The organism is Caenibacillus caldisaponilyticus, assembly GCF_002003465.1.
GTDB classification, from domain to species: domain Bacteria; phylum Bacillota; class Bacilli; order Bacillales; family Sporolactobacillaceae; genus Caenibacillus; species Caenibacillus caldisaponilyticus.
Window position 1 is genome coordinate 1 of record NZ_BDDQ01000051.1, and the last position, 48,218, is coordinate 48,218.

Here is a 48,218-nt window from a genome sequence, read left to right on the forward strand (position 1 = left end):
ACCAAAAATGGGAAGAACATAAAGAATTCATTAGGCAGAAGCTTTCGGAAAAAGAAACTGGTGAAATCTACGGCAAACGTAAAATTGATGTGGAACCAGTTTTTGGATTTCTGAAGGCTAATTTGCGTTTCACTCGTTTGTCAGTGAGAGGCAAAGAAAAGGTGAAAAATGAATTGGGATTTGCATTCATGGCGGTGAACTTGAGAAAGATCACCGCCATGAAAAGTTAATCCACCTAAATATAAGGGAAAATAACACCTGAAAAAGGTTCCGACCATCAAAAAGCGATAATCGGAACCTTTTTTACGTTATTTTGGGCTAGTTATGTCCCGGCCCCTTTTTCACGATTCTTCCAACAGCAGGATTCTTGCCGGCGCGGCGTCGATGCCCCTCACCTTAAGAGGAGCGGCGACCATGAGGTAGCGGCCGGGGGCGACTTGATCCAATTTCAAGCCTTCGATGACGATGATGCCGCGGTCGAACAGGAGGCGATGCGTCGGGTGTTCCGGCTGGCTCCGTTCGACGCCGAGGCCGTCGATGCCGACGCCTTTAATTCCGATTGATGCGAGATAGCGGGCGGCGGATTCCTTCAAATAAATGAAATTGTAATTAAACGCTTCGTCAAATGAGTTTTTCGTTTTAAAAAGGACGAACTCGCCCGCTTGGATGCCGAGCGGTTCCAAATCTTGCGCGTCGATGCCGTCTTCGACCGCGATGAGGTCAAAGAGCCGAACGGGGGTGACCAAATCTTCGATGGGAATCGTTTCGATCGTCGCCCCGTTCGGGTCCATGTGCAAGGGCGCATCGATGTGCGTGCCGGTGTGCGCGTCGAGAGAAATGCGCGTTTCGGTCACGTGGCCGTTCGTGACCGTCTCAAAGGCAGGCTGTTTTTCGGGTTTGTTTTTGTAGACCGGCATGCCGGTATAAATAGGCAGTGTGACGTCATGAACGATCATTGCGCTCGCCTCCATTCGGATCAATGTTTGTTGATTCTCGTCAAAGGCCACCAGTGGAAGCCGTCTCTGGCCAGCAGGGCATCGCTTTCGGCCGGTCCCATGGATCCCGCCGGATAAAACCGGACGGGAGTGTTCGTTTCCTTCCAAGCCGTCATGATGCCTTCGACGAATTGCCAAGACAGGGCGACTTCATCCCAGCGCGTGAAGTTGGTCGAGTCGCCGCGCAAGCAGTCGCCGAGCAGCCGTTCGTAGGCGTCGGGTCCGCCGAGGACGTCCGAACAGTTATTGCAATATTCCAAGGTGATCGGCTTGCTGTCCCATTTGTGGGTGAACGCTTTGGCATTCAATTTCAGCGACAAGCCCTCGTCGGGTTGGACGTGAATGACGAGCAAATTCGGCTCTTGGGCAAAAAAGGTTGAAGTGTAAGGATTTAACGGCACATCCTTAAATTGAATGACGATTTGCGTCGACTTCACGGCCATGCGCTTGCCGGTGCGAATGTAAAAGGGCACGCCGGCCCAGCGGAAATTGTCGATGAACAATTTGGCCGCAACAAACGTTTCGGTTTCGGAATTCTCCGGGACGTTTTCTTCCTCGCGATAGCCGGGCACGCTTTCACCGCTTGGCAGCACGCCTTTCGTGTATTGGCCCTTGACGATGTCCCGCCGGGCAGATTCGACGGTCACCGGCCGGATGGAGCGCAACACCTTGACCTTTTCATCCCGGATGTCTTCGGTTTCGAGCCGGCTCGGCGGCTCCATCGCCGTCAGGGCGGTCATTTGCAGGAGATGGTTTTGCACCATGTCAAGCAGCGCGCCCGTGCGGTCGTAGTAACCGGCGCGTTCCCCGACTCCGAGCGTTTCGCTCGCAGTGATCTGGACATTGGAGATGTAACGGTTGTTCCAAATCGATTCGAAAATGGGATTGGCGAACCGGATCACCTGGATGTTTTGCACCATTTCTTTGCCCAGGTAATGGTCGATGCGGTAAATTTCATTTTCCCCAAAGACCGATTGAATGGTGGCGTTCAGCGCTTCGGCCGATTTCAGATCGCGGCCGAACGGTTTTTCGATGATCAACCGTTTGAATCCAGCGGTTTCCGTCAGTCCAGAAGCCTGCAGATTGAGCGTCACCGTTCCAAAAAATTCGGGAGCAAGCGCCAAGTAGAACAGGCGATTGCCGCCGAGCCCGTATTCGCGATCGAGGCGTTCGGCCAAATCCTTTAAGCCGCGGTAAGCCTCGGTGTTATTGACATCCAAGGAATAGTAGTAAAAGCGGTTGAGAAAATCGTTGCGGTCTTCTTTGCCGTTTTCCGCAAGCGCGGAGTGGACGTATTCTCGATAACGGTCATGATCCCACGGCCTGCGGGCCATGCCGATGACCGCAAACGGGGCTTGGTTTTTTTTATATATTTCATATAGGGCTGGATATAGTTTTCGATGCGCAAGATCACCGGTCGCACCGAAGAGTAAAATGGCGGTCGGCTGTTGCGTTTCGTTGTGCATGTTCTAGCCTCACTTCTTATCCTGTAGAATTTGTCGCGTGAACTGTAGATTGGCTAATGCCTATAGAATACAACGACAACTATATAATGTTTCGCGTCAGTTTTCCATTATAATGCTTTCCTTTCCGGTCCACAACCAATCGCCGCCGCGCTTTTCCCGGCGGACGGGGAGCGCGTCCCCCCTTTGCCCGGCGTTTCGCGAGAACGGGCTTGCCTGAAAGATGGAGCGAGGCGCCTTTCGGAAACAGCGGGTTTAGCCTTCAACATTAAATGTTTGCTATTTTTTTCAGCATTTGTTATTGTTACAGTATGTTTGCGTTTGACGACGTTTTCCGTTGCGCTTGCGGGAAATGCTTTTAGTCATCTAAAACGTCAGAACATAAGTGTATATAAAGGAGACAACAAGATAACATATGGATTTTAAGCAATTGGGACTCACGAACGACTTGCTGGAAGCGGTGCGCGCCATGGGGTTTACGGAGCCGACACCGATACAAAGGGAGGCCATTCCATACGTGTTGGATGGCCGGGACGTGATCGGCCAAGCCCAGACCGGAACGGGAAAAACGGCGGCATTCGGCATCCCGATGGTCGAAAAAGTCGATCCCAACGCCAATCAATGGCCACAAGGCCTGGTGATCACGCCGACGCGCGAGCTAGCGGTGCAGGTTTCGGCCGAACTCAATGGCATCGGCAAATTTAAAGGCATACGGGCCGTGGCGGTGTACGGCGGCGAATCGATCGACAAACAAATCCGATCGTTCAAACGGCGTCCGCACATCATCACGGCGACCCCGGGGCGGCTGCTCGACCACCTTGAGCGGGGCGGGCTCCATCTCGACGCCGTTCGCATCGTCGTTTTGGATGAAGCCGACGAAATGTTAAACATGGGGTTCATCGACGACATAAAAACCATATTAAGCCGGGTTCCCAAAAGCCGGCAAACGCTCTTGTTTTCCGCAACGATGCCCGATGCGATTCGCAAGCTCGCCGAACGGTTTATGACCGCCCCCGCGGAAGTGAAAATCAAAGCGAAAACCCTGACCGTCGACAAGATCGATCAACATTTTATCGAACTTAAGGAATGGCAAAAATTGGACGTCTTTACGCGCCTTCTTGATATTCAGCAGCCGGAGCGGGCGATCGTGTTCGGCCGCACCAAGCGCCGCGTCGACGAACTCGCCACCGCGCTGCGCAAGCTCGGCTATCCGGCCAAAGGGTTGCACGGCGATTTGACGCAAAATCGTCGGGATCAAGTCATGGATGATTTTAAGAACCATCGCGTCAAAATTCTGGTCGCGACCGACGTCGCCGCGCGCGGATTGGACATCGAGGACGTCACCCACGTCTACAATTTTGATCTTCCCCAAGATCCCGAAAGCTATGTGCACCGGATCGGCCGGACGGGGCGCGCCGGCAAAAGGGGAGAGGCCGTCACGTTTGTGACCCCTCCGGAACGACCGCATCTCTATACCATCGAAAAAGCCATCAAACGCAAAATTGCCCGCATGGCGATCCCGACTCGGGAAGAAGCCTCGGAAGCGCGACGGCAACGGGCGGTCGAAGCGTTGGTCGCGAAGGCGAACGGGCCGGTCGAAGCCCATTATCATCAGCTCGCCGAGGATTTGCTGCACCGCCATGATCCGGTGCAATTGGTCAGTGCGGCTTTAAAAATGATCACACATGAACCCGATATTCGTCCGATCCGCCTGACGGAAGAAAAGCCGCTGCAGGTGAAGCAAAACATCCCGAAACGGCGGTCGGCGGGGCGCAGGTCGCACGCCGTTCGCGGAAAGGCCGATGAACGTCGCCGCACGCGTCGCGAGAAGGCGTGGAACCGAAAATAGGTTTATCCGCAGGGCGCGATGCCGCCTAGATTTCTTCGAAAAGCCCCCTTAATTGGTGCGCGTGGAATGGAAAACGGAACATGCTTATGACTGTTATGGGCCAAAAAAACCCGATCCCGTCGCTCTCGGCGACGAAGGATCGGGTTTTTTGCTTCCGCCGGGCGGTGCGCACCAATTGAATGTCAAGATTTTGGTAAAAATGACTAATCGAAAACGATTGAAATTAAGACAATTCAGTTATACAATATAAATAAAGGCAAGGGGGAATAGCTCATGAAATCAGAACGTTCCCGTGAATCTATGCCGAATCAATCCTTGGTCTTTGAAGAGAAGCTCGTCCCGATCGATCCGATTTACGCGCAGATGGTGGTCGACGCTATCATGGTAAACGCCGAAATGGATTATTTGCGCAAGAAAATCGATGAGAGCTTGGATAAAAGGGATATGGTGGCTTTTATGACATTGAGCCAACGGTATCGCGAATTGAATCGATAATACGCGCCGGCCCGTTCCGCGGGCGGCGTTTTTTTTGGTATTTTTGAAATAAAACACAGACATGCCATCCGAGGGGATGCGGTATGTACGGCGTCATCGCTTTGTTTGATGAAAGAACCGAAAAGCAAATTCAACGCCTCTGGGATGAACTTTATGATAGGAATTTATCGCATTATTCAAAAACGGTCGAGGACAGAAGGCCACATATCACCCTCGCCGCTTATCAGAACCTCAAAAAAGCATCGTTTATAAGGCAGATGGACGAATTTTTCAATGCAACAGACCGCATGCCCGTGATGTTTGGCGCATTGGGGACTTTTTTGCAATCGAAAACGGTTTTTCTTTCTCCGACGCCAACGAAGGCGTTATTGGATTGGCACCACCGTTATCACGAGCGGTTTAAACGGTACAACGATAACCCTTCATCCTTGTATCTGCCGGGAAAATGGATCCTGCACTGCACGATCGCCAGCCATTTGACGGAGGAGCAATTTCGCGGCACTTTCGAATATTGTGCGGAACATTTTCAAACGCTCCATGCCTACATCGAAGAAGTGGCGCTGATCGAGCTGGAGTATGACGGCGATCGGTGCGTGCGCGCGCCCATCCTTTTCTCCAAAAGGTTGGGAAACGTCCACCATGCCTCATGACATGAATTGGGAGATGCGGATGGCTGGCGGTAAGACGGTTTGATGGTGCGCCCGAACGCATCCAACCCGGGAGACTTTGCGCGATAAAACTTTTCACTCGTGATCGCGATCCGCCGCCCGCGAAGGACGATCACGGGACAGAAGGGGCTTGAAAGAGGATTAAGCCCCGCTGTCAGCCGTTTCCGTTTCGGCCGGCTGCCGCTTTATTTCCGGTGGCGGGGAGAGAAGACGGCGTTTTTTTGGCCGGCCACTCGGAGAGAAGCATGCCGCCGAGAATGAGAACGGCTCCGATTTTGCCGGATAAGCTCAATGTTTCTCCGGCCGTGACTCGCGCGGTGGCCGCCGCAAACACCGGCTCCATAAGGAAGATGATCGCGACGTGCGCCGGCGGCGTAAAGCGCTGCAGGCTCGTTTGCAAGGAATAGGCGAGCGCGGTCGCAAACAATGCCGTAAAGAGACAGGCGAACAAGACTTGTCCCTTTTCAAACGGCTGCCAGGAAAACGTGGTCCGCACGCCGTCAAAGAGGGCGCCGCACAAAAAATTGAGCAGCGAAACCGTGATCAGCTGGACGGCGGTGAGCAATAAACTCGAGTGGTCGCGGGTGACTTTGGCCGTCAAGACGATGTGAAGCCCGAAGGCGAAGGCGCACATCAAGGCCAAAGCGTCGCCCCGCTGGATGGCGAAGCCATCCAAATCCGAAAGGAAGTAGAGGCCGAGCGTCGCGATCACCGCGCCGAACCAAGCGGTTTTTTCGGGCCGGTTTTTCAGGAGCGCCCAGGCGAGAACGGGAACGAGCACGACCGACAAGCCCGTGATGAAGGCCGTTTTTGAACTGGTGGTGTACAGCAGGGCGAGCGTCTGCGTGCCGTAACCGACGAAGAGGAGGACGCCGAGTGCCAAGCCGTGCCGGATGAGTTGGGTATTGAATGCCTTCGGATTTTTGATGGCGATGAAGCCGGCCGCGGCCCCAAGCACGACGGCGGCGGCGAGAAAACGCCAGGCGTTGAATGCGAATGGCGGCATGAGGTTGACCGCGTTTTGAACGACGATAAATGTCGATCCCCAGATAAACGTGACAAACAATAATCCAAGATCAGACAACCATTTTCTTTTCATCTGCCACCTCGATCCACTGTCCCTCTCAATTTGACCGAGTCTCATGAACGATTCTTTTGGCTCTATCCACATTTTAATGAAAATACGCACATTTGGCCAACCCGAACGGTTTGAGACGCGATGACCTGGCGCCGAACGCGCGGCCTTGTTTGCCGAAACGGGCCGCCGACGCCGTTCTCCAATCGGTTTGCCTGGGATCAAGCGGGTTGGGGGCGGTCCGGCATGCGGAGCAAATCGAGCTTAGAGCGGAGAAAAGATTGAATCCCAAAACCGCTGCTCCGATTTGGTTTTTCATCGTCGCCTATGCTATCTTGAAAACAAGGAGGTTATTGCTATGTCTACGACCTACGAAGAATACATGCGCGAGATCGTCAGACCGATGCGGGAAGAGTTGACGAACGCGGGTTTTAAGGAATTGCGAACGCCGGAAGAAGTGGATCGCTATATGGAAACGGCGGAAGGGACGACGCTCGTTTTCGTAAATTCCGTCTGCGGCTGCGCGGCGGGGTTGGCGCGCCCCGCGGCGGTCCAAGCGCTTGATCACGAGAAAAAGCCGGATCATCTGGTGACGGTCTTTGCTGGTCAAGATCGGGAAGCGACCGCGCGCATGCGCGAGTATTTCGGCGACTATGAACCGTCTTCACCGTCCATGGCCCTTTTGAAAGACAAAGAGGTCGTCCATTTCATCCCACGGGAAGAAATCGAAGACGAAGACGTCGAGGCCATCGTCCGCCGGCTTCATGAGATTTTTGATCAATTTTGTTGAACGGCTTCGCCTGACCTGCATGGCGGTCCGAAATCCGGGGGATCACACGATTATACCGGTATCACCGTCATGTACGTTGGCCGCCCGTATGGGGCTTGCCGAACGGTTTAAGCGCCAAGCGACGGACTTGGCGCTTTATTTTCTATGGCTGCCTTTCGCGGATAGAATCGCTGCGGAAAATCTGTTAAGATTAATAGCGATTAGCGGCAAGCGCTAGGAGGGATAAAATGGCTCAAGATTATCGCATACTCCTTTATTATAAATACGTCACCATCGACGATCCCGAGACGTTTACGAAGGAGCACCGCGCCTTTTGTCAGGAACTGGGCGTGAAAGGGCGGATTTTGATTTCATCGGAAGGGCTGAACGGAACCATCTCCGGCACGGTGGAGCAAACCGACCGTTATATGAAAGCGCTGCGGGAGGATCCGCGCTTCCACGACATCGAGTTTAAGATCGACGAAGCCGACGGCCATGCTTTTAAAAAGCTTTCCGTCCGCCACCGCAAAGAAATCGTCGCTCTGAAACTCGAGGAAGATGTCAACCCGAATGAAGTGACCGGCCGTTACCTCGAACCGAAGGAATTCTATGAAGCGTTGCAGGAGGACGACGTCATCGTCATCGATGCGCGCAATGATTACGAAACGCAAATCGGCCATTTCCGCGGCGCGATTTTGCCCGATATCCGTTCGTTCAGGGAGCTGCCCGAATGGGTCGACAAGCATTTGGCCGACAAAAAGGACAAAAAAATTCTCACCTATTGCACCGGCGGCATCCGTTGCGAGAAGTTCACCGCCTATTTAATCAAGAAAGGGTTTAAAGACGTCAATCAATTGCACGGCGGCATCATTCGGTACGGCAAAGACCCTGAAGTCCGCGGCCGCCTTTTCGACGGCAAATGTTACGTGTTCGACAACCGCATCCGCGTGCGGGTCAACCGGACGGAGGAAGACGTCGTCGTCGGACGCTGCTACCATTGCGGCAAACCGGAGGATCGTCTCGTCAACTGCGCCAATCCCGAGTGCCATCGCCAGTACATCTCGTGCGAAGCGTGCGAAAGAAAATATCAACGTTCTTGTTCCAAGGCGTGCCGGGAGCATCCGCGCAACGAATACGTCAGGACGGAAGATCCGGTTTTGTCGACGCGCTGATCCGTCGCGGGAGAAGAACGAGAGCGTCCGGGGGGAGAAATGAACGATGAACCATCCGTTTATCCGCAACGAGCGGGAAGAGCGGCTTTTCGCATTAGCCGACGGGCTGGCCAACCGCATGAAAAAACAAGCGGCGCAATATGACCAAACGGGGGATTTTCCCTTTCAACACTATGAGTGGTTAAAAGAGTCCGGGTATACCGCTCTTTCCGTGCCCAAGGAGTACGGCGGCGAGGCATTGACGCTCACCGAGCTCGTGCTCATTCAGGAAACGCTGGCACAAGGCGATCCGGCGACGGCGTTCGGCGTCGGCTGGCATCTCGGCATTCTGATGGATCTTTCCGTCCGCCGCGAATGGCCGGAGGCGATTTTTAAAAAAGTTTGTGAAGCCGTCGTCCAAAAGGGCGAGCTGATTAACCGGGCGATGACCGAACCGGCGACCGGCAGCCCGACCCGCGGCGGCAAGCCCGTGACGACGGCGCGGCGAAGCGGAGATGAATGGGTGTTGAACGGCCGCAAGACGTTTACAACGCTCTCGCCCATCGCCGACCGCTTTATCGTCTCGGCCACCATCGCGAACACGGACGAAGTGGCTGGTTTTCTCGTCGATCGCCGGGCGCCCGGCCTCTCGTTTGATAAGACGTGGGATACGCTGGCTATGAGAGCAACAAGAAGCGACGATCTGGTTTTGGAAGAGGTTCACCTTCCCGCGGACGCCAAGGTCGAAACGTTCGGAAAGGGGAGTGAACTTCCGCCCGCTTGGTTGTTGCATATCCCGGCCTGTTATCTCGGCATCGCGCTTTCGGCGCGGCACGACGTCATCCGCTTTGCCGAAAGCTATCAGCCAAACAGCTTGGGCCATCCGATCAAAGACGTCCCCCGCGTGCGCGATTACGTCGGGGAAATCGAACTGGAGTTGATCAAAGCGCGCCACACCCTTTACAGCGTCGCGCGATGGTGGGACGAAGCGGAAGACCGCCGTTCCGAAATGGGACCGGAGCTGGCGGCGGCGAAAACGATCGTCCTCGAAGCCGTCCATCGCGTCGTCGCCCGTGCCATGCGCATCGTGGGCGGGCAAAGCTTGTATAAAGCGCTTCCGTTTGAACGTTATTACCGGGATGTCGTGGCCGGTCTTTTCAATCCGCCCACGGACGACAGCGTCCTCACCATGCTCGCCGCCCGCGCGTTCGGCGACTGAGCGGGGCGGGGAAAAACGCAACGTCGGCCATCTACAAGAAAGGTCGACATATAAAACGGCATGGATGGCCGTCGGGCTAACCGTAGAACGGACGTTGGCCGTATCCGACGGACGTGTTCAGCCAGGAACGGTCAATGCTTCGGCTTGCACCGGGGAAACCGGTGATCATAGCGAGCCGGGTGGTGTCCAGGCGCGTCGCCCGGTTCATGAGATAAGCGGAAACCGTAGCGCCGGCGCGCCGGTTTTTGTTTAAAGCGTCGATGACGCCGTCGGCTTTCTTGATGCCGACGCCGTGCCCATAATAATAGCCGTTTGGCAATTCGACGGCGTTCTCGCCCTGCCATTGCGGGGTGCGCGGGTTCACTTGAGGGTTTTTAAAATAACGAATATCGCCGGGAATGCCGTGATCCGCGACGGTCTCGATGACGAGGGGCAGGCGTTCATCTTCGTGCCAATCCCAAAGATAGATGTTTCTGTAAACCGCATCAAAACGAGCGGAACCGATGGCGGTCATGACGGCTTTGAACAACAAGATGACCATCGCGGTGGCGCATTCAAACGCATAGAGTTGGCCGTTATGAAAGATGTCGTTGATGGCGGCGCTCGGCGAGGCATCTTGGCCCAGCCGGAATCCGCCTTCTTCGGTAAGGTTCCAGTATTTTTCGTTGCATTTTGAATAGTAGAACGTGGCGAAGCGCACTTGGCTGTTGTTCATGTCGTGAGCGGCCTGAACGAGCGCGGCGCGCAGGCGGATGTCAAATTGAAGGATATTGATGTGGGAAAAGGCGAAGACGTCCCGATTCGTCGCCATGGCGTTCAGAATCTCTCGAGCGGATGCGGATTGGCCGCCGAGCGTCGTCAACGCTTCCGGCGCCAGCGGTTGGCCGTTAATGAGTATCATGGCCGTCCCTCCTCCGGCAGGCTGAGCCTGATTTGCTCTTGTAGCGGCTGGCGCATCCACTCCCGCCATCTCTGCCGCTGCCAGCGCCGCAATCGTTCCGAATGCGCCGCCAAGCGGACTTGCAAAGCGTGGGGAAGGCGGATGAATTGTTCCCATCTCTCCCGTTCGACGGGCGTCATGCCCCGATAGGGCGTTCCGGTTCTGCGGTCGATGGGGACGCCTAGGTATTTCGCCGGCGCATGGACGGCATAAGGGATCGGATGTGGAAAACTGTCATTGTTTTCGCCGGTGTGGATCAGATAGGGGAGATTCGACTCCAGCCAATGAGCGACGGTTTCGGCGCTTTCCCGTCCGTCTCGCGCTTCCTTCACGCCGGGAATAAAGCCCAAAATTTTTTTGGCCAAAACGACGTCTTCCGGCGCATTGGAATATAAATAACGGGCGACATAGAGCAAGCTTTGCGGCTCGTTGGCATCGTAAAAGGCGGACAAGAGGTAATGGCGTTCTTCTCCCGCCCGGTGGCGGTGGAAGATGATGTCGACGATCTCACCAAGACAATCTTCGTTAAAATGGTGCAACAGATGAAGACAGGCGCCGTCGACGACAGCGGTGTAGTGTTCGTCAATCTTCTCCGTTGCTCCGGTTGAAACGATCCATCGCAAACAATGAATGCCGTGGTGGTGTTGTTCAAAGAAATCGGCATTCATCGGAAAATGAAACGGCTCGCCGTGGATGATGGATTCGATGTGGTAGAGGGCGAGGCGATTTTTCAACGACAGATGTTGATCATCTTTATGCAAATCGGATTTCAATGTATAGAGCACCGGAAACACGAGATCCGGTTCATTGAGCTGCTTGACGGCATGGACCGGATCGGCGCGATACCATTTTTTCCAAATTTTCTTCACCTCTTCGGTTCCATGAGTGCGAAAGACGTCATTCAGAGGGCCGGGCGTTGTGTAATTCACCGCTATCCCTTCCTTTTGCAGTTTTGACGGCAACCGGATAAGGCCCTTTCCACTCCAGCGCGTTAAAGACGAGAATGTCGCTTTTTTAAAGAATATGAGCGCCCGGAAGGAAACATGAACGCGACCGCTCGCGCGCGATGGAACGGGATGGGGGAGCCGATCGCAGTAAAGGAAAGAGCGGCGGTGCGTCGATGGCGTGCCCGGCTCCGATAAAAACAGAGGGGTGGCAAAGCTTGAAGAGAAAGCGTGTTTTTACGGCCGCGTTCGGGAGTGGCGCTTGTCGGCCTGAGAGGATGAGGCCAGTCGGACCCGCTGCCATCTGTAAAAACGCGGGGCGGTTCGCCCGCCCCGTCGCATAAAAATAGGGACGGCGCTCATCCGGCGTCATCCCGGCGTCGTCCGAACCGTTCACAAGCCTTTCCTAAGGGCGTTCGCTGGCCCTTGGAAGCATCCATACGGGTTTGCGCTAGTTTGGCGTGCCCTCTAAAAACGCTTGGATGCGTTCGGCGAACGCCTTGCGGTCGTATTGGTAAAAGAGGGTGGAGGCGCGGCGCACCGGATCGCCGAAAAAGAAGCGTTCATAGAGCTCTTGCCGGCTGCCGAAGGCGCTCATCGTCGCGTCCCAGGCGAGGCGGAACAAGCGGGTTTTTGCTTCGCCGTCACCGGTTGTGGTTTTTAAATAGCGGCGTAAAGCCGAGCCGATTTCCGACTGAAAAGCAGCTTCTGACGGTGTCGAAACAAGGCCGCTCGCCCCGAGCTGTTTGACGATCTCGACCAAACGCGGATAGGTCTTCGCGAAGTAGATCGTCGCCGCTTGAAGAGGATTCGGATCAGGGGTCATGACGCCCCAGCGGTTCTCTTTGGCGTTTTGTTCCGCGGACAGGACAAACCCTTTCATCGCTTCCAGGGCGATGATCGCTTCGCTGACTTTTTCATGGACATGTTGATATTCTCCGATATTGATCGAATCGATGATCGCTTGCATCAGGCCGAGGAAGAACTCGATTTTTACGATGCTTTTGCTGACGACATGATGCGTTGTCAAGGGATAAAATCCGCTCTCTTGATAGATGCGGTTGTTCACCTCCACGTCGCCGTGAAGAAACACCCGCTCCCACGGAACGGTGACGCGGTCGAAGACGACGATGGTGTCCATTTCTTCAAAACGCGAACTCAACGGATGGTCAAAAGCCGAATCGCTGCCGACGAACGAATCCCGGCAAATAAAAGACAATCCGGGCGTGTTGTTCGGAAGGGTAAAGGCGTACGCCATCCCACGCGCCGCTTTCGCCCGGGGAAGCCTTGCGCCGGTGGGAAAGACGAGGATTTCCTCCGTCGTCGCCCCTTGGGTGGCGAGCAGCCGCGCCCCGTGCACGACGATCCCGTCTTTGTTTTCTTCGATCATGCGGGCGCCGATGATTTCATCGGGGTTTTCCGCAAAAAGGCTTGATCGGTCGGATTGCGGCGTGACAAACGTGTGGGTGAGAGAGATATCGCGGGTCATGGCGTATTCATAATAACGCTTCAAGTTGTCGGCGGCCTGGGAATTTTCTGTCTTAAAGAGATCGGCGGCTGTTCCGAAAGCCATCACGACGGTGTTCATGTAATCGGGGGAACGGCCGAGCATTCCTGCGGTATGCCGCGCCCAGTGTTGGGTGGCCAGGCGCCTGCGTTCCAAGTCTTCTTTTGTCTTCGGAGCGAGATACGCCCTGCCGACGCGGTCGCCGGACGCCGTCTTGGCGGTTAATAAATCGGCAAATCTTGGATCATGTTGGAGATCATACAGCTCGGCCTGGGTTTTGATGATGCCTTTAAATGCGGGATGTTCCGACAGTTTCCCGGTAACTTTTTCTCCGTTATACCAAACGTCGGCGTTTAAGCCATCGATGCGTGTGATGTACGTTTTACCGTCAATTGCCGGCATGGTCTTCACCTCTTTTATTCACGTCAATATATATTAGCCCTGCGCACCGAAAACCGTGACGGACTTTTGCCCATACGCGCTTCGGGCATCCATTTTCATGAATGGCATAGTGAAGTCGGCGGCCGCTTGCAGGCTTGATGCGTTCGTTCCCATCCGCAAGACGGCTTTTAATTCGGCGTTGCCTCTCGATTTTCGCGTTTTTTTGTTATACTGGTAGCAAAGTGGTCCGAAAGGGAGGAATTGGCGTGAGCGAGCCCTTTCATCAAGGGGATATCGTTAAAGTCAGGAGCAAAACCGGCGAATACGTCGCCCGCTTTCTTGAATATCGCAACGAACAATACGCCGTCGTTGAAGTGCTGGCCGTGTTGAAACACCCGACGCAGGGAGACCTCCATCATCCGAACGAAGTCCACGTTCCGCTTTTTCATGAGCGGAAAGCCCATGCGTTTCATGAAAAAGTTCTTGTCAACAACCATGCCATTTTGCGATACGATGGGGAAATCCCGGATTATGAAGCGTCTTTAAGAACGGCGCTGGCGGAAAAGATCGCGGCGCTGGCCGATCGCGATGACCCGTGGGCGAAGAAATCCGTCGACATCCTCAAGAGTTTGGAGAAGGAATATTTCAAAACGCGATCGTAACAACCCGGCGTCAGATGCACGCCGTTTGATCGGACGATAAAGGTGGGAAAGAGATGCGACAATATCTTGATCTATGCGAACGGATTTTGCGGGAAGGAACGCGGAAAAACGATCGGACCGGAACGGGGACGATCAGCGTGTTCGGTCATCAAATGCGCTTTCGCCTGGAGGACGGCTTTCCGCTTTTGACGACCAAAAAATTGCATGTGCGCTCCATCATTTATGAACTGCTTTGGTTTTTGCGGGGAGACACGAACATCAAATTTTTAAACGACAACCGCGTGACGATCTGGGATGAATGGGCCGACGAAAACGGCGATCTCGGTCCCATTTACGGCCATCAGTGGCGGTCATGGCCGGGAAAGAACGGCGAAACGATCGACCAGATTTCAAACGTCATTGAAGAGATCCGCAAGAACCCGGACTCGAGAAGGCTCATCGTCACCGCCTGGAATCCGGTGGATATTCCTGAGATGGCGCTTCCGCCGTGCCACTGTTTGTTCCAATTTTACGTCAGCGACGGGCGCCTGTCCTGCCAACTCTATCAGCGGAGCGGCGACGTGTTTCTAGGCGTGCCTTTCAACATCGCTTCTTATGCGTTGTTGACGCATATGGTCGCCCACGTGACCGGATTGAAGGTCGGCGAATTCATCCATACTTTGGGCGACGCGCACATCTATCTGAATCATATCGAGCAAGTGAAACTGCAGTTGACGCGGGAGCCCCGGCCGCTGCCCAAACTCGTCATCAAGCGCGACGTCGAGTCGATCTTCGATTTTAAATATGAAGATTTTGAGATTGTCGATTATCATCCGCATCCTCACATTAAAGGTGAAGTGTCCGTATGATCGCCTTTGTGCTTGCCATGGACGTTAACGGTCTGATCGGAAAAGACAATGGGCTGCCGTGGCACCTGCCGGCCGATTTGAAATATTTCAAAAAACTGACGATCGGCCATCCGGTCGTCATGGGGCGAAAAACGCATGAATCGATCGGCCGGCCGCTGCCGGGGCGCCGCAACGTTGTGCTGACCCGACAGACGGATTATGAAGCGCGCGGTTGTGAAGTCTATCATGCGGCCGAGGATATATTAAAACGAGCGCGTGGCGCTTCCATTTGGTTTGTCATCGGCGGTCTGCAAGTGTTTCAAGCGTTTGAACCTTTTGCGGATCGGATGTACATCACGCTCATTGAGCACGCGTTTGACGGCGATACCCATTTCACGTTTGATCGCGACGCCTGGCGGCTGGTATCGGACGTTCCGGGCCAGGTCGATGAAAAAAACCGCTGGCCCCATCGCTTTCAAATCTATGAAAGAAGGAAGCGTTGAAGCACGGCTGCGCCTATCGGCGCGCCGTGCTTTTCTTTGGCGGCCGCCGGCGTTTTTCGAACGGAACGGTAAACGGCGAAGCGGATGGCCTTGCGGATGACGGAAACCGGTCATGCTCGGTTGGATGAATGGAACGCTGCGCTCGGAATCTATAAGATTTAAAAGGATGGCTTGCGGCACGGCCGCGCTTTCACCGGCGGCACGCGAACGGCATAAGCTATTAAAAAGCGTGTGAACGCAGGTGGAGTTGGTATCGTGGAATTTTATCCGATCGTCGCAAGCGGTATATACATGGCGGTCGGCCTCTTGATGGGAGTGGTCGTCGCTCTCGCACCCGCGCGCCATGATGATTTGACGGTGAAACAGCGGCTGAGCTTGTTCGGGCTGTTGCTGTTTGCCTGGTTCCCGTTATCCGTGATCGCTTTTTTCTTGGGACCTTTCCTGCACGTGTGTTTGAACGATATGCAATGAAGCGCCGAGGACCATTTCCGTGATGATGCGAAGAGGTTTTTCTTGGAGCATCAAAGCCGTCGAGAACGAAAACCCGTAAGGCGCCTTCCGGGTTTTTTGAACGGTCGCGGGGAAAGCTCTCCGAAACCCGAAGGGCAATAAAAACGGCGGGAGGATGCGCGCATCCTCCCGCCGCTATGCGCTGAATGCCTCAACCGATCAACGGTTGTCGACTTTTTCCGGATACATGTCATGGTGTGCGAGCCGGTCTTCGGCAATCGCTTCCCACTTTGTGCCTTTTTTCCCGTAATTGACGTAAGGGTCGATGCTGATGCCGCCCCTGGGGGTGAACTTTCCCCAGACTTCCAAATACTTTGGATCTAAGAGCCGGATGAGATCGTCGGCGATCTTGTTCACGCAATCTTCATGGAAACCGCCGTGATTCCGAAAGCTGAACAAATACAATTTCAATGACTTGCTTTCCACCATCAGGCGATCGGGTACATAGCTGATGTAAATGGTGGCGAAGTCCGGTTGGCCGGTGATCGGGCATAAGCTCGTGAATTCGGGACAGTTAAATTTGACAAAGGTGTCCCGGTGAGGATTCGGATTTTCAAACGTTTCCAAAAGGCTGGGGTCATAGTCGAAAATATAGCGCGTTTCTTTGTTCCCTAAATGCGTCAACCCTTTTATGTGTTCGCGGTCGTCTGCCATTTTTCATCCTCCTCATGCGCGCTTCCATCCGCTGGCGCCTTTCGACTCAAGAAATCGTTGGCTGCGCGCGGCTTACAGGTCGCAGATGCATGGAGAAACCCATGCGAAGCTTATAGAAAAACGGGTTGGCGGTCCTCGTTGAGCGTTTGTCCACCGTGCAATTTTTCATTATACAAGATGGTCCATCCCCCGGCAATGGAAAGAGGCGCGGGCCACGCGGGATTGCCGTTGCAGATGGCAATGCCCCACGGAAATGGAAGAACGCCCATCCCTTTCACGTCCGCTTCGGTTGAGAGGGGGCGTTCAAGTCCCTGTTGCATGGCGCGAAAGACGGTCGTGGACGGGCGATCAATCATCAAGCGGATTGACGCTTTCGGTGCCGTTGAGATGGGCGATCATATCGGTCAGCAGATCGATTTCCGCTTCAATGTCGGCAAGGCTTGCCGTTTCCACGGGCGAGTGCATATATCTCAACGGCAAGGAGACGAGGGCAACGGGCACGCCGGTTCCCGTCAGGCGCATGCGATCGGCATCGGTGCCGGTTTCCCGCGGCGTCAGTTCATACTGGAGGTTTATCTTTAACCGTTCGGCGGCATCTTCCAGCAACCGGTTCACTTTTATGTTGATCGGCGCTCCCTTGGCGAGGACGGGGCCCCTCCGAGCTTGACATCGCCGTATTTGGCGCGATCCACACCGGGATAATCGGTCGCAAATGTGACGTCACACGCGATCGCAAACGTCGGACGAACCGAAGACGCGGCGAAATAGGCGCCGCCGAAGTTCGTTTCTTCATTTACCGTGCTCGCGGCGTACACGCCGACTTGGCATCCTTTTTCGGCCAGCCGCTTTAAGGTTTCCGCAATGATAAATGCGCCGGTGCGGTTGTCGAGGCCCCGTCCGGCGATCCGTCCGTTTTCCAGCAGCTCGGGTTCCCGTTGATAGACGACGGGATCGCCGATTTTCACAAAATCTTTCAGCTCTTCTCCGGATGTGGCGCCGCAGTCGATGTACAAATCCTCCACGCTTAAGTCATCTTTTACGCCGCCGTGGTGTTCGGCGTTGACGCCAAAAACGCCGTTTATGCGTTTGCCGCTTCCCAAGATGGTGACCTTCATGCCGACGGCCGTTTTGGGACTGATGCCTCCTAATTTTTCAACACGGATAAAACCGTCGTCATCGATCTGTTTGACCATAAACGCGATTTCATCACAGTGCCCGGCGAGCAGGACTTTATAGTCGACATCAGGATTAAGACAGGCGATGACGTTGCCGGCCCCGTCGGTGTCGACGCGATGGGCAAACGGTTTAACGTAATCCCTCCATTTTTTTGAATTTCGATTTCCATTCCGGAAGGAGACGGTGTTCTCAATAATTCCAATAAAAATTCCCGGTTCAAATCGATTTCCTCCTTAAAGGCGGCAACGATTGCCGCGTTTCGGGCATTGTCCAGACCACTATCACTTTATCATAAGTCAAAAAAATTATATAATGAAGTACAAATGTCCACTTACAAAATTCGACGGAATAAGGGCGACCGAAACCGGGGTGTTCGTTTTTAACACTGGGGGAAATGGCAGGATGAACGACCATAACCAAATCGCATCTTTTTTCACGACGAATCAGGAATTGGAAAATTACCTGTTTTATACGAAATATTTTTCGGACATGTTGTCCCGCCATCAAATCGACAGCGGGAGATTGATTTACGTTTCACCGTCCGCCAAACAGCTCTTGCATTTTCGCTCCTACGATTTGTACGGCCAGTCCCTCTACCAGTTCATCCATCCCGATGATCTCACCTTCGTCAAAGCCTGTTTTCAAGAAAAGGCCAACGAATCCGGCAGAGTGACGTATCGTTTGCGAAGGAAAGAAGGCGATTACATTTGGGTGGAATCGCAGTTTAAAAAGATCGCGGATACGTTTTCCTGCCCAACGGCGAGCGGAGAAGAATGCTTCTGCGTGACGCGGGACATCGGCGAATATAAAACAGCCGTGGAAGACATGCGCTTGCGGGAACAAAAGTACCGCACCCTTGTCGAACACGCGCATGATACGATCGGCATCCTTTCTCCGGAAGGCCATTTCATTTTCTTGAATGAAAGCGGTAAACGGCTCTTCGGCATCACCCGCTCCGATGAGGTGATCGGCCGTTCGCTCATTGCGTTTATGCACGATAAGGACAAAGAAAAGATCACCAACTTTTTTAAGAACAGTTGGAAGATCGAAGAAGCCGTCGAATTTCAAGATCTCATCATCGTTCGCACCGATCGGGAGACGCGCGATGTCGAGATCAAATTCATCCCCACGCATTACCGGGAACGAAGAACGCTGCAAGTCGTCATCCGCGATGTCACGGAGCGAAAAAAGACGGAAGCCATGTTGCAGCAAACCGAAAAATTGTCGGTCGTCGGTCAATTGGCCGCGGGCATCGCCCATGAAATCCGCAACCCGCTGACGGCGATCAAGGGCTTTACCCAGCTGTTAAAGGATGAGATCAACCACAAATATTCCCAAGTCATTTTGCAAGAACTCGATCGCATAGAGTCGATCGTCAGCGACCTGTTGATCCTGGCCAAACCGCAAGTGTCCGAAATCGAGCGGGCGGATTTGCTCGACCTCCTTAACCGAGTGATCACTTTGTTGAATTCCCAAGCGATCCTGCACAATATCCTCATCAAACTGGAATGCGATGAAGAGGCCATCGAAATCGATTGTGAACCGGACAAACTCCAACAAGTTTTTATCAACTTCATCAAAAATTCCATTGAGGCGATGACGGAAGACGGCGGTACGATCACCATAAAAGTGCGGCTGAGGCGTCCGAATGCGGTCGATATTTTATTTATCGACGAAGGCGTCGGCATTCCGGCCGATCGCCTGGAAAAGGTGGGCGAACCGTTTTACAGCACAAAGGAAAAAGGGACGGGGCTCGGTTTGATGATTTGCCAAAAAATCATCCGCAGTCACCACGGCCGGATGGCAATTGAGAGCACCGTCGGAGTCGGTACGACGATTACGGTGACGCTTCCGCTCAAGCACGGCGATCGCCTTGAAAATGTTTAAGCATGGCGAAGCCGTGAGCCGCTTGGGTTGCCGTCATTTAATCTCTTTGCGGGCGAACAGAAGCGTGCAGGAGGTTAGGCGGGCGCCCCTTGGCGTACATGGCCGGATGGGGTCACCGTGATCCGGGTCATTATTGGGCATTCGCGGGAAAGGAAATGGCGGCGTGCTTTATGTCGTTTTGATGGCAAAATGCCGCGTGGAATTGACAAGTGAGTCGAATGCGGTATAATATTTGCAAACTGAGGAATGATGTCTGAAACCGTCGATTCGGTATCCCGGCAAGGCGGGAAGTGACGGATGCGGCCTTCGCGGTTGGTCCATTGGAAGTGACAGCCGAATTCCGCGGGCGTTGGTGTGATGTCCGCGTGAACACGGGAATCCTTCCCGTCTCTATTTGGGGGCGGGGTTTTTATATTTGATCGGAAAAGAGGAGTGGCATGAAGGTTTATAAAGAAAGATTCGCTCAACAATTACATACCGTTTTTTCCGACTTGAGCATCGAAGAGATTTTACAATTGATCGAAAAACCGAAGATCGAGGCACACGGCGATTTGGCTTTTCCGTGTTTTCAACTGGCAAAGACATACCGGAAAGCGCCCCAACTGATCGCTCAGGAAGCCGCTGAACGACTGGCGGATGCCGCTTTTGAAAAAATCGAGGCCAACGGCCCGTACATCAACGCGTTTATCAACCGAAAAGAAGCCTATCAAACCGTGCTGAACGAAGTTTTGGAAAAACGGGAGGCGTTCGGCGCCCATGATTTCGGCAAGGGCAAAACGATCGTCTACGATCTGTCTTCGCCGAACATCGCCAAACCGTTTTCCATGGGGCATTTGCGCTCGACGGTCATCGGCAACGCGATCGCCAACATTTCCGAGAAATGCGGATATGATACCGTCCGCATCAATTACATCGGCGACTGGGGCACGCAGTTCGGCAAATTGATCGCCGCCTACAAAAAATGGGGGGACGAAGCGGCCGTCCGCAAAGAGCCGATTCGCACGCTGTTCAAGCTGTACACCCGTTTCCACGAAGAAGCGGAAAAGGATCCGGCGTTGAACGACGAAGGCCGGCTCTGGTTCAAAAAGCTGGAGAGCGGCGATGCGGAAGCGCGCGAGCTTTGGCAATGGTTCCGCGACGTGTCGATCGAAGCTTTTAATGAGATTTATGACTTGCTGAACGTCTCGTTCGACTCGATGAACGGCGAAGCGTTTTACAACGACAAAATGGACGCGGTCGTCCGTGAACTCGAAGAGAAAGGGCTGCTGACGGAATCGGACGGGGCGCTCGTCGTCCGCCTGGATGAAGACGACTTGCCCCCATGCCTCATCAAGAAAAAAGACGGGGCAACCCTTTATGCGACGCGGGATTTGGCATCGGCCCTTTACCGCAAGCGCACCTATGATTTCGATGAGGCGCTTTACGTCGTCGGCCATGAACAGTCGCTGCATTTCACGCAGATCAAAAAAGTGCTGAAGAAAATGGGTTACGACTGGGCGGACCACATCGAACATGTGCCGTTCGGCATGATCCTGCAAGGCGGCAAAAAAATGTCGACCCGCAAAGGCAAAGTGGTCTTGCTCGAAGAAGTGTTGCGGGAAATCATCGCCTTGGCGGAAAAGAACATTTTGGAGAAAAACCCGTCGCTTCCGAACAAAGAAGAAGTCGCCAAACAAGTCGGGGTCGGCGCGGTCATTTATCACGACCTCAAGCATTACCGCATGAATGACGTCGAGTTTTCCTTTGACGATATGCTGCGCTTTGAAGGCAATACCGGCCCATATTTGCAGTACACCCATGCGCGCGCGCATTCGATCTTGCGCAAAGCGGGCCGGACGGTATCCGAAGTGAACGGCGGCCTGGAGGATGATGGATCGTGGGCGGTCGTGAGCGCCATCGCCGCCTTCCCGGATGACGTGAAGAACGCTTTCATCGACCGCGATCCGTCACAGATTGCCAAATCCATCTTCCGCATCGCCCAAAGCTTTAACCAATACTACGCCCATGAACGCATTCTCGACAGCGACGATGTCGATCTGAAACTCGCCCTTGTCGAAGCGGTCACCATCGTCATCAAGGAAGGATTGCGCTTGCTCGGCATCGAAGCTCCAAAAGAAATGTAAAAAGCGGACAAGACGTGGCATACGAAGCCGCTTGGCGCGGGAGTCGCCAAGCGGCTTTTCCTTTTTTCGGCACACCCGACTAACGGTGTGCCGTTTTCATTTATCCACGATCGAATGGGCATGAGTTTTCGCCATAAACGAGGCAGATGGGGAGGCTTATTGCTGAATGACGGCGGCCTATCGGGCTTAAGGCGTTTTCCAAGGGGTTCTACCATGAAGGGATGCATCCCGTGTTTAGCCTTCACATGCTCAGCGGCGGGTGTGCCCCGCAAACGTTTCAGTCTAAAGTCCCAGAAGCCCGTCGACTTTTTTCGTAGAGAGAAGTTCCATCCGATCGCCGATGCCGAAACAATGAGGACTTCGATAGGATTAAGTCAAGGCTTCCGGATAAAAGGTGTGTTCCAGCCGGCGAAGCGGGCGATCGGATCGGAAAATGAGGGCGATCGCCAAGGTTCCGTGCGGAAACGGCATATGAATGCAAGGTTCGGTCGGATGCAATCAAAAACTGAGGAGGCTAAAAAAATTGAAGAAGGAAAAAGTGGTGATGATTACCGGCGCGTCCAAAGGGCTTGGGCGGGCGCTCGCCCATGCCTTTGCGGAATCAGGCGCCCAACTGGCCCTCTGCGCGCGAAGGGAAGGGCCGCTGTTTCAAGTCAAAAAAGAACTGGAGTCCATCGCCGCCGATGTTTTGGCGGTTCCGGCCGACGTTTCGGATCCGGACGATGTGGAACGCTTTGTCTCGCTTGCTGAACGGCGCTTCGGGCGCGTCGACGTGTTGATCAACAACGCGTCGATTCTCGGCCCGAGCCCGATGCCGTATCTCGCGGATTATCCGATCGAGGATTTCCGCCATGTCTTGATCACGAACGTCTTCAACCCGTTTTTAATGACGAAACGGGTGCTTTCCGGCATGTTGCAAAGAAATGAAGGGTGTATCATCAATGTCACCTCGTCCGCGGGACACGTCGGCTATGCGGGGTGGGGCGCTTACGCCGTCTCGAAGTTCGCCCTTGAAGGATTGACTTACACGTGGGCGGAAGAGCTGGCGGAAAGCGGCGTTCGCCTCCATTTGGTCGATCCGGGAGAAATGGATACCGAGATGCATGCGCTCGCCGTTCCGGACTGTGATTATGAACTGGCCGATCCCCGCGACGTGGCCGAGGTGTTTTTGTATTTGGCGTCGGATGCCGCCAAACCGCTTCACGGCCGTTTGATCGAAGCCGAACGCTTTTGGAAGGAGAGATCCGAGGATGGCGCCGCTGTCGATGCCGTTTAAAGTACCTGAGGCGTTGAACGCCGACCGTCCTCCCGAAAGGCGCGGGCTCCGCCGCGATCACGTCCGAATGCTCGTCACCGAGCGCGGGACCGGATTGACGCATGACGATGTGTTCTATCGTTTGCCCGACTATCTGAAACCCGGGGATCTCGTGGTGTTGAACAACAGCCGGACGATTCCGGCGGTTTTGAGAGGGCGTGCCATTGCGAGCGGGCGGCCCGTTGAAATTCGCTTGGCGCGGCCGGTCCATGCCGCGGTGTGGGAAGCGATGATCGTGACCGACGACGTTCAGCCCGGAGATGAAATCGTTTTGTCCACCGGCGTGACCATCCGGATCGGCTCAAAGGGACGCCGTTCGCCTTTTCATAGCATTGAATTTTCGCTCGCCGGCGAGGCGCTTTGGAACGCCATTTACGAAGCCGGAGAGCCGGTGCGCTATGAATATATTCACGAGCCTTGGCCGCTTTCGGATTACCAGACGGTCTTCGGCGCGGTGCCGGGATCGGTGGAAATGCCGTCCGCCGGCCGGCCGTTCAGCTGGGAATTGCTCCAACGTCTTAGAGAAAAGGGGATAGGCATCGGCTTTTTGCAGCTCCATACCGGACTCAGTTATGTGCCCGATGAGCCTTACCCCGTTTCGCCCAAAGAAAATACGGAAGCCTACCACATCCCCACGGAGACGATCGCGCGCATCCGCGCGGCCAAGGAACGGGCCGGACGCGTCATCGCCGTCGGCACGACGGTCGTCCGTGCATTGGAGACGGTGGCGATGTCTGGGGATTTTGAAAAGCCGTCGGGGACGACGAACTTATACATCGATGCATCGTTTGCGCTCAAAGTGGTCGATGGTCTGATCACAGGGCTGCACGAGCCGGAGTCGACCCATCTCGATTTATTGACGGCTTTCCTGGACGCCGCCTCCATTGAAACGATCTATCGGGACGCGGTGGCCAAAGGGTATTTGTGGCACGAATTCGGGGATGTCCATGTCATCTTATAATTGTTCGCGTGAACCCGCCGTGTTCGCCCGCTTCCACCACATCGGTTTCGAAGTCGACCGCCTTGAGGAAAGCGCCCATTTTTTCCGGTCGCTCGGTTTTCAGGAGACGGAAAGGTTTCAATGGCACCGCAAAACGATCATTTTTCTTCGCCATCCTTCCGGTTTGACGATTGAATTGGAAGAGAAGCCAAACGGACTGACTGGTCCCGACGTCCATCTCGCCTTTTGCGTGCATGATGTGTCGGCGATGCTGGCTCATGTCAATCAGGGCTTGTTATTGGAAGCGCCGCAACGTTTTCCGAACGGTTGGATCTCGGCCTTTATCGAAGGCCCTTCCGGCGAAGTCATTGAATGGATGGAAAAACGAGGACGGACACCAGGCCGCGATTGACGAAAAGATGCGCTCATGATATTTTGGAATAGCTAAAAATCTTTAACTTGAATGACGGAAGGATGACCGTGGATGACACCGGATATCCTGCCCATTGATGACGCCATGAGACCTCTTCTCAGCGACTTTTTTCGCAAACAATGGGGATCTTCGCAAATGGTGTCGCGCGGAGTCGTTCACCAGCTCGATCGTCTGCCCGGTTTTGTCGCCATGAGCGGACAGGACATCAAAGGCATCATTACGTATCGCCTCGATGAAGAGCGGTCATGCGAAATCGTTTCCCTCGACAGTTTCGATGAAAACAAGGGCATCGGCAGCCGCCTTTTGCAAAAAGTCGTCGATTTGCACCAAAAGAACGGTTGGAAAAAGCTTTGGTTGATCACGAGCAATGACAACACGCGCGCGCTCCATTTTTATCAAAAACGCGGTTTTCGCCTCACGAATGTCTATTGGTTTGCCATCGATGAAGCGCGTAAAATCAAACCGGAAATTCCTTTGTTTTCAGAAGACGGCATCCCGATTCAACATGAAATCGAGCTGACTTACGAAGGGTAAAGCCGGCCGCGTCCTTCACTGCGGTCGGCTTTCATTTGCCACTGAAAGATGGCCGCCGGAAGCATCCCCTCGCGCATCCTTCATGACAAGCTTTTTTCCCATCCAAAACTTCGGCGGATGCCCTTTGGTTTCGATGCCAGTCCGGTTTCGATCGTCGTCATGAAGATCGGTTTGGCCGTTTGATCAACGGACCGATTTATTAAAACCTTTTTAGCGGCCGACCTTTCGAATCGCCTGATGTTTTCGATGCGGATAAAGGGGCATGCCGCAAAATCTTTGAAAGGTTATGGGCGTTGAGGAAGCCCGGACATGACGACTTGAAGAGATGGGATGGGAAAAGCTAAGAAGGTCTTTCCCATCATAAAGGTCCCCTCGTTTCCGTCCCCGCCGGCCGATCGGGTATAATGGGAATGTAAGTGAAACACCGGTCATTTCGGAAGAGAAAGGAAGTGGTGGTTTTGAAACGGGCGTTGTTTGCCATCCTGATCCTTGTGAGCGCTTGGTCGTTGTCCGCATGCGGCGGTTCAAATCAAAATAAACAATCGGGCGGTGAAGTCGACGCGAAAACCGTGTATCAACAAAACTGCGCTAGCTGCCACGGCAATCAACTGCAAGGCGGCATGGGGCCGAATTTGAAACACGTCGGTTCCCACCTGTCGAAAGAGCAAATCCTTAAACAGATCAAAAACGGCGGAGGCGGTATGCCAGGCGGACTTGTTTCCGGTAAAAAGGCGGAAGCGGTCGCCACTTGGCTCGCCAACCACAAATAACACCGGAGCGGTGATCCCACCGCTCCTTCATTATTCATGGCGGGGCGGTTCCCGAAAAGAGGGCGTCGCGGCGAACCGCTTGGGGGATTGTCAGTGAAAGCGGGGAGCTCACGCACCGAAGAGTCAACCTTTTTGCTGAACTTCCATCGGGAATAACCGCCAAATCCGGCCGAAATGGACGCCGATTGAGCGTGCGGACGTTTCGACTTTCCGCTTGGCGATTCGGCCGAAGGACACGCAATCGTGACGATTTTGTGAATCGCGGCGATCCGCCGTAAAAAAAGCCGCGCGGCCATTTGCGCTTCTTTCGGACGAATGCTAATTTAAAAATGAATGCGTCAACATGCGAACGCCATTGAAGAGGGGGCTTGAACATGGACAACGGCCATACGGTCCGGTCGCTCTGGGATCTCGGTTTTTTTGAACTGTTCCATCCGGTCATGCTGATCGTTTTAATCTCCATCGCCTATTGGTACGTCAAAGCCGTCAAAGCGAAGGAAGCCCACCCGTCCAAAAGCAAAACGTTCTTTTTTATGACCGGCTTATTGCTCTTTTATATCGCGGAAGGCAGTCCGCTTAAAGCGTTCGGCCATCATTTCTTATTCAGCGCCCACATGTTCGACATGTCGATCTGTTATTTTATTGTGCCGCCGCTCGTGTTGGGCGGAATGTACGGCTGGATGGCCGCGCCGATATTTAAGCCGCGATGGCTGCGCCGATTGCTGCATGTCATCACCCATCCGCTGCTCGCCGTCACGCTCTTTAATTTTTTGATCTCTTTATACCATATCCCCGTGATCTTCAACACCGTCACGGTCCACGACGTGTTGATGACGGCAGCCGACGTCGTGCTCTTGATCTTCGCTTTTGTCATGTGGTGGCTCGTTGTCCAGCCGGAAGGGGCAGGCACAAGACGTTTAAAGCCGATCGAAAAAGTCGGGTATGTGTTTGCGGCAAGCATATTGCTCACCCCGGCCTGCGCCTTGATCATGTTCAGCAACCATGTGGTTTACGATCCGGTGCTCCATGAACCCAGGGTTTTCGAGTTTTTCACTCCGCTCCAAGATCAGAAAGCCGGCGGTGTGGTCATGAAGGCCATCCAAGAAGTCGTCTTCATCGGCGCGCTCGTTTATATTTTTGCGGGTTGGGCGAAGGCGGACAAAGACCCGGAAGGCAACGATTTGAATCCGAAATCGGAATGGTTGGCGAACAAGCCATCCCAAATTTAAACAGCGTTTTTGTCGTGAAACAATGGTAAGGCGTTGAACATGCGGCTTAAAGCACGGCTTTCCGCCTGATTTTCCCATCTCTATCGTCCCTGCGCCATTGACGAAAAAGAAATGTGAGGTTCGCTAGCCCTCCGCGCTGCGGAAGGCTTTTTTTGCGCCCAGTCATGTCAAGTGGGCGCTGGCGGGGACGTTCGGCGGACGGCCCAAGGGTTCCAGCCAAATAAAATCTATTAAAGGACAACTTTTCATCATGAAAAGAGGATCGGAATCATAGAGATATGGTAAATGAACGAAAGAGGCCGATCCTATGTTGGAAACGTCTATCCGCCGCGATAAATCCTCGCTTCGCCAAATGATTTCCATCATGCCGACAGCGATCACGATCGTCTTTGTTCTCGTTGCGCTGCTGACGATGCCTGGTGCGAAACGCTTTTTTGCTTTCGCCAGCGTCAGGGACGCCTTGGCAGGCATAAAAGCGGAAAACATCGTGGAAATGATGGGATGGGAACATCCGTCATTCGGACAAGATTTGCCGCGCGATTATGAGAAAATCAGTTTTACGAAGCTCGCCTTGCGGGCGGCGACCCATATCAACTTCGAAGATGAGCGGAGTCTGTTGGGAAATGAACTGCCGGGCTTTACGGTTTTTGATACGGAAATCGTCGTCGCCGGCGAAGGGACGAATTATACGAACGTGCCGATCGAATCCCCGCCGCCTCTGGATTATATTTTGGAGCGCCAAAAGGAAGAAGGGGCCGGAGTAGACAAGTCGAAGAAAACGCCGCCGCGGGCGGCCGCGAAAAACGCGCAAGTCTTCTTATATTCGACGCACAGTTGGGAATCGTATTTGCCGTTGCTCGGCAAAGCGGGGGCGCAAAATGCCAATCTGGCCACGAGCGCCAAAACGAACATTCATCTCGTCGACGAAATGTTAAAAAACGCGCTGGCGAAATACGGCGTTCAGGCGACGATCGACGAGACGAACATTTCGACCGTGCTGAAAGAGAAGAATTGGGGCACCGAAAAGGCGTATAACGCCTCGCGTCCGATCGTCCAGCAAGCCATTGCCGGCAACCACGGCTATCTGCTGATCATCGATATTCACCGCGATTCCGCGCGAAAACCGCAAACGACGGCCACGATTCACGGCCATTCGTACGCGCGCGTGTCCATCGTCATCGGGAAGGGCAACCCGTATTCGGATCAAAACGAGCTCATCGCCAAAAAACTGAACGCCAAGATGAACAAGGACTATCCCGGCTTGAGCAAAGGCATTTTCTTAAAAAGCCGGACCGAGGGAAACGGCGTGTATAACCAAGATTTATCGCCCCACGTTCTTTTGTTCGAAATCGGAGGCGTTGACAATACGAAAGAAGAACTCGAGCGGACGGTGAACGCGTTGGCCGATGTGTTGAGTGACTATGTGAAAAACGCCGAAAAAGTTTAATTTCATGGAGGGGCAAAGCCCGCAGAATTATTATCGAATCCTTTCCGGGTTTGGAAGCGATCAAGACGGAACGATCCGGGCGTTCCGTCTTTTTTGCAACAATGAATCATGGCGCCATTCCCGGCCCCCATTGACGGTCTTTTTCGAGATCATATAAAATAATCGCTGTGTACAACTGGCAGTGACCTTCACGAGCGGACTCCTGCCAACAGAAGCCGGCAGGAGTCCGCGCTTTTAAAGGAGAGGGATCAGGGGATGACCGCTGTGGCGGTCGGTTTTTTCGGAATGATCGGCGCCTTGTTGCGTTACGGGATGGATGAAGCCATCGGCCGGTGGTGGCACGGCGCCTTTCCCATACCCACGCTGATCGTGAATCTTCTCGGCTGTTTTGCGCTGGGATGGTTCACGGCGCGTATAAAAGCGCGCGACGACATCCACCCGTACATCAAAACGGGAGTATCGACCGGGATGATCGGCTCGTTTACCACGTTTTCCGCTTTTAGCGTTGAAACCATCCAATTGCTGGAAAAAGGCGCCGCCGGCTTGGCGGTGCTCTATGTTTTGGCGAGCCTCCTCGGCGGCGTGCTTTTCGTGGCCGCCGGTTTCCGATCCGGCACTTCGCGTTTTGGAAACGGGGGAATGGATCCATGATTCGAGCGGTCCTTCTCATCTCGGTCGGCGCTTTTTTCGGGGCGATCGGCCGCTATTATCTCGGAAAGTGGTTCAACAAAGGGGGGTTTCCGCTCGGTACGCTCTTCGTCAATCTCCCCGGCGCCTTTCTCCTCGGCTGGCTTTGGGGAAGCGGCGCCGCCGAGCCCTATCAACTGTTGTTCGGCACCGGATTTTTAGGGGCGTTGACCACTTTTTCGACTCTTAAAATTGAATGTTCAATCTCATAAAGCAAAACCGGTCCGTTTTGCTCGCGTACACCGCCGTCACGTATATCGGCGGACTGCTTCTGGCGTGGCTCGGGTATGTTTGCGGACGGTAAATCGCGAATTCCAACGGCTTTCATATGGCGCCGTTATTGGTTTTGCCTCTAAGAGGAAACGACTAAATCTACGAACATGAACGGGGACGGTATGCCGATTCTCGCGGATAGCCGCGGAGATCGCGCGCGAACGGCGTTGGAACGCTTGTCGGCATATTATAAGGATGAAGCGATGGCGCGATCGGCCGCAGTGATCTCGGGTTTAGGAAGAGGCGGAGAGGGACGCGGGGAAACTTTTTCAAAAAAAGCAGGTTTTATCCCTGTTTGTCTTACATGATCGGCAGGCGTTGTGGCCGACCCCGATCGGGATTTGCCCGATGGAACGCGCGGCGGAGGAGCCGAGCCGGCGCTACGTTTTAAAAGCGATGGACTTTGCGGGAGCGGTCAGTAAATGGCAAAGGGTGGAGCGGCTATGAAAGGCGACGGATCTGTACACGGGGGCCAATTGCCGGATCATCTCCGGGAAGGCTTGAACATTCTATTCATCGGCTTTAACCCGAGTCTAACATCGGCCGAAACGGGACATCACTATGCGAATCGCAACAACCGGTTTTGGACGATCTTGCACCGGGCCGGATTGACGCCGGTCAAATTGACCGCGCAAGAAGATGCCTCCCTGTTGGATTACGGGTATGGCTTGACAAACATCGTCAGCCGGCCGACGAAATCGGCGCGCGACCTCTTTCCTGAAGAATACCGAGAAGGCGCCGCCGTCCTGAGGGAAAAGCTCGCGCGCTTTCGGCCGAAAGTCGCTTGTTACGTCGGGAAAGGCGTCTACCAAGCGTTAACCAAAAAAAAGGACGTGCCGTGGGGCAAGCAGAAAGATTCCGTCGTCCCCGGCGTCATTGATTTCGTCGCTCCGTCTTCGAGTGGTCTTGTTCGCATGCCGCTGGAAGACATCGTTTCGATTTACAGGCGTTTAAACGATTGGCCGCGTTGGTGGAACGAAATGCCCACGGATAGATAAAGAGGCGTGGCCGGCATAGGACGGCTCCGCGATGGCGAGACGCTGTTCATCGGATCAAAATGGGCCTGCGTTTTTAGAGGCGATCGCTTATTGCTCGCCGCATGGTTTTCATTTAGCGGCGGAACGGGGCGGTTTCCTTTGGAGGCCTTGACGTGTTATGAAAAATCATGTATAAGTTTTTTAAAAGACGATGACGGGACGAAGTAGCGGGCATCTCCCTGCTTCAGAGAGTCGGCGGTTGCTGCGAGCCGATGCACAGATGTTGCGCGAATTACCTCCCCGAGTTGTCCGCGTGAACGGGATGAGTAGCGCGGAACGGCAACGAGCCGTTATCTCGCCGAGTGGGGCGGATTTCGCCGATCTGCCCAAAAAGGATGGTACCGCGTGTCGAGCGCTCCTTTACGGGAGGGCTTTTTTTATTTTACTGATCATTTTATATCGGAGGGAAAGACATGGACATCATCGGAGATCTTGAAAAGCGGGATTTGCTGTTTCAAATCACCGACCGCGAAGGTTTACAGGAAGCGTTAAAGGAGCCGATTGCGCTTTATTGCGGATTTGACCCGACGGCGGACAGCCTGCACATCGGGAATTTGCTGCAAATCATCGTCCTAAAAAGGTTCCAGGAAGCGGGACATACCCCGATCGCGCTCGTCGGCGGAGGGACCGGGTTGATCGGCGATCCGAGCGGCCGGTCGACGGAACGCGCGTTGAACGAGCGGCAGACCGTCGAACAATGGGCGGATAAAATCAAAGGGCAACTGTCCCGGTTCCTTGATTTTGATTCGAAGAAAAACCCCGCCAAAGTCGTCAACAATTATGACTGGCTCGGCGCCTTGCCGCTTATCGATTTTCTGCGCGACGTCGGCAAACATTTTCCGGTCAATTACATGCTCACTAAGGAATCCGTGACCGCTCGTATGGAATCCGGCATTTCGTTCACGGAATTCAGCTACATGATTTTGCAAGCCTACGATTACTTGAACCTTTACGAGAAAGAAAACGTGCGCTTGCAAATCGGCGGCAGCGACCAATGGGGCAACATTACGACCGGGTTGGAACTGATCCGCAGAAACGGCCATGAAACGCCCGCCTTCGGCCTGACCATGCCGCTCATCACGACGAGCGACGGCAAAAAATTCGGCAAGTCGGCCGGCAATGCGGTCTGGCTCGATCCGGAAAAAACGACGCCGTACGAGTTTTACCAATTCTGGATCAACACCGATGACCGGGACGTCATTCGTTTTATTAAGTACTTCACCTTCCTGTCGTGGGAAGACATCGCCGAACTGGAACGCGAAGTGGAGACGGCGCCGGAAAAACGGGTGGCGCAGCGGACCCTCGCCGAAGAAATGGTGAAGCTCGTTCACGGCGAAGAGGCGCTTCACCAGGCGGTGAAGATCTCGGAAGCGCTCTTCAGCGGCGACTTTGGTGCGTTGTCGGCCGACGACATCCGCCAAGGATTCCGCAACGTTCCGTCGCATACGGTAAGTGAGACTGGCGACAAGAATATCGTCGACCTGCTCGTCGAAGCGAACATTTCAAGCTCCAAACGCCAGGCCCGCGAAGACGTCCAAAACGGCGCGATTTCCATCAATGGCCAGCGCATCACCGATTTGGGCTACACAGTTACGGAAAAGGACCGCATCGGCGGCGAGTTCACCGTCATCCGCCGCGGCAAGAAGAAATACACGTTGATCAAGTATCCATCATAATCCTAAAAAAGCCAGGCTGAACGGCTATGGGCTTCACGCCGTGTCAGTCCACGCTCTTTGTATTCAAAAAGGGCTGACCCTCGGTCGCCATCGGGGCCGAAGGGTCAGCTTTTTTGTGTACCCGGAATTGGTGTTTCCTTCAGATTTAAGAAATAACGGTCGGAAAGATTGGAACAGTGACGGCGTTGAGTAGGGTGTAACCGAAGCTTTGCGGCACATCTCATGGCGCAATTTATGCTCCGGGTCGATGAACGAACAAAGATTTTTCATTTTACAAGGATTTTGGGCGTGGTTATCGAAGTGATTGATAAGGCGGGTGATAGGCGTTCATATAAAGATATAAATAGCGCCGCGATTGAGCGGGTACAGGTCTTCGGCACAAACGGTTGATCAAGGTGGGATAACCATCATAAAAGGAAAGGGGGAGCACCTTGGGCAAGCTATTTAAAGCACTTTTATACGGTCTGAGTTTCATCTTATTATATGCTTTGCTTTTAATTGTCGGCCCGCTCATCTTGCTGCTGGCGGGTCATAACCACCTCGCCTCAGAACCTGCGCTCTTTGGGCACTCCTTGTACAAAGTGAATATCCATGATCATGCTTTCAAATCGGCAGCGACCATTTTAGGCGTTTTCTTATCCTTTGTGTTGGGCATCGTGTTTTTCGCCTTGATCCGACTGATTGCTTCCTTCTTTAAAAAGCCTTCCAACAAAATGGCCTCATAAAGACATGGACGGATCACTTAAAGCGATGGCCAAACGCCTTAAAAAGGGGGAGGTTAGGAACCCGTCAAGAGGGCGAGTTCGCTGCCGTCCCCCGCGTCTTTTTCTGAATTTGCCATAACCGGAAGCTGAGGGCGATCGCGCCGATGGCCAGCCCGGAGATCAAGCCGATCCAATAGCCGTCAGGGCCAAGCGGCGTCCAATGGGCCAAACCGAAACCGACGGGAAGGCCGATCACCCAATAGACGATCAACGTGATGATCGATGGAGCGTTGACATCTTTATAACCGCGAAGCGCCCCTTGAATCGGCGCTTGGATTGCGTCGGACAATTGAAAGAACGTGGCGTACAAAAGAAAGTGGGCGGTCATGGCGATCACCGCCGGGTCTTTGGAATAAATCGCCGCGACCTGCTTGTTGCTGATGAGGAGCGCGGCGGCGAAAATGACGGCCATGCCAAGCGCGACGGTCAAACCGAGGGCGCCGTACTCGCCGGCGTCTTTGTAGCGCCGGGCGCCCGCCTCATAGCCGACGGCGATCGTCAGCGCCATGGAAATGGACAAGGGGACCATGTATAAAAAGGACGCAAAGTTCATGGCCGCTTGATGACCGGCGACGACGACGGTATCAAACGCGCTCATGAGCAGCGTGACCGCGGAAAAAATGCTCGTCTCAAAAAAGATCGCCAGCCCGATCGGCACGCCGGTCTTCAAAAGATCTTTCCATACTTTCAATGAAACGGCCGGCCAGCGCCGAAACGCATGGTACATCCGGAAAGGTTCGGCTTTGGCGATGACGAAAAAGGCGATCGCCGTGATGATCCAATACGTCAGCGCCGTGGCGACGCCGGCGCCGACCCCGCCGAGTTCGGGAAAACCGAATTTCCCAAAGATGAATACATAGTTGAACAGCGCATTGATCGGCAGCGCCGAGAGCGTAATCAACATGGACAGGCGCGTCATGCCGTGCGCATCGATAAAGCAACGCAACGTCCCGTAGACAAAAAGCGGAAAGATGCCTATCGCCAAAGCTTTCAAGAAGTTTTCGGCGATCTTATGTACGTGCGGTTTGAGCTTCATCTGATCCAGAATCGGATCGAGCAGGAAAGCGCCTGCAATCAGCACGAGGAACGCCACGGCGACGGACAAATAGACCGCTTGCAAAAGCGTATGGGGGATTTTCTCCTTTTCATCCGCACCGAGCAGATGGGAGACCATTGGCGTGAGCGCGAGCAAGATTCCATTGAGCCCCGTCGACACCGGCACCCACAACCCCGATCCGATCGCCACGCCGGCGAGATCGTCCGTGCCGTGTCGTCCGGACATGAAGGTGTCAAAAAAATTCATCGCATACATCGCGACTTGCGTAATAAAAATCGGCAGCAACAAAGAGAGCAGCAGTTTGAGTTTTTCGGCTTTTGTCTTGGTCGGGTACATACGTTCTCCTCCAGCGGTGAGTCTGTAACACAGTATAACATATAAAAATCGGTCAGTGCGGGAGAATTTCCCTGATGATTTGACCCGCCATCAACAAGGGAATCGCATCGGCCGGCCATCGCCTGTCATGGCTCGGCGGATGTTTTTAAAAGGCCTTCAATCTCTGAGAACAACGGCCTTCCATCCAATGTCTTATATAAACTGCATTCCAGCGACGGCGGACCTTCCAAAACGTTATCGCTCTCGCGATGCCTTTCGCGGCAACGCGGGAGCGGATGTTTTTTCGGGGCGATTACATAGCATTTACGGGAATAGTAACAATAACCGAAAAGGAGGAAGCGGAAATGAACGACGACAAACAGCCGTTAACGGCTCCAAAGCCGCATGTGTATCATGAAAAAAAGAGAGCGATCAAAAAACAAAGAGGCGGGATATCCGAAGGGCAGCTCGTTTTTATTGGGCTGGCTTCGATTTTGGGAGCGGGGTTTTTCCTCGCCACGGCGACCACCATCCGCGAAACGGGCCTATCGATTTTGCTTTCTTATCTCATCGGCGTTTTTGCCGTTTGGACGATTTTCGACGCGTTCGGTGCGATGTTGGCGGCCGAACCCGGCCACCGGGGTTCTTTCCTCTACTTCGTCGAAAAATATTTAGGGGGTTTATTCGCTTTTGTGGGCGGTTGGATCTATTGGGCGTCGGGCGTCATGACGATGTCAAGCGAAATAACGGGCATCAGCATTTTTACGCAAAAATGGCTGCCCTCCGTACCGATATGGTTGTTATCGTGCGTTTACGCGCTGTTGGCGTTGGGGATCAATGGGATCGGCATGAAAAATTACGGACGGGTCGAGTCGTTGTTCGCCATCTTGAAGTCCGCGGCCTTGGTCGTATTTATCGGAATCGTCTTTTATTTTATCCTTGGAGGAAGAGAGGGGCCGCCTTCCCACTTCACCGAAATCGATCTGTGGTTTACTCATGGTTTGACCGGATTTTTAACGAGTTTAAGCATGATGTTCTTTACGTTCGGCGGCATTATTGCGACGGGACTGGCGACGGCGGAGGTTGAGATGATCCAAATCATTCCGCGTGCCTTTCGCAAGATCGTCTTTCTGTTGGCGTCGTTGTATTTAATGTCGCTTTTTGCCGTTCTCTACGTCACCCCGGTAACCGAAATCACCCCGAAAAGAAGCCCGATGGTCACGACTTTATCCTTATTGCGCATTCCGTTCGCCGATGAAGTCTTGAACGGGATCATGATCACCGCGGCGTTTTCGACGGCGATCGCCGCGATGTTTGGCGTTTCCCACATCTTGGTCAATCTGAGCAAACGGCATGAAGCCCCGGCAGTGCTTGCCAAAATCAACCATCGGGGCGTTCCCGTGCCTTCCTTATTGGTCACCACGGTGTTTTTATTTATAACTATCGCGGCTTCCTACTTTTTGCCCGGCGCGATTTACGAATTGCTGACGACATCGGCGGGCGTCGTGTTTCTCTTGTTGTGGGGAATGATTCTTTTCTCCTTCATAAAATTTAAAAACGCGGCCGCCTATAGATCTGTAAGGGTGTGGGGCGTTCCGTGGCGCATCCGGCTTTCGCTTTCGATCTTGGCCGTTGCGTTTTTCGGCACGGTCTTTGACAAACGGCATTTGATCAGCATGTTGATCAGCGTGGTTTTTGCGGCAACGGCGGGAATTTTTTACCGTTTCTTTTTCGGAAAAATGAGCAAGGCGGGTTAGAATGCGGAAAGGGGCGGCGGCAAAGAAGCCGAGGAAGCTTCAAGGGCTTGTCCGGACGGCTTGTGAGGAGGCGGGCGGTCCATTCCGTTTTTGCCTAGCATTTTTGATGCTATAATAAAAGAAAACGTGCAATGGATCACATCGATTGATGTCATTTAGAGCGGAGGACGAAAGATGACTGAAAAACTTTATTATAAAGATCCATACATAAAAACGTTTGAAGCCGCCGTGGTTCAACGGGGAGAAGAAACGGACGGCCGTCCGTATGTGGTGCTCGATCGGACCGCTTTTTATCCGACCGGCGGCGGACAGCCGGGCGACACCGGTGAAATCGACGACATTTCGGTGACGGGGACGGAGACGGTCGCCGGCGAAATCCGTCATTATCTGGAACGGCCGTTGCCGGAAGGCCGCGACCGGGTCACGGGACGCATTGACTGGGAGCGTCGGTTCGACCATATGCAGCAACACGCCGGTCAACACATCTTGTCGGCGGCGTTCGCCGACGAGCTCGGCATGAAAACGGTCGCCTTTCATCTCGGGCATGACGATGTGACGATCGATCTCGCCACCGATGCGTTGACGGAAGAAGACGTGCGCCGGGCGGAAGCGATCGCGAACCGCATCGTTTATCAAAACCTACCGATTCAAACGAAATGGGTGGATGGCGACGAATGGACGAAATATCCTTTACGGAAACCGCCGCGGGTGAAAGAAAACATTCGCCTCGTCATCATTGAGAATTATGATTATAATGCTTGCGGCGGGACGCATCCGCGGGCGACGGCGGAGGTCGGGCCCATCCATGTCCTTTCATGGGAAAAGAACCAAGACGGTTTCCGTGTCCATTTTATTTGCGGGATCAGGGCGGTCCGCGCCTTTGCGGATAAACACCGCGTCATCCGAGCGCTGAATCGCAAGTTGAGCAGTCAAGAAAATGAGCTGCCGGAAAAACTCGATCAATTGCTGGAGCGCTATCACCAGCTCGAAAAACAATGCGAGGAAGCGAACGATCGCCTGCTGTCATATGAAGCCAAAGAATTGCTCGCGCAAGCCGATGATCGCGGTTCCGTCCGCCTCGTCGCCCGCTCGTTTATCGACCGCGAAGTCGCCGATTGTCAAAAACTCGTCCGCCTGCTCGTCGATGCCGACGAAAGCGTCATCGTGCTCTTCGCCATCAAACAGCGCGGGCGTTTGCACGTGATCGGCGCGCGCGGCCGCGGCGTGGACTGGGATATGCGCGACCTCGTCCGGGACGGCCTGGCGCTCATCAACGGGCGAGGCGGCGGCAAGCCCGATCGCGCCCAAGGCGGAGCGGAGACCGATCTGACCGCCGAAGGCATGCTGACCCATCTCAAGCGATTGTTTGAGGCGCGATGGAAAGAGACGGCGACGAGCGCGCGCTGACGCCGTCTGCCTTTTGACGTTCAACAGCTTATTGTAAAAGGATAGCACGTTTCCAGCGCCGGCCTGCTGGCCGCGGACGATTGGGATGCTTGCCAAGCGCGGTGCCCCAGCATGAAAGGTTTATGATTAAAATTGATCACATTGGGTTTTGATAACGTGATTCATAGAAATGGATAACAATGAATATTGTAACGGGATGTGGGAATTTGGAAGCCATACGGAAAGAAGACGTGCAAAAGGTATTGGACGATTTCGCCGGACAAGAGCTTTATATCCATCTGGAGACGACCAACGGCGTTTATACCGGCTTTCGCCGTCCGGACCAACTGTCGGTCGGCGCCTTTATCCGCAACGGGAAAATCCGTTATTCCAGGGGAAAAATCACCGGGAACGGACCCTACCGCGTCGGGCTGAAAATGGAAAGCGGTTGGGTGTACGCGGAAGGCCTCACCGATTGGGAAGTGGACGATAAAGGACGGTTGTTGCTTGCCGGCCACCATAAAGACGGCAAGCTGGCCATCGCCCTCGAACTGAGCAAAGAACCGTTTTGACGTTGCCTCCGCGCCATTTTATAAAACATTCAAGGGAGCGGCGCACCGTTCCGAAAGCATCCAGCGATCGATTCCGGCGGATTCCGCCGGTACGAGGCTGGCCGCGTTCAAAGGATGTCGGTGACGGTCCGACCGCAACGATTTGTACAACCTAGGAGGGAAAACCGATGGAACGACACGTCCTCATCACCTTTCCGCACCCCGACGATGAAGCGTTCGGCGTGGCGGGAACGGTCATCCAATATACACGGGCAGGTGTTCCGGTCACTTATGCATGCGGAACCCTCGGTGAAATGGGACGAAACATGGGGAACCCGTTTTTTGCGACCCGTGAGACGCTGCCCGAAATTAGGAAAAAAGAGTTGCAGGAAGCTTGCCGGGTCATGGGGATCAAAGATTTGCGCTTGCTCGGTTTGCACGATAAAACGATCGAGTTTGAAGATGAAGACGAAGTGGCGGACAAAATTTACCGCATCATCGAAGACGTCCGGCCCTCGCTCATCATTACGTTTTATCCCGGATTTGCCGTCCATCCCGATCACGATGCCTATGGCGCAGCGGTGATCCGCGCCGCCATGCGCCTGCCGGAAGACCAGCGGCCGAAAATTTATTGTAAAGCATTTTCGCAAAACTGCGAGGCGTATCTCGGCTCGCCCGACATCGTGAACGATGTGAGCGACGTCTTCGATCAAAAGTTGGAGGCGATCAAAGCGCACCGTTCCCAGACGGAGGGATCGCTGAAAGAATGGATTCCGAAACTCACAAATAACGATCCCGATCTGGTCGAATGGATCGGCAAAGAAACGTTCTGGATTTACAAGGGGCCTGTGGCCGTTTGACGCGGAAGCGCCAAACCATCCATTCCATACCCCCCTCCGCCCTTAGGCGCGGGGCGGGGGTTTTTTATACAAGCATTTGACGCCCTCGCGACGCACAGTCTTTATCGGAAGTTTTTGTGCGTTTGGACTGTTTTTGCTTATTATATCCGTTCGCGGAAACGTCTCTCCGGGGCGGAAAGATCGGAGCCCTATCGGAAAAACATATAAAATGAGCGTCATGGCGAGCCGGATAACGAAACGATCCGCCGACGATGAATTCAGATGCTCACCCAGCCCAACAACGTTTGAAAGGTTTTCCGGTCTTTGGTTGCGTTGTTGATTTGTTGACAGTTGATGAAAACACGGCTCGTTGATGCTCGGTAAGATTCTCCATCAAGGATTGGTTGGTGACCATGGACGGGACGTGTCCCGGAGCTAAGGCTTAGAAGCGCCCATCGTCATCGAGGTGATTTTATTGAAAACGTTTGTGGATTATCTTCCGGTAAATGCCGAAATTGGCGTCGGACTGGCCTTGTTAAATGAACGCGATGAGTACTTATTTTTTTACCCGGAACCCGGCATGCCACCTCAATAAACGAAACGTTTTATGCCGGAATCGGCGGCCATTTGGAGGCTAACGAAGATTTATTCGCTTGCGGTCGCAGAGAAGCGATGGAAGAGATCGGGGTTCCCATCCATTACGAAGATTCGTATACGGAAACGGTATATATCTCGGCGAACAAGACGATCACACCCATTGCGATCGATGAAAAGATCAAACCGGTTGGCCTTTACGAAATGATTCATCCGCCCGGGAGCCCGAAAGCCGGACGAATATATCATCTCGTGATCTTTCAAGCGAGAGTGTTATCGCCATTGGAGCGTTTCCGATTGAAATTAGATGAGGTGTCAGGGATCATCACGCTCACAAAAGAACAGGTGAAGCGCGGCATCAAGAGAAAAGCGACTTTGAGGGAACTGATCGAAGAAGGCGCCAAGATTTTCGGGCCCGGCGAATGGATGGATAAATTAGAGTGGAAACTATATCCCATCGGGACCGCGGAAGCGCTGGCTTATATATGGAATGCTGCGGACCGCTGAAGGAGAGTGGGCCGTTACGCACATACTATCGCGGCGCACCTTGTTCTTGTAAATTTTTGAATCGCCTGTCCTTCCAGGATATCGATTTATCCCGGTCGCGGAGGGGTTGCATGAACCGGAACCCCATTGTTTCATCAGCCTTGATAAGCGATCGCCATAGAGAAAGCCCGCGGGGACGGCTTTTGACCATGACCGCATGGGAATTGCGGGAACTGCCCGATTCTGTCCAGTTCGGTGAAAGGGCGGGGCCATTGCAAAATCAGGGGGAGTGTTCCAGTCGCAAGCCTTCAGCACCTATCGATAACGACCACCAAGAACGGAAATGAGGGAGCTCCGCCGTGCGCATCGGTTGTCACATCAGCATCAAAAGCGGATATCTCGGAGCGGCCAAAACGGCCGCCGCGCTAGGCGCCCAGGCGTTTCAATATTTTCCGAAGAATCCGCGCAGCTTGAAGATCAAGCGATTCGATCGCACGGATGCCGAACGCTGCGCCGCGTATTGCCAAGCGCACGGTTTAGTGAGCATCGCCCATTCCGCTTACGCCAGCAATTTAGCGGCATCCGGGACGGAACGTCATGCCGTGATCGCTTCAATACTGAACGATTTGGCGATTGCTGAGGCGTGCGGATCGATCGGAACGGTCGTCCATTTTGCAAGCTTCAGCGGCAGCGATCCGTTGGAAGGTTATAAGCGGATGATCGACGCCCTCAATCGCATTCTGTCCCAATGGCAGGGAAGAAGCTTGCTTTTGATTGAAAACAATGCGGGACAGGGCGGGCAGATGGGAACGACGCTGGAGGAGCTCGTCAAAATCCGAAACCTGACGGATGCACCGGATAAAATCGGTTTTTGTCTCGACACATGTCATGCCTACGCCGCCGGTCTGTGGGATGGAAAAAATTAGGGTGCCCTCGTCGCTCGCGGGAAACAACTCGGCTATTTTTCGGCGCTGAAAGCCGTCCATTTGAATAACTCGGTTTTTCCGTTCGGTTCGCGGCGTGATCGCCACGCCGATGTTTTGAAAGGCCGCATTGCGAAGGAGGACATGATGGCATTCATGACGAGCGACGTCCTCCGAGAAGTGCCGTTGATTTTGGAAACCCCGTCAGCGGAGACGGAATTGGCCAACCTCCGCATGTTGGTTAAAGAATGAACAAAAAGTCTGCCTGCGGCTCCATGCGGTGATTTGCACCGATCCTTTGGCATTGCACCGCGCGGTTGACCTTCCGGATTTCTGCAATCAGGGGTGGCCGAGAAAGGAGCATGTGCCATGCGCGGACTGTCGCATATATTTTAGTTAGAAACTCTAAATCATCCTGGTTAGCGGACGAATCGGTTCGCGACGCTTCCGCGTGAAGACGTGACGGAACAGCAGGATGGTTTTTTTCCTATTCCATCGCTTTCGCTTGACCTGTTCCGTTTATGAAACTTGCAGAAAAGCGTGGGATCGGGGATCATTTTGATAGGCGCCCGAACCATTGGGCCATGCCGGTCCGGCGAGCTCTCCGGCGAAGCCGGGCACAGAACGGACGGGAAGCGACAACCAATGCAGCTTGGCACATCAATATGCGCATCCGAGGGGATCACCATGCTTATTTCTGAAATTCAGCCGGAAACGCTCACCCGCGAACAGTTGACACGCTTTCTCTTTGACGGCATTCAAGATGACGGAAAAAACGGCGATTGCATTTTTGTTTTCGGCGGAAAGAGCGAAAGCCGCGTAAAAAAGGCGGCCAGGCTTTTCCGGGATAATCGGGCGCCTTGGGTGTTGTTGACGGGCGGGAGCGCCCGCTGGGAAGATGACGACACGCCCGAGGCGGAGTGGATGAAAGCGCGCATCGTCAAGCTCGGCGTGCCCGAAGACGCCTTATTGTTGGAGCGGGAGGCCGCAAACACGACCGAAAATGTCGTCGCTTCCATGATGGTGTTGCAAAGAGCGTTCGGTTTGAATCGCGTCAAACGGCTCGTCGTCGTGAGTTCCCCTTATCACATGCGGCGCGCTCGCATGACGCTGACCACCTATATGCCGCGGTGGGTGCGCTATTCGCTCTGCCCCGACGACCGCCCGTACGGCCAACGCTACAACTGGTGGAAGTCGCAGAAGGAACGCGAACGGGTTATGAAAGAAGCGGCATCGATCGTCAAATACGTCCGCGCCGGCATTTTGTTGGATGAAGAAGTGGAGTTATGACCGTTACGGTTGTCTGGATCGTACGTCATCCTTCCTTGAAGGCGGAATGACGGAGGAGAGCGCACGGCGCCGTTTTGGGAAGCAGAATTCGAAGCCTCATTGATGAATCTGTACAATACGGGAATCCCTAAGGAGGTTGGGTGATGAAAGCGGTACTTGTCGAACAGCCCGGAGGACCTGAACACATGGTGATCGGCGATTATCCCACACCCGAGCCGCAAGCCGATGAAATTCTCGTCAAGGTGAAAGCGACGGCGGTCAACCGTGCCGACGTTTTGCAGCGCAAAGGTCATTATCCGCCGCCGAAAGGGGCAAGCCCGATCTTGGGACTTGAAATAGCCGGTGTCGTTGAAAAGGTCGGAAGCGCTGTGACGAAGTGGAAGCCCGGCGACCGCGTATTCGGCTTGCTGGAAGGCGGGGGCTATGCGGAATATGCCGTGATAGCGGAGAACATGGTGCTTCCGATCCCGGAAAACTTGTCGTTTGCGGAAGCCGCCGCCATACCGGAAGTGTTCCTGACCGCTTATCAAACTTTATTCTGGATCGGTGATTTGAAGCGGGGCGAGCGCGTCCTCATCCATGCCGGAGCGAGCGGCGTCGGCACCGCGGCGATTCAACTGGCCAAAGCGGCGGGCGCGGAGGTCGTAGTCACCGCCGGCTCCGAAGGCAAACTCGAGGCGTGTCGGAAATTGGGGGCGGATTTGGCGATTAATTATAAGGAAGGGCCGTTTGTCGATAAAATCGAAGACGTTTATGGGGAGGCGGCGATGGATGTCATTCTCGATTTCATCGGCGCGCCGTATTTTGAGGCCAATCTCCGAGCTCTTGCATACGACGGGCGTTGGGTGTTGATCAGCACGCTCGGCGGCGCGCGGGTCGAAGCGGTTGATCTCAGCGCATTTATGGCCAAACGCATCGCCTTCACCGCGACGACGCTTCGTTCGAGAAGCAAGCCCTATAAAATCCGGCTCACCAAGGAATTTGCCGGACAAGCCTTGCCTCGCTTCCGATCGGGTGAACTGAAACCGGTCATCGACCGGCGTTTTCCGATCGAACAGGTTCAAGACGCGCATCGCTACATGGAAGAGAACCGCAACATCGGCAAAATCGTTTTGACGATCGGGGAATGAAGAGGGCGGCCGCCCGGACGCCGTTCCGCTGCATCTTGCCCCGTTCTAAGAGCCGGTGAAAAAGGGCAGACGGCGGATGCGCCGTTCAACCCTCTTCTTTTTAATCTTGAGCATTCGGTAGAATTCGACGAATCGCCAAAACCGGCCGGAGTGGAAGCAAACGAAAGATCCCGCTAATTATTGCATTTTAATAAACGATGCTTGGTTCATAAGAATGAGCCATTTTGAGATTTATTTTAATGATCCGGTACGATCGCGCTGGTCGATCGTGCCGTTTTTTTTTGCAAACAAGCTTCATCCATCCTGTTGATCGCCGGAGTGTGTGCCCTCGGACGATGGTGTGGAAAACTACGGCCTTTTTAAAAGACTTTGGTTCAAGGCGATCCGCTGTCGCCTTCATCACGGGCAGATAGCCCCCGGCGTCCGGGCATGATCCGTTCATCCGCTTTGAGCCGGTGCCCCGTTTTGCCCGACGAGTCACGGTTTTATGATAAGTTTATCTTATTGATAAAAATTAATAAATGAATATTTATTTATTTAATTTTTTTGTGTAAGATGAAACGGACAGCAGAGATAAAGAGAGAGGGGAACAGCGATGCTCAAAACGTTGAAAGGTTTTCATCCCATTGTGATCTCGTTGCTGCTTGGCACCGTTATGGCGCGGGCCGCGAGCTTCATGGCCATGCCTTTTTTGGCGATATATCTTTCGAAAACCCAGTCGTTTCCCCCGATCTTAATCGGCCTCGTGATCGGGATCAGCCCGCTGATGTCGACGTTCGGCAGTTTCATCGGCGGGACGCTTTCGGACATCATCGGCCGCAAGCGTTTGATGTTCGCCGCCTTATTAACATGGTCCATCGTTTTTATCGGTTTCGCCTTGGCGTCACATCCCGTCGCCTTTTTTGTGTTGAACGCCGTCAACGGTTTGTGCCGGTCATTTTTTGAACCGACGAGCCAAGCGCTCATGGCGGATCTCACGCCAAAAGACAAACGCGTGCGCGTTTTTTCCTTGCGATATACCGCCATCAATATCGGAGCGTCCGTCGGTCCGCTTCTGGGCGCTTATTTCGGGACGATCTCGGCCAACCTGACCTTCTTTATTACGGCCGGCGTCTACTTTATTTATTTTCTGATCTTGGCCGGATTGTTTCTGATATTCCCGATGCGTTCGAATTCGCTGGATGCGGAACCCCGGACGACGTTCCGATTGGCTCTTGCGGTGATTACACGCGATGTGGCGCTCCTCTATTTTATTCTTGCCGGCATACTCGTCAACATCGGTTACGCCCAAATCGAGTCGACGCTCCCGCAAGTGTTAAAAGACTCCATTCCCAATGGCGTCGTCTTGTATTCTTTCCTTCTGTCCTTTAATGCCGTGACGGTGGTCGTCTTACAGGTTTTGATGATGCGCTTCAGCGAAAGGTTGCCGATTTTAAAAGCTTTGTTGCTCGGGGCCAGCTTATTTTCGCTGGGTTATATCGGTTTCGGCGTTTCCGGAAGCTGGTGGGCGTTCATCGCGTCCATGTTCGTCATCACCGTCGGCGAGATCTTTGTTTTTCCGATGGGCGGCGTGATCATCGACCGCCTGGCGCCGGAGGCGCTGCGGGGGACATACTTTGGCGCCAACGGATTCCGGTCCATCGGTTCCTTCATCGGCCCTTCGCTCGGCGGATTTCTTCTGGAGGAATGGGGCGGAACGGTGTTGTTCATCCTGATGGCCGCCGTCGTCATGAGCAGCATGTTGTTTTACGCGGCCGGTAACCGCGAGATGATGAGGAAAAGGAGACCGCAGCGCGCGCTTCTTGCGAAATGATTGTCCGGCCAGGACTCTTAAGGCGGCGACGCTTTGAAGGCTGCCGCCAAAGCCAATGATAAATGAACGGGTAGGAAAAAAGAGCGTCGCTTCGGCGTTCTTTTTTCTATCCATGTCCAACTTACAAAAGGGGTGAGGCGTTCGTTCAAAAGAAGATACATGTCGAAAAATCTTTGCAAAAAGTAAGTGAGCACTCACTTTATTTTTTGCGTCTTATCCTATACAATGAAAGTGAGCAATCACTCACTTTTTTGGAGGAGGGAATGCGATGAGTCGCCCTGTGTTGGAAATCGACCATGTGGCGAAACGGTTTGCCGCAAAGACGGTCTTGAGCGACGTCTCGCTGACCATTGACAAACCGGAGATCTTCGGGCTTCTCGGTCCTTCTGGCGCCGGAAAAACCACGCTCGTCAAAATGATCGTCGGCATGGAACGCCCGACAGAAGGCAGCATTCATGTTCTGGGCGTAAAAGTGCCGAATCTTAAATTGATGACCGATATCGGTTACATGGCGCAGTCCGATGCGCTTTACGGAGAGCTGACGGCGGAGGAAAATCTTAAATTTTTCGCCCAATTATACGGCCTTTCGGGAAAAAGGTTGAAAGAAAACGCCGAACGCGTATTAGAACTCGTCGGCCTGCAAGACGATGCCAAAAAACCCGTGCAAAAATTTTCGGGAGGCATGAAACGGCGGTTGTCGCTCGCCATTGCGCTCATCCATCGTCCGAAGTTTCTCATACTCGATGAGCCGACCGTCGGGATCGATCCGTTATTGCGCAAAAAGCTTTGGGATACCTTCGGTGAGCTGAAAGACAACGGGGTGACGTTGATCGTCACGTCTCACGTCATGGATGAGGCCGAACGGTGTGACCGCTTGGGGCTGATCCGCGACGGGCGGTTGCTGGCCTGCGGCACGCCGGCGGAGCTCAAGCGCGCGACTCAGACGACCACCATGGAAGAAGCGTTTCTCGTATACGGAGGGATGGGCGATGCGCGTTAAAGCCTTGACGGAACGAATCATTCGCCAATTTTTGTGGGACAAAAGAACGATGGCGCTGCTTTTTCTGGCGCCGCTCCTCGTCCTGACCTTGGTCTCGCTCATCTTTAACGGAGATGCGTACCGGCCGTCCATCGGCCTCGTCGACGTGCCGTCACCGATTCAAGCCGCCCTTGAGAAAAGCGATGCCCATTTGAAAACATTGAGCGCGGCGAAGGCGAATGACGAGTTGAAAGACCAAAAATTGGATGCTGTTTTGAAATTTGAACAAGGCAGGCCCGAGCTGACGTTGGAAGGGAGCGACCCCACGTCCAATCGGGCGGTTTTGGAAGCCTTCACCAATTTGGGAGGCGGAGGCCAAGCCGCGGGCGTGAAGCCGGTCATCCATTATTTGCACGGCGGAAAATCGCTCAACAACTTCGACAACTTCGGTCCGGTTCTCCTCGGCATCTTTGTCTTTTTCTTCGTCTTTCTCATCTCGGGCGTATCGTTCCTGAGGGAGAGGACGAACGGAACGCTTGAGCGCGTGTTGGCGAGTCCGCTGAGGCGCGGGGAACTCGTAACGGGTTATTTCATCGGTTTTGGCATTTTTACGATCATTCAATCGGCGCTCATCGCCGCGTATTCCGTTTATGTTTTGGATCTGTGGATGGCAGGATCCTTTTGGTACGTCTTGTTGATTACGCTTGTCCTCGCGTTCGTCGCTTTGTCGCTCGGCATGTTGTTGTCGACGTTTGCCAATAATGAATTGCAAATGTTCCAATTCATACCGCTCGTCATCGTTCCGCAAGTGTTCTTTTCGGGGTTGTTCAAATTGGAGACGATCTCCGACTGGGTGAGCTGGATCAGCTACGTCACGCCGCTCTATTACGGGGCCGACGCCTTGCGCGGCGTCATGATCCGCGGCGAAGGATGGTCCGGAATTTGGGGCGACGTCGGCGTTTTGGCCCTGTTCGCGCTCGTCTTTATCGCGTTGAACGTGCTTACATTGCGAAAATATCGTAAGCTATAGTCATGGACACCAATCTGTGACGGAAAGGAATTCAATGATGGAAGAATGGGATGAACTGTTTTCCGATGCCGAGCACGGGGAACTGACGGAAAAGCAGAAAAAAATCATACAGGCCGCCATCGAAATGTTTGCGGAAAAGGGCTATTCCGCGACGTCGACGAACGAGATCGCGCGCAAAGCCGGCGTCGCCGAAGGCACGATTTTTCGCCACTATAAAACCAAAAAAGATTTGCTGGTGGCGATCGTCACCCCGGTCATGCGCCGTCTCGTCGCCCCGTTTATCATTAAAGACATCAATAAGGTGTTGGATAAAAAACACGAGACTTTTGAAGGTTTTTTGCGGGCGATGATCGACAATCGCAAAAAATTTATTGAGAAGCATTGGCCGATCATCAAAATCTTATTGCAGGAGATTCCGTTTCACCCGGAATTGAAAGAGATGTTTATCACCTATGTCGCGCCGGAACCGCTTGAAAAGGCGAAACGGCTGATCACCGATTTCCAGAAGCGTGGCCAAATCATTGACGCGCCGCCGTTATCCATCATGCGGCTGGCGATGTCGTGCGTCGCGGGGTACCTCGCCGCGGGCCAACTCGTATCCGCCCAAAAATGGGACGACGAAAAAGAATTGGAAGAAACCATTCAATTTATCTTGCGCGGCGTCGGTTATGTGCCAAAAAAAACGATTTAGGCCTGCTTCCGAAAGCCATCCTTCGCCGCGCGGCAAACGAGAGCGTCATGGGCTTGCGCGCTGATTTGACTTTGAAAAATTTATTAAAGATCCGGACATGTTCTGATCATGTCCGGATTTTTTATGTACGCCCGGCATGGGTGCGGTGCTATAGGGTGAAAGTCCTGAACGGGGGCTGGCGAGCGCCTACCGTTAGCTGAAGGCAAGGGTGTCCGCCGCGAGGCGGAATCTGAAGGAAGCCGGAGGCAAACACTCGACCTGAGGGACACGAACCCAATTTGAGGCTGTCACAGTCGGATGAGTCTGCATAACAAGATGAAGTCCTAAGCCGCCAAGGGCTGTGGCGGTATATTGGGCAGGTACATGAGTGGAAAGTCCGCACTCTTATCCGGGGAGGCCTGTACGATACGCCTTCTAAGGATGGCAACCAAAATCGAGAGGTTTTGCTGAACGTACAGGAGTCAGCAGAGGCCA

Annotated in this window: 45 protein-coding genes, 1 pseudogene and 1 other annotated feature; of the genes and pseudogenes, 37 read left to right on the plus strand and 9 right to left on the minus strand. The window is 53.7% G+C overall.

Features of this window, described 5'->3' with window-relative positions; genetic code table 11:
* Nucleotides 1-230 (plus strand): transposase (locus CCB157_RS13210; RefSeq protein ID WP_143287051.1); only part of this gene is annotated, 230 nt, incomplete at its 5' end.
* Between the two features lie 111 nt (nt 231-341).
* On the opposite strand, the gene CCB157_RS13215 is transcribed toward CCB157_RS13210, so the two are convergent.
* Both CCB157_RS13215 and zwf read right to left on the minus strand, forming a co-directional pair.
* Nucleotides 342-956 (minus strand): cyclase family protein, encoded by a 615-nt coding sequence (locus CCB157_RS13215; protein ID WP_077616354.1) that lies wholly within the window; start codon nt 954-956, stop codon nt 342-344.
* A gap of 20 nt (nt 957-976) precedes the next feature.
* A complete protein-coding gene (gene zwf / locus CCB157_RS13220) occupies nt 977-2,461 on the minus strand; it encodes a glucose-6-phosphate dehydrogenase (protein WP_077616355.1) in 1,485 nt (494 codons plus the stop codon).
* Between the two features lie 412 nt (nt 2,462-2,873).
* On the opposite strand from zwf, the gene cshA reads away from it, so the two are divergent.
* From cshA to CCB157_RS13240, 3 genes are all read left to right on the plus strand, one after another.
* A complete protein-coding gene (gene cshA / locus CCB157_RS13225; protein WP_077616356.1) occupies nt 2,874-4,307 on the plus strand; it encodes a degradosome RNA helicase CshA in 1,434 nt (477 codons plus the stop codon).
* 273 nt (nt 4,308-4,580) lie between these two features.
* The gene (locus tag CCB157_RS13235; protein ID WP_077616358.1) at nt 4,581-4,802 is read left to right on the plus strand and encodes an IDEAL domain-containing protein; all 222 of its coding nucleotides are present in this window, start codon (nt 4,581-4,583) and stop codon (nt 4,800-4,802) included.
* A gap of 83 nt (nt 4,803-4,885) precedes the next feature.
* Entirely contained in the window at nt 4,886-5,452 is a 567-nt protein-coding gene (locus CCB157_RS13240) for a 2'-5' RNA ligase family protein (RefSeq protein ID WP_077616359.1), read from the plus strand.
* 172 nt (nt 5,453-5,624) lie between these two features.
* Here CCB157_RS13240 and CCB157_RS13245 read toward each other — a convergent pair whose 3' ends face one another.
* Nucleotides 5,625-6,569, minus strand: coding sequence for a DMT family transporter (locus CCB157_RS13245; RefSeq protein WP_077616360.1), 945 nt, complete (start codon nt 6,567-6,569; stop codon nt 5,625-5,627).
* A 334-nt stretch (nt 6,570-6,903) separates the two neighbouring features.
* Between CCB157_RS13245 and CCB157_RS13255 the strand changes: the two genes are divergently transcribed.
* The 3 genes from CCB157_RS13255 (at nt 6,904) to CCB157_RS13265 (ending at nt 9,684) form a co-directional block, all read left to right on the plus strand.
* On the plus strand, nt 6,904-7,335 hold the full coding sequence (locus tag CCB157_RS13255; protein WP_077616362.1) for a BrxA/BrxB family bacilliredoxin: 432 nt from the start codon (nt 6,904-6,906) through the stop codon (nt 7,333-7,335).
* Nucleotides 7,336-7,562: 227 nt separating this feature from the next.
* Nucleotides 7,563-8,486 carry an oxygen-dependent tRNA uridine(34) hydroxylase TrhO gene (trhO, locus tag CCB157_RS13260; RefSeq protein ID WP_077616363.1) on the plus strand — a complete coding sequence of 308 codons (924 nt, stop codon included), beginning with the start codon at nt 7,563-7,565 and terminating at the stop codon, nt 8,484-8,486.
* A 46-nt stretch (nt 8,487-8,532) separates the two neighbouring features.
* Nucleotides 8,533-9,684 carry an acyl-CoA dehydrogenase family protein gene (locus CCB157_RS13265; RefSeq protein ID WP_077616364.1) on the plus strand — a complete coding sequence of 384 codons (1,152 nt, stop codon included), beginning with the start codon at nt 8,533-8,535 and terminating at the stop codon, nt 9,682-9,684.
* A gap of 76 nt (nt 9,685-9,760) precedes the next feature.
* On the opposite strand, the gene CCB157_RS13270 is transcribed toward CCB157_RS13265, so the two are convergent.
* The 3 genes from CCB157_RS13270 to hpaB all read right to left on the minus strand — a co-directional run bounded on the left by CCB157_RS13270 (nt 9,761) and on the right by hpaB (nt 13,477).
* A complete protein-coding gene (locus CCB157_RS13270; RefSeq protein ID WP_158077318.1) occupies nt 9,761-10,585 on the minus strand; it encodes a protein-glutamine gamma-glutamyltransferase in 825 nt (274 codons plus the stop codon).
* Nucleotides 10,582-11,553 carry a hypothetical protein gene (locus tag CCB157_RS17680; protein ID WP_158077319.1) on the minus strand — a complete coding sequence of 324 codons (972 nt, stop codon included), beginning with the start codon at nt 11,551-11,553 and terminating at the stop codon, nt 10,582-10,584. Before CCB157_RS17680 ends, CCB157_RS13270 begins: the two co-directional genes overlap by 4 nt.
* A gap of 466 nt (nt 11,554-12,019) precedes the next feature.
* On the minus strand, nt 12,020-13,477 hold the full coding sequence (gene hpaB / locus CCB157_RS13275) for a 4-hydroxyphenylacetate 3-monooxygenase, oxygenase component (RefSeq protein WP_077616366.1): 1,458 nt from the start codon (nt 13,475-13,477) through the stop codon (nt 12,020-12,022).
* Nucleotides 13,478-13,722: 245 nt separating this feature from the next.
* On the opposite strand from hpaB, the gene kapB reads away from it, so the two are divergent.
* From kapB to CCB157_RS13295, 4 genes are all read left to right on the plus strand, one after another.
* A complete protein-coding gene (gene kapB / locus CCB157_RS13280) occupies nt 13,723-14,118 on the plus strand; it encodes a kinase-associated lipoprotein KapB (RefSeq protein ID WP_238594714.1) in 396 nt (131 codons plus the stop codon).
* A gap of 53 nt (nt 14,119-14,171) precedes the next feature.
* A complete protein-coding gene (locus CCB157_RS13285; protein WP_077616368.1) occupies nt 14,172-14,966 on the plus strand; it encodes a thymidylate synthase in 795 nt (264 codons plus the stop codon).
* Nucleotides 14,963-15,448 (plus strand): dihydrofolate reductase, encoded by a 486-nt coding sequence (locus CCB157_RS13290; RefSeq protein WP_077616369.1) that lies wholly within the window; start codon nt 14,963-14,965, stop codon nt 15,446-15,448. The genes CCB157_RS13285 and CCB157_RS13290 overlap by 4 nt, the downstream gene beginning before the upstream one ends.
* A 255-nt stretch (nt 15,449-15,703) precedes the next feature.
* A complete protein-coding gene (locus CCB157_RS13295; RefSeq protein ID WP_077616370.1) occupies nt 15,704-15,919 on the plus strand; it encodes a hypothetical protein in 216 nt (71 codons plus the stop codon).
* Nucleotides 15,920-16,117: 198 nt separating this feature from the next.
* Here CCB157_RS13295 and queF read toward each other — a convergent pair whose 3' ends face one another.
* Both queF and CCB157_RS13310 read right to left on the minus strand, forming a co-directional pair.
* Nucleotides 16,118-16,612 (minus strand): preQ(1) synthase, encoded by a 495-nt coding sequence (gene queF / locus CCB157_RS13300; RefSeq protein ID WP_077616371.1) that lies wholly within the window; start codon nt 16,610-16,612, stop codon nt 16,118-16,120.
* A 348-nt stretch (nt 16,613-16,960) separates the two neighbouring features.
* Nucleotides 16,961-17,957, minus strand: a pseudogene (locus CCB157_RS13310) (M20/M25/M40 family metallo-hydrolase).
* 233 nt (nt 17,958-18,190) lie between these two features.
* Here CCB157_RS13310 and CCB157_RS13315 point away from each other — a divergent pair.
* The 14 genes from CCB157_RS13315 (at nt 18,191) to CCB157_RS13390 (ending at nt 32,864) form a co-directional block, all read left to right on the plus strand.
* Nucleotides 18,191-19,675: a PAS domain-containing sensor histidine kinase gene (locus tag CCB157_RS13315; protein WP_158077320.1), complete on the plus strand. Its 1,485-nt coding sequence runs from the start codon at nt 18,191-18,193 to the stop codon at nt 19,673-19,675.
* 437 nt (nt 19,676-20,112) lie between these two features.
* Nucleotides 20,113-21,798 carry an arginine--tRNA ligase gene (argS, locus tag CCB157_RS13320; protein WP_077616374.1) on the plus strand — a complete coding sequence of 562 codons (1,686 nt, stop codon included), beginning with the start codon at nt 20,113-20,115 and terminating at the stop codon, nt 21,796-21,798.
* A 523-nt stretch (nt 21,799-22,321) separates the two neighbouring features.
* Nucleotides 22,322-23,074: an SDR family NAD(P)-dependent oxidoreductase gene (locus tag CCB157_RS13325; RefSeq protein ID WP_238594716.1), complete on the plus strand. Its 753-nt coding sequence runs from the start codon at nt 22,322-22,324 to the stop codon at nt 23,072-23,074.
* Entirely contained in the window at nt 23,049-24,074 is a 1,026-nt protein-coding gene (locus CCB157_RS13330) for an S-adenosylmethionine:tRNA ribosyltransferase-isomerase (RefSeq protein ID WP_077616376.1), read from the plus strand. Before CCB157_RS13325 ends, CCB157_RS13330 begins: the two co-directional genes overlap by 26 nt.
* The gene (locus CCB157_RS13335; RefSeq protein ID WP_077616377.1) at nt 24,061-24,465 is read left to right on the plus strand and encodes a VOC family protein; all 405 of its coding nucleotides are present in this window, start codon (nt 24,061-24,063) and stop codon (nt 24,463-24,465) included. The genes CCB157_RS13330 and CCB157_RS13335 overlap by 14 nt, the downstream gene beginning before the upstream one ends.
* Before the next feature lie 72 nt (nt 24,466-24,537).
* Entirely contained in the window at nt 24,538-25,020 is a 483-nt protein-coding gene (locus tag CCB157_RS13340; protein ID WP_077616378.1) for a GNAT family N-acetyltransferase, read from the plus strand.
* 449 nt (nt 25,021-25,469) lie between these two features.
* Complete coding sequence (locus CCB157_RS13345; protein WP_369688680.1) at nt 25,470-25,790, plus strand: c-type cytochrome; 321 nt, start codon at nt 25,470-25,472, stop codon at nt 25,788-25,790.
* 374 nt (nt 25,791-26,164) lie between these two features.
* Complete coding sequence (locus CCB157_RS13350) at nt 26,165-27,019, plus strand: cytochrome c oxidase assembly protein (protein WP_077616380.1); 855 nt, start codon at nt 26,165-26,167, stop codon at nt 27,017-27,019.
* 307 nt (nt 27,020-27,326) lie between these two features.
* Nucleotides 27,327-28,466 (plus strand): stage II sporulation protein P, encoded by a 1,140-nt coding sequence (gene spoIIP / locus CCB157_RS13355; protein WP_077616381.1) that lies wholly within the window; start codon nt 27,327-27,329, stop codon nt 28,464-28,466.
* Nucleotides 28,467-28,721: 255 nt separating this feature from the next.
* A complete protein-coding gene (gene crcB / locus CCB157_RS13360) occupies nt 28,722-29,117 on the plus strand; it encodes a fluoride efflux transporter CrcB (protein WP_077616382.1) in 396 nt (131 codons plus the stop codon).
* Nucleotides 29,114-29,365, plus strand: a complete 252-nt coding sequence (locus CCB157_RS13365; protein WP_369688681.1) for a CrcB family protein — start codon at nt 29,114-29,116, stop codon at nt 29,363-29,365. The genes crcB and CCB157_RS13365 overlap by 4 nt, the downstream gene beginning before the upstream one ends.
* 483 nt (nt 29,366-29,848) lie before the next feature.
* Nucleotides 29,849-30,424: a mismatch-specific DNA-glycosylase gene (locus tag CCB157_RS13375; RefSeq protein WP_238594717.1), complete on the plus strand. Its 576-nt coding sequence runs from the start codon at nt 29,849-29,851 to the stop codon at nt 30,422-30,424.
* A gap of 181 nt (nt 30,425-30,605) precedes the next feature.
* Nucleotides 30,606-30,826, plus strand: a binding site (T-box leader).
* Between the two features lie 50 nt (nt 30,827-30,876).
* Nucleotides 30,877-32,139, plus strand: coding sequence for a tyrosine--tRNA ligase (tyrS, locus tag CCB157_RS13385; protein ID WP_077616386.1), 1,263 nt, complete (start codon nt 30,877-30,879; stop codon nt 32,137-32,139).
* Between the two features lie 431 nt (nt 32,140-32,570).
* Nucleotides 32,571-32,864, plus strand: coding sequence for a hypothetical protein (locus CCB157_RS13390; protein ID WP_077616387.1), 294 nt, complete (start codon nt 32,571-32,573; stop codon nt 32,862-32,864).
* A gap of 64 nt (nt 32,865-32,928) precedes the next feature.
* Here the strand turns inward: CCB157_RS13390 and CCB157_RS13395 are convergent, their stop codons facing one another.
* Nucleotides 32,929-34,296 carry an MATE family efflux transporter gene (locus CCB157_RS13395; RefSeq protein ID WP_077616388.1) on the minus strand — a complete coding sequence of 456 codons (1,368 nt, stop codon included), beginning with the start codon at nt 34,294-34,296 and terminating at the stop codon, nt 32,929-32,931.
* 344 nt (nt 34,297-34,640) lie between these two features.
* Between CCB157_RS13395 and CCB157_RS13400 the strand changes: the two genes are divergently transcribed.
* From CCB157_RS13400 to CCB157_RS13455, 12 genes are all read left to right on the plus strand, one after another.
* On the plus strand, nt 34,641-36,032 hold the full coding sequence (locus CCB157_RS13400) for an amino acid permease (RefSeq protein ID WP_158077321.1): 1,392 nt from the start codon (nt 34,641-34,643) through the stop codon (nt 36,030-36,032).
* A 174-nt stretch (nt 36,033-36,206) separates the two neighbouring features.
* The gene (locus tag CCB157_RS13405) at nt 36,207-37,439 is read left to right on the plus strand and encodes an alanyl-tRNA editing protein (protein ID WP_077616390.1); all 1,233 of its coding nucleotides are present in this window, start codon (nt 36,207-36,209) and stop codon (nt 37,437-37,439) included.
* A 206-nt stretch (nt 37,440-37,645) separates the two neighbouring features.
* Nucleotides 37,646-37,990, plus strand: coding sequence for a YojF family protein (locus CCB157_RS13410; RefSeq protein ID WP_439951333.1), 345 nt, complete (start codon nt 37,646-37,648; stop codon nt 37,988-37,990).
* A 167-nt stretch (nt 37,991-38,157) separates the two neighbouring features.
* Nucleotides 38,158-38,829, plus strand: a complete 672-nt coding sequence (gene bshB2 / locus CCB157_RS13415) for a bacillithiol biosynthesis deacetylase BshB2 (protein WP_077616392.1) — start codon at nt 38,158-38,160, stop codon at nt 38,827-38,829.
* A 651-nt stretch (nt 38,830-39,480) separates the two neighbouring features.
* Nucleotides 39,481-39,909, plus strand: coding sequence for a hypothetical protein (locus CCB157_RS13420; protein ID WP_143287055.1), 429 nt, complete (start codon nt 39,481-39,483; stop codon nt 39,907-39,909).
* Nucleotides 39,910-40,247: 338 nt separating this feature from the next.
* Nucleotides 40,248-40,814: a TIM barrel protein gene (locus CCB157_RS13425; RefSeq protein ID WP_238594719.1), complete on the plus strand. Its 567-nt coding sequence runs from the start codon at nt 40,248-40,250 to the stop codon at nt 40,812-40,814.
* Nucleotides 40,815-41,498: 684 nt separating this feature from the next.
* Nucleotides 41,499-42,101, plus strand: coding sequence for a YdcF family protein (locus CCB157_RS13430; protein WP_158077322.1), 603 nt, complete (start codon nt 41,499-41,501; stop codon nt 42,099-42,101).
* A 143-nt stretch (nt 42,102-42,244) separates the two neighbouring features.
* A complete protein-coding gene (locus CCB157_RS13435; protein WP_077616395.1) occupies nt 42,245-43,231 on the plus strand; it encodes an NAD(P)H-quinone oxidoreductase in 987 nt (328 codons plus the stop codon).
* A 595-nt stretch (nt 43,232-43,826) separates the two neighbouring features.
* Nucleotides 43,827-45,044: an MDR family MFS transporter gene (locus tag CCB157_RS13440; protein ID WP_077616396.1), complete on the plus strand. Its 1,218-nt coding sequence runs from the start codon at nt 43,827-43,829 to the stop codon at nt 45,042-45,044.
* Nucleotides 45,045-45,312: 268 nt separating this feature from the next.
* Entirely contained in the window at nt 45,313-46,044 is a 732-nt protein-coding gene (locus tag CCB157_RS13445; protein WP_077616397.1) for an ABC transporter ATP-binding protein, read from the plus strand.
* Nucleotides 46,034-47,053, plus strand: a complete 1,020-nt coding sequence (locus CCB157_RS13450) for an ABC transporter permease (protein ID WP_077616398.1) — start codon at nt 46,034-46,036, stop codon at nt 47,051-47,053. The genes CCB157_RS13445 and CCB157_RS13450 overlap by 11 nt, the downstream gene beginning before the upstream one ends.
* A 34-nt stretch (nt 47,054-47,087) precedes the next feature.
* A complete protein-coding gene (locus tag CCB157_RS13455) occupies nt 47,088-47,744 on the plus strand; it encodes a TetR/AcrR family transcriptional regulator (RefSeq protein ID WP_238594720.1) in 657 nt (218 codons plus the stop codon).
* Nucleotides 47,745-48,218 lie beyond the last annotated feature (474 nt).

Bases quoted from the DNA above. Each gene is read 5' to 3' on its own strand.
- CCB157_RS13215 (WP_077616354.1), bottom strand. From the start codon at position 956: ATGATCGTTCATGACGTCACACTGCCTATTTATACCGGCATGCCGGTC.
- zwf (WP_077616355.1), bottom strand. From the start codon at position 2,461: ATGCACAACGAAACGCAACAGCCGACCGCCATTTTACTCTTCGGTGCG.
- cshA (WP_077616356.1), top strand. From the start codon at position 2,874: ATGGATTTTAAGCAATTGGGACTCACGAACGACTTGCTGGAAGCGGTG.
- CCB157_RS13235 (WP_077616358.1), top strand. From the start codon at position 4,581: ATGAAATCAGAACGTTCCCGTGAATCTATGCCGAATCAATCCTTGGTC.
- CCB157_RS13240 (WP_077616359.1), top strand. From the start codon at position 4,886: ATGTACGGCGTCATCGCTTTGTTTGATGAAAGAACCGAAAAGCAAATT.
- CCB157_RS13245 (WP_077616360.1), bottom strand. From the start codon at position 6,569: ATGAAAAGAAAATGGTTGTCTGATCTTGGATTATTGTTTGTCACGTTT.
- CCB157_RS13255 (WP_077616362.1), top strand. From the start codon at position 6,904: ATGTCTACGACCTACGAAGAATACATGCGCGAGATCGTCAGACCGATG.
- trhO (WP_077616363.1), top strand. From the start codon at position 7,563: ATGGCTCAAGATTATCGCATACTCCTTTATTATAAATACGTCACCATC.
- CCB157_RS13265 (WP_077616364.1), top strand. From the start codon at position 8,533: ATGAACCATCCGTTTATCCGCAACGAGCGGGAAGAGCGGCTTTTCGCA.
- CCB157_RS13270 (WP_158077318.1), bottom strand. From the start codon at position 10,585: ATGATACTCATTAACGGCCAACCGCTGGCGCCGGAAGCGTTGACGACG.
- hpaB (WP_077616366.1), bottom strand. From the start codon at position 13,477: ATGCCGGCAATTGACGGTAAAACGTACATCACACGCATCGATGGCTTA.
- CCB157_RS13285 (WP_077616368.1), top strand. From the start codon at position 14,172: ATGCGACAATATCTTGATCTATGCGAACGGATTTTGCGGGAAGGAACG.
- CCB157_RS13290 (WP_077616369.1), top strand. From the start codon at position 14,963: ATGATCGCCTTTGTGCTTGCCATGGACGTTAACGGTCTGATCGGAAAA.
- queF (WP_077616371.1), bottom strand. From the start codon at position 16,612: ATGGCAGACGACCGCGAACACATAAAAGGGTTGACGCATTTAGGGAAC.
- CCB157_RS13315 (WP_158077320.1), top strand. From the start codon at position 18,191: ATGAACGACCATAACCAAATCGCATCTTTTTTCACGACGAATCAGGAA.
- argS (WP_077616374.1), top strand. From the start codon at position 20,113: ATGAAGGTTTATAAAGAAAGATTCGCTCAACAATTACATACCGTTTTT.
- CCB157_RS13330 (WP_077616376.1), top strand. From the start codon at position 23,049: ATGGCGCCGCTGTCGATGCCGTTTAAAGTACCTGAGGCGTTGAACGCC.
- CCB157_RS13335 (WP_077616377.1), top strand. From the start codon at position 24,061: ATGTCATCTTATAATTGTTCGCGTGAACCCGCCGTGTTCGCCCGCTTC.
- CCB157_RS13340 (WP_077616378.1), top strand. From the start codon at position 24,538: ATGACACCGGATATCCTGCCCATTGATGACGCCATGAGACCTCTTCTC.
- CCB157_RS13350 (WP_077616380.1), top strand. From the start codon at position 26,165: ATGGACAACGGCCATACGGTCCGGTCGCTCTGGGATCTCGGTTTTTTT.
- spoIIP (WP_077616381.1), top strand. From the start codon at position 27,327: ATGTTGGAAACGTCTATCCGCCGCGATAAATCCTCGCTTCGCCAAATG.
- crcB (WP_077616382.1), top strand. From the start codon at position 28,722: ATGACCGCTGTGGCGGTCGGTTTTTTCGGAATGATCGGCGCCTTGTTG.
- CCB157_RS13365 (WP_369688681.1), top strand. From the start codon at position 29,114: ATGATTCGAGCGGTCCTTCTCATCTCGGTCGGCGCTTTTTTCGGGGCG.
- CCB157_RS13375 (WP_238594717.1), top strand. From the start codon at position 29,849: ATGGCAAAGGGTGGAGCGGCTATGAAAGGCGACGGATCTGTACACGGG.
- tyrS (WP_077616386.1), top strand. From the start codon at position 30,877: ATGGACATCATCGGAGATCTTGAAAAGCGGGATTTGCTGTTTCAAATC.
- CCB157_RS13395 (WP_077616388.1), bottom strand. From the start codon at position 34,296: ATGTACCCGACCAAGACAAAAGCCGAAAAACTCAAACTGCTGCTCTCT.
- CCB157_RS13400 (WP_158077321.1), top strand. From the start codon at position 34,641: ATGAACGACGACAAACAGCCGTTAACGGCTCCAAAGCCGCATGTGTAT.
- CCB157_RS13405 (WP_077616390.1), top strand. From the start codon at position 36,207: ATGACTGAAAAACTTTATTATAAAGATCCATACATAAAAACGTTTGAA.
- bshB2 (WP_077616392.1), top strand. From the start codon at position 38,158: ATGGAACGACACGTCCTCATCACCTTTCCGCACCCCGACGATGAAGCG.
- CCB157_RS13420 (WP_143287055.1), top strand. From the start codon at position 39,481: ATGGAAGAGATCGGGGTTCCCATCCATTACGAAGATTCGTATACGGAA.
- CCB157_RS13430 (WP_158077322.1), top strand. From the start codon at position 41,499: ATGCTTATTTCTGAAATTCAGCCGGAAACGCTCACCCGCGAACAGTTG.
- CCB157_RS13435 (WP_077616395.1), top strand. From the start codon at position 42,245: ATGAAAGCGGTACTTGTCGAACAGCCCGGAGGACCTGAACACATGGTG.
- CCB157_RS13440 (WP_077616396.1), top strand. From the start codon at position 43,827: ATGCTCAAAACGTTGAAAGGTTTTCATCCCATTGTGATCTCGTTGCTG.
- CCB157_RS13445 (WP_077616397.1), top strand. From the start codon at position 45,313: ATGAGTCGCCCTGTGTTGGAAATCGACCATGTGGCGAAACGGTTTGCC.
- CCB157_RS13450 (WP_077616398.1), top strand. From the start codon at position 46,034: ATGCGCGTTAAAGCCTTGACGGAACGAATCATTCGCCAATTTTTGTGG.
- CCB157_RS13455 (WP_238594720.1), top strand. From the start codon at position 47,088: ATGATGGAAGAATGGGATGAACTGTTTTCCGATGCCGAGCACGGGGAA.